Origin of the sequence: Kineococcus endophyticus, assembly GCF_040796495.1 — a bacterium.
Taxonomy (GTDB): Bacteria; Actinomycetota; Actinomycetes; order Actinomycetales; family Kineococcaceae; genus Kineococcus; species Kineococcus endophyticus.
Genome location: NZ_JBFNQN010000013.1, coordinates 114,909 through 172,579 on the forward strand (window position 1 = coordinate 114,909; position 57,671 = coordinate 172,579).

At 73.1% G+C, this 57,671-nt stretch carries 53 protein-coding genes (1 of these 53 only partly in view); 31 read left to right on the forward strand and 22 right to left on the reverse strand.

The window, feature by feature from the left end; translation table 11 throughout:
* The 4 genes from mmsA to uvrB form a co-directional block, all read left to right on the forward strand.
* A protein-coding gene (gene mmsA / locus AB1207_RS18570; protein WP_367639894.1) for a multiple monosaccharide ABC transporter ATP-binding protein crosses the window boundary here: on the forward strand, positions 1-686 show its end. It extends 928 nt beyond the left edge of the window; only the last 686 of its 1,614 coding nucleotides appear in the window; its start codon lies off the left edge, out of view; the stop codon is at positions 684-686.
* Entirely contained in the window at positions 683-1,906 is a 1,224-nt protein-coding gene (gene mmsB / locus AB1207_RS18575; protein WP_367639895.1) for a multiple monosaccharide ABC transporter permease, read from the forward strand. The genes mmsA and mmsB overlap by 4 nt, the downstream gene beginning before the upstream one ends.
* Before the next feature lie 75 nt (positions 1,907-1,981).
* The gene (coaE, locus tag AB1207_RS18580; protein WP_437178977.1) at positions 1,982-2,875 is read left to right on the forward strand and encodes a dephospho-CoA kinase; all 894 of its coding nucleotides are present in this window, start codon (positions 1,982-1,984) and stop codon (positions 2,873-2,875) included.
* 9 nt (positions 2,876-2,884) lie between these two features.
* A complete protein-coding gene (gene uvrB / locus AB1207_RS18585; protein ID WP_367639896.1) occupies positions 2,885-5,026 on the forward strand; it encodes an excinuclease ABC subunit UvrB in 2,142 nt (713 codons plus the stop codon).
* A gap of 18 nt (positions 5,027-5,044) precedes the next feature.
* Here uvrB and AB1207_RS18590 read toward each other — a convergent pair whose 3' ends face one another.
* Together AB1207_RS18590 and AB1207_RS18595 are read right to left on the reverse strand one after the other, a co-directional pair.
* A complete protein-coding gene (locus tag AB1207_RS18590; protein ID WP_437178983.1) occupies positions 5,045-5,467 on the reverse strand; it encodes a DNA polymerase ligase N-terminal domain-containing protein in 423 nt (140 codons plus the stop codon).
* Positions 5,464-6,057, reverse strand: a complete 594-nt coding sequence (locus AB1207_RS18595; protein ID WP_367639897.1) for a MarR family winged helix-turn-helix transcriptional regulator — start codon at positions 6,055-6,057, stop codon at positions 5,464-5,466. The genes AB1207_RS18590 and AB1207_RS18595 overlap by 4 nt, the downstream gene beginning before the upstream one ends.
* Positions 6,058-6,374: 317 nt before the next feature.
* Here AB1207_RS18595 and uvrA point away from each other — a divergent pair, with 317 nt between their 5' ends.
* Positions 6,375-9,269, forward strand: coding sequence for an excinuclease ABC subunit UvrA (gene uvrA / locus AB1207_RS18600; protein WP_367639946.1), 2,895 nt, complete (start codon positions 6,375-6,377; stop codon positions 9,267-9,269).
* An 18-nt stretch (positions 9,270-9,287) separates the two neighbouring features.
* Here uvrA and AB1207_RS18605 read toward each other — a convergent pair whose 3' ends face one another.
* Complete coding sequence (locus tag AB1207_RS18605; RefSeq protein ID WP_367639899.1) at positions 9,288-10,454, reverse strand: UDP-N-acetylglucosamine 2-epimerase; 1,167 nt, start codon at positions 10,452-10,454, stop codon at positions 9,288-9,290.
* Between the two features lie 171 nt (positions 10,455-10,625).
* On the opposite strand from AB1207_RS18605, the gene uvrC reads away from it, so the two are divergent.
* The 9 genes from uvrC (at position 10,626) to AB1207_RS18650 (ending at position 19,813) form a co-directional block, all read left to right on the forward strand.
* Entirely contained in the window at positions 10,626-12,647 is a 2,022-nt protein-coding gene (gene uvrC, locus AB1207_RS18610) for an excinuclease ABC subunit UvrC (RefSeq protein WP_367639900.1), read from the forward strand.
* A 194-nt stretch (positions 12,648-12,841) separates the two neighbouring features.
* The gene (gene rapZ / locus AB1207_RS18615; protein ID WP_437178984.1) at positions 12,842-13,690 is read left to right on the forward strand and encodes an RNase adapter RapZ; all 849 of its coding nucleotides are present in this window, start codon (positions 12,842-12,844) and stop codon (positions 13,688-13,690) included.
* Positions 13,691-13,743: 53 nt separating this feature from the next.
* Positions 13,744-14,730, forward strand: a complete 987-nt coding sequence (locus tag AB1207_RS18620; RefSeq protein WP_367639948.1) for a gluconeogenesis factor YvcK family protein — start codon at positions 13,744-13,746, stop codon at positions 14,728-14,730.
* 85 nt (positions 14,731-14,815) lie between these two features.
* Entirely contained in the window at positions 14,816-15,796 is a 981-nt protein-coding gene (gene whiA / locus AB1207_RS18625) for a DNA-binding protein WhiA (protein WP_367639901.1), read from the forward strand.
* A 177-nt stretch (positions 15,797-15,973) separates the two neighbouring features.
* On the forward strand, positions 15,974-16,978 hold the full coding sequence (gap, locus tag AB1207_RS18630) for a type I glyceraldehyde-3-phosphate dehydrogenase (protein WP_367639902.1): 1,005 nt from the start codon (positions 15,974-15,976) through the stop codon (positions 16,976-16,978).
* Between the two features lie 113 nt (positions 16,979-17,091).
* Entirely contained in the window at positions 17,092-18,330 is a 1,239-nt protein-coding gene (locus AB1207_RS18635; RefSeq protein ID WP_367639903.1) for a phosphoglycerate kinase, read from the forward strand.
* Between the two features lie 50 nt (positions 18,331-18,380).
* Entirely contained in the window at positions 18,381-19,166 is a 786-nt protein-coding gene (tpiA, locus tag AB1207_RS18640; protein WP_367639904.1) for a triose-phosphate isomerase, read from the forward strand.
* 31 nt (positions 19,167-19,197) lie between these two features.
* Positions 19,198-19,449 carry a preprotein translocase subunit SecG gene (gene secG / locus AB1207_RS18645; protein WP_106206194.1) on the forward strand — a complete coding sequence of 84 codons (252 nt, stop codon included), beginning with the start codon at positions 19,198-19,200 and terminating at the stop codon, positions 19,447-19,449.
* 13 nt (positions 19,450-19,462) lie between these two features.
* On the forward strand, positions 19,463-19,813 hold the full coding sequence (locus AB1207_RS18650) for an RNA polymerase-binding protein RbpA (RefSeq protein WP_366173646.1): 351 nt from the start codon (positions 19,463-19,465) through the stop codon (positions 19,811-19,813).
* Positions 19,814-19,883: 70 nt separating this feature from the next.
* Here AB1207_RS18650 and pgl read toward each other — a convergent pair whose 3' ends face one another.
* The 5 genes from pgl to tkt all read right to left on the reverse strand — a co-directional run bounded on the left by pgl (position 19,884) and on the right by tkt (position 26,768).
* Positions 19,884-20,633, reverse strand: a complete 750-nt coding sequence (gene pgl / locus AB1207_RS18655) for a 6-phosphogluconolactonase (RefSeq protein ID WP_367639905.1) — start codon at positions 20,631-20,633, stop codon at positions 19,884-19,886.
* Positions 20,630-21,862 carry a glucose-6-phosphate dehydrogenase assembly protein OpcA gene (gene opcA, locus AB1207_RS18660; protein ID WP_367639906.1) on the reverse strand — a complete coding sequence of 411 codons (1,233 nt, stop codon included), beginning with the start codon at positions 21,860-21,862 and terminating at the stop codon, positions 20,630-20,632. The genes pgl and opcA overlap by 4 nt, the downstream gene beginning before the upstream one ends.
* 22 nt (positions 21,863-21,884) lie before the next feature.
* On the reverse strand, positions 21,885-23,426 hold the full coding sequence (gene zwf, locus AB1207_RS18665; RefSeq protein ID WP_367639907.1) for a glucose-6-phosphate dehydrogenase: 1,542 nt from the start codon (positions 23,424-23,426) through the stop codon (positions 21,885-21,887).
* Entirely contained in the window at positions 23,423-24,577 is a 1,155-nt protein-coding gene (gene tal / locus AB1207_RS18670; protein WP_367639908.1) for a transaldolase, read from the reverse strand. Before tal ends, zwf begins: the two co-directional genes overlap by 4 nt.
* A gap of 100 nt (positions 24,578-24,677) precedes the next feature.
* Entirely contained in the window at positions 24,678-26,768 is a 2,091-nt protein-coding gene (tkt, locus tag AB1207_RS18675; RefSeq protein WP_437178978.1) for a transketolase, read from the reverse strand.
* A 364-nt stretch (positions 26,769-27,132) separates the two neighbouring features.
* Here tkt and AB1207_RS18680 point away from each other — a divergent pair, with 364 nt between their 5' ends.
* From AB1207_RS18680 to AB1207_RS18690, 3 genes are all read left to right on the forward strand, one after another.
* Complete coding sequence (locus AB1207_RS18680; protein WP_437178979.1) at positions 27,133-28,152, forward strand: heme o synthase; 1,020 nt, start codon at positions 27,133-27,135, stop codon at positions 28,150-28,152.
* A 43-nt stretch (positions 28,153-28,195) separates the two neighbouring features.
* On the forward strand, positions 28,196-28,804 hold the full coding sequence (locus AB1207_RS18685) for a hypothetical protein (RefSeq protein WP_367639909.1): 609 nt from the start codon (positions 28,196-28,198) through the stop codon (positions 28,802-28,804).
* Positions 28,805-28,973: 169 nt separating this feature from the next.
* Positions 28,974-29,297, forward strand: a complete 324-nt coding sequence (locus AB1207_RS18690; protein WP_367639910.1) for a hypothetical protein — start codon at positions 28,974-28,976, stop codon at positions 29,295-29,297.
* 311 nt (positions 29,298-29,608) lie between these two features.
* Here the strand turns inward: AB1207_RS18690 and AB1207_RS18695 are convergent, their stop codons facing one another.
* From AB1207_RS18695 to AB1207_RS18710, 4 genes are all read right to left on the reverse strand, one after another.
* The gene (locus AB1207_RS18695) at positions 29,609-30,535 is read right to left on the reverse strand and encodes a HEAT repeat domain-containing protein (RefSeq protein WP_367639911.1); all 927 of its coding nucleotides are present in this window, start codon (positions 30,533-30,535) and stop codon (positions 29,609-29,611) included.
* Between the two features lie 80 nt (positions 30,536-30,615).
* Positions 30,616-30,888, reverse strand: a complete 273-nt coding sequence (locus tag AB1207_RS18700; protein ID WP_367639912.1) for a hypothetical protein — start codon at positions 30,886-30,888, stop codon at positions 30,616-30,618.
* A 16-nt stretch (positions 30,889-30,904) separates the two neighbouring features.
* Entirely contained in the window at positions 30,905-31,678 is a 774-nt protein-coding gene (locus tag AB1207_RS18705; RefSeq protein WP_367639913.1) for an ABC transporter permease, read from the reverse strand.
* Positions 31,675-32,637 (reverse strand): ABC transporter ATP-binding protein, encoded by a 963-nt coding sequence (locus AB1207_RS18710; RefSeq protein ID WP_367639914.1) that lies wholly within the window; start codon positions 32,635-32,637, stop codon positions 31,675-31,677. Before AB1207_RS18710 ends, AB1207_RS18705 begins: the two co-directional genes overlap by 4 nt.
* A 150-nt stretch (positions 32,638-32,787) precedes the next feature.
* Between AB1207_RS18710 and AB1207_RS18715 the strand changes: the two genes are divergently transcribed.
* The 7 genes from AB1207_RS18715 (at position 32,788) to AB1207_RS18745 (ending at position 39,499) form a co-directional block, all read left to right on the forward strand.
* Positions 32,788-33,537, forward strand: coding sequence for a helix-turn-helix transcriptional regulator (locus tag AB1207_RS18715; RefSeq protein ID WP_367639915.1), 750 nt, complete (start codon positions 32,788-32,790; stop codon positions 33,535-33,537).
* An 8-nt stretch (positions 33,538-33,545) separates the two neighbouring features.
* The gene (sufB, locus tag AB1207_RS18720) at positions 33,546-34,970 is read left to right on the forward strand and encodes a Fe-S cluster assembly protein SufB (protein ID WP_367639951.1); all 1,425 of its coding nucleotides are present in this window, start codon (positions 33,546-33,548) and stop codon (positions 34,968-34,970) included.
* Positions 34,970-36,220 carry a Fe-S cluster assembly protein SufD gene (gene sufD / locus AB1207_RS18725; protein WP_367639916.1) on the forward strand — a complete coding sequence of 417 codons (1,251 nt, stop codon included), beginning with the start codon at positions 34,970-34,972 and terminating at the stop codon, positions 36,218-36,220. Before sufB ends, sufD begins: the two co-directional genes overlap by 1 nt.
* Positions 36,221-36,979, forward strand: a complete 759-nt coding sequence (gene sufC, locus AB1207_RS18730) for a Fe-S cluster assembly ATPase SufC (RefSeq protein WP_367639917.1) — start codon at positions 36,221-36,223, stop codon at positions 36,977-36,979.
* A 14-nt stretch (positions 36,980-36,993) separates the two neighbouring features.
* Positions 36,994-37,347, forward strand: a complete 354-nt coding sequence (locus tag AB1207_RS18735; RefSeq protein WP_367639918.1) for a metal-sulfur cluster assembly factor — start codon at positions 36,994-36,996, stop codon at positions 37,345-37,347.
* Positions 37,348-37,467: 120 nt separating this feature from the next.
* Positions 37,468-39,066 (forward strand): ribosomal protection-like ABC-F family protein, encoded by a 1,599-nt coding sequence (gene abc-f / locus AB1207_RS18740; RefSeq protein ID WP_367639919.1) that lies wholly within the window; start codon positions 37,468-37,470, stop codon positions 39,064-39,066.
* Between the two features lie 214 nt (positions 39,067-39,280).
* A complete protein-coding gene (locus AB1207_RS18745; protein WP_367639920.1) occupies positions 39,281-39,499 on the forward strand; it encodes a helix-turn-helix domain-containing protein in 219 nt (72 codons plus the stop codon).
* A gap of 52 nt (positions 39,500-39,551) precedes the next feature.
* On the opposite strand, the gene AB1207_RS18750 is transcribed toward AB1207_RS18745, so the two are convergent.
* From AB1207_RS18750 to AB1207_RS18765, 4 genes are all read right to left on the reverse strand, one after another.
* A complete protein-coding gene (locus AB1207_RS18750) occupies positions 39,552-40,304 on the reverse strand; it encodes an SDR family oxidoreductase (protein ID WP_367639921.1) in 753 nt (250 codons plus the stop codon).
* Positions 40,305-40,424: 120 nt separating this feature from the next.
* Positions 40,425-41,414 carry an SURF1 family cytochrome oxidase biogenesis protein gene (locus AB1207_RS18755; RefSeq protein WP_367639922.1) on the reverse strand — a complete coding sequence of 330 codons (990 nt, stop codon included), beginning with the start codon at positions 41,412-41,414 and terminating at the stop codon, positions 40,425-40,427.
* On the reverse strand, positions 41,411-41,632 hold the full coding sequence (locus tag AB1207_RS18760; RefSeq protein WP_367639952.1) for a hypothetical protein: 222 nt from the start codon (positions 41,630-41,632) through the stop codon (positions 41,411-41,413). The genes AB1207_RS18755 and AB1207_RS18760 overlap by 4 nt, the downstream gene beginning before the upstream one ends.
* 157 nt (positions 41,633-41,789) lie before the next feature.
* Positions 41,790-42,221: a DUF3099 domain-containing protein gene (locus AB1207_RS18765; RefSeq protein ID WP_367639923.1), complete on the reverse strand. Its 432-nt coding sequence runs from the start codon at positions 42,219-42,221 to the stop codon at positions 41,790-41,792.
* A gap of 70 nt (positions 42,222-42,291) precedes the next feature.
* On the opposite strand from AB1207_RS18765, the gene AB1207_RS18770 reads away from it, so the two are divergent.
* Positions 42,292-43,041, forward strand: coding sequence for an SDR family oxidoreductase (locus tag AB1207_RS18770; RefSeq protein WP_367639924.1), 750 nt, complete (start codon positions 42,292-42,294; stop codon positions 43,039-43,041).
* A 135-nt stretch (positions 43,042-43,176) separates the two neighbouring features.
* Here the strand turns inward: AB1207_RS18770 and serB are convergent, their stop codons facing one another.
* Genes serB through glgC form a run of 3 tightly spaced genes read right to left on the reverse strand, consistent with a single transcriptional unit; the run spans position 43,177 to position 46,511 of the window.
* Positions 43,177-44,394, reverse strand: coding sequence for a phosphoserine phosphatase SerB (gene serB, locus AB1207_RS18775; protein WP_367639925.1), 1,218 nt, complete (start codon positions 44,392-44,394; stop codon positions 43,177-43,179).
* 51 nt (positions 44,395-44,445) lie between these two features.
* Positions 44,446-45,270, reverse strand: coding sequence for an LLM class F420-dependent oxidoreductase (locus AB1207_RS18780; RefSeq protein WP_367639926.1), 825 nt, complete (start codon positions 45,268-45,270; stop codon positions 44,446-44,448).
* The gene (gene glgC / locus AB1207_RS18785; RefSeq protein WP_367639953.1) at positions 45,267-46,511 is read right to left on the reverse strand and encodes a glucose-1-phosphate adenylyltransferase; all 1,245 of its coding nucleotides are present in this window, start codon (positions 46,509-46,511) and stop codon (positions 45,267-45,269) included. The genes AB1207_RS18780 and glgC overlap by 4 nt, the downstream gene beginning before the upstream one ends.
* Positions 46,512-46,601: 90 nt before the next feature.
* Between glgC and glgA the strand changes: the two genes are divergently transcribed.
* On the forward strand, positions 46,602-47,792 hold the full coding sequence (glgA, locus tag AB1207_RS18790; RefSeq protein WP_367639927.1) for a glycogen synthase: 1,191 nt from the start codon (positions 46,602-46,604) through the stop codon (positions 47,790-47,792).
* Positions 47,793-47,900: 108 nt separating this feature from the next.
* The gene (locus AB1207_RS18795; protein WP_367639928.1) at positions 47,901-49,565 is read left to right on the forward strand and encodes a methyl-accepting chemotaxis protein; all 1,665 of its coding nucleotides are present in this window, start codon (positions 47,901-47,903) and stop codon (positions 49,563-49,565) included.
* On the opposite strand, the gene AB1207_RS18800 is transcribed toward AB1207_RS18795, so the two are convergent.
* Positions 49,552-50,511 carry a TIGR01777 family oxidoreductase gene (locus AB1207_RS18800; RefSeq protein WP_367639929.1) on the reverse strand — a complete coding sequence of 320 codons (960 nt, stop codon included), beginning with the start codon at positions 50,509-50,511 and terminating at the stop codon, positions 49,552-49,554. The genes AB1207_RS18795 and AB1207_RS18800 overlap by 14 nt on opposite strands.
* Before the next feature lie 72 nt (positions 50,512-50,583).
* On the opposite strand from AB1207_RS18800, the gene AB1207_RS18805 reads away from it, so the two are divergent.
* Together AB1207_RS18805 and AB1207_RS18810 are read left to right on the forward strand one after the other, a co-directional pair.
* A complete protein-coding gene (locus tag AB1207_RS18805; protein ID WP_367639930.1) occupies positions 50,584-51,657 on the forward strand; it encodes a type III polyketide synthase in 1,074 nt (357 codons plus the stop codon).
* Positions 51,654-52,193, forward strand: a complete 540-nt coding sequence (locus AB1207_RS18810; RefSeq protein ID WP_367639931.1) for an isoprenylcysteine carboxyl methyltransferase family protein — start codon at positions 51,654-51,656, stop codon at positions 52,191-52,193. Before AB1207_RS18805 ends, AB1207_RS18810 begins: the two co-directional genes overlap by 4 nt.
* Here the strand turns inward: AB1207_RS18810 and AB1207_RS18815 are convergent.
* Positions 52,093-53,403, reverse strand: coding sequence for an MFS transporter (locus AB1207_RS18815; protein ID WP_367639932.1), 1,311 nt, complete (start codon positions 53,401-53,403; stop codon positions 52,093-52,095). The two genes, AB1207_RS18810 and AB1207_RS18815, sit on opposite strands and share 101 nt — an antisense overlap.
* Positions 53,404-53,495: 92 nt before the next feature.
* Complete coding sequence (locus AB1207_RS18820) at positions 53,496-53,660, reverse strand: hypothetical protein (RefSeq protein WP_367639933.1); 165 nt, start codon at positions 53,658-53,660, stop codon at positions 53,496-53,498.
* Positions 53,661-54,062: 402 nt separating this feature from the next.
* Here AB1207_RS18820 and AB1207_RS18825 point away from each other — a divergent pair, with 402 nt between their 5' ends.
* A complete protein-coding gene (locus AB1207_RS18825) occupies positions 54,063-55,115 on the forward strand; it encodes an AraC family transcriptional regulator (RefSeq protein WP_367639934.1) in 1,053 nt (350 codons plus the stop codon).
* A gap of 1,293 nt (positions 55,116-56,408) precedes the next feature.
* A complete protein-coding gene (locus AB1207_RS18830; protein WP_367639935.1) occupies positions 56,409-56,864 on the forward strand; it encodes a hypothetical protein in 456 nt (151 codons plus the stop codon).
* Positions 56,865-57,671: the final 807 nt, after the last annotated feature.

Here is a 57,671-nt window from a genome sequence, read left to right on the forward strand (position 1 = left end):
GGCGCACCGAACTGGCGATGAGCGTGTTCGGCCGCAGCTACGGCCGGTACCTCGGCGGGAAACTGTTCCTGCACGGCAAGGAGGTGCAGGCGCGCTCGGTCCGCGAGGCGATCAAGGTCGGCCTGGCCTACGCCACCGAGGACCGCAAGAAGTTCGGCCTGAACCTCATCGACGACATCAAGCGCAACGTCTCCGCGGCCGCGCTCGACAAGCTCGCGAACGGCGGTTTCGTCGACGCGAACGAGGAGATCAAGGTCGCCGAGGACAGCAAGCGGAGCATGAACATCAAGGCTCCGACCGTCAGTGCGCTGACCGGCAAGCTGTCCGGGGGGAACCAGCAGAAGGTCGTCCTGTCGAAGTGGATCTTCTCCGACCCCGAGGTCCTCATCCTCGACGAACCCACGCGCGGCATCGACGTCGGCGCGAAGTACGAGATCTACACGATCATCAACCGCCTGGTGGCCGCCGGGAAGGCCGTCATCGTCATCTCCTCCGAACTCCCCGAACTGCTCGGGATCTGCGACCGCATCTACACGCTGTCGGCCGGGCGCATCACCGGCCAGCTGCCGATCGCCGAGGCGAGCCAGGAGAGCCTCATGGTCCTCATGACCAAGGGCGGCAGCCTCACGACCGCGCCCGACCCCCACCCCACCGACGACCTCACCCCGCAGGAGCGCACCGCATGAGCGGCAGCACGCTGACCAAGGACAAGCCGGCGCCCACGCCGAAGACCGGCAGCGCGAACCCCTTCGTCGCGATCACCCAGAACCTGCGCGAGAGCGGCATCTACATCGCGTTCGTCGTCGTGGTGCTGCTCTTCGCGATCCTCACCGACGGGCTGTCCCTGAGCCCGGGCAACATCACGAACATCGTGCTGCAGTACTCGTACGTGCTCGTGCTCGCCATCGGCATGCTCATCGTCATCGTCGCCGGGCACATCGACCTGTCCGTCGGGTCCGTCGTCGCGCTGACCGGCGCGGTCTCGGCGCAACTCGTCATCGGGTCCAGCCAGCCGTGGTGGGTCGGGGTCCTGGCGGCCCTCGGCGTCGGCATCGCCATCGGTGTGTGGCAGGGCTTCTGGGTCGCGGTCGTGGGCATCCCCGCCTTCATCGTCACCCTGGCCGGCATGCTGCTGTTCCGTGGTCTGACCTTCTACGTGCTCGACAACGTCTCGCTGTCGCCGTTCCCCGAGCAGTACACGAAGGTCGCGACCGGGTTCAGCAACGGCCTCATCGGTGGCAACGGGTACGACGCCTTCACGCTGCTCATCGCGGCGCTGGCCGTCGTCGCCTTCGCGGTCACCCAGGTCCGCACCCGCGTCGCCAAGGTCCGCTACCAGCAGGTCGTGGACGCGATGCCGCTGTTCATCCTGAAGATCGTCGGCGTGGCCGTCGTCGTCATGGCCTTCGCCTGGCAGCTGGCCCACAGCCGTGGTCTGCCGATCGTCCTCATCATCCTGGCCGTGCTGATCCTGGCCTACTCGACGGTCATGAAGTCCTCGGTCTTCGGCCGTCAGGTCTACGCCATCGGCGGCAACCTGGCCGCGGCCCAGCTCTCCGGCGTCAACGTCCGCCGGGTGAACTTCTGGATCTTCGTCAACATGGGCTTCCTCGCCGCGGTCGCGGGGGTCATCTTCTCCTCGCGGTCCAACGGGGCCCAGCCCAGCGCCGGCAACAGCTTCGAGCTCGACGCCATCGCGGCCGCCTTCATCGGTGGTGCGGCCGTCACCGGCGGTGTCGGCAAGATCCAGGGCGCGATGATCGGTGGTCTGCTCGTCGGCGTCATCTCCAACGGGATGCAGCTGCTGGGTGTCGACCAGTCGCTCCAGTCGGTCATCAAGGGCCTCGTGCTGCTGCTCGCCGTCGCCTTCGACGTCTTCAACAAGCGGCGCAGCGGCGTCCGCTGACGCACTCTTCACCCGCAGGGCCCGTCCGGTTCGTCCGGGCGGGCCCTGCGTGCGTCCGGGGCTAGGGTCGGGGCCGTGCTGCGCGTGGGGCTGACCGGTGGGATCGGGGCGGGCAAGTCGACGGTGTCCCGGCTGCTGGTGCAGCTCGGTGCCGTGCTCGTCGACGCGGACGTCGTCGCCCGCGAGGTCGTCGCCGTCGGCACCCCGGGGCTGGCGGCCGTCGTCGAGGAGTTCGGCCCGGACGTGCTCGCCGCCGACGGCTCGCTGGACCGCCCCGCGCTCGGTCGGATCGTCTTCGGGGACACCGCCCGGCGGGAGGCGCTCAACGCGATCGTGCACCCGCTCGTCGCGGCCCGGCGGGCCGAGCTGGCCGCCGCCGCCCCCGACGACGCCGTCGTCGTCGAGGACGTGCCACTGCTCGTCGAGACCGGGGCCGCCCCGACGTACCCGCTCGTCGTGGTCGTCGACGCGGACGCGGCCGAACGCGAACGGCGGCTCGTCACCGAGCGGGGGATGGAGGTCGAGGCGGCGCGGGCGCGGATCGCCGCGCAGGCGACCGACGAGGAGCGCCGCGCGGCCGCCGACGTGCTGCTGCCCAACCCCCGCCACCGGGACGGCGTCCCGGACCCGCTGCCCGGGCTCGTCGAGCGGCTGTGGCGTGAGCGGCTCGTGCCGTTCGAGGAGGGGCTCCGTGCGGGCCGGCGCGGTCCGGTGCCCGTCGGGACACCGGCCGAGGGCGACCGGCACCGCGTGCTGCACCGCCTCTCGAGGGCGGGCGGCCCGGCGTGGCTGTTCGAGGGGGACCGCTGGCCGCTGGGGGCGTGGGTGTCCGCCGAGAGCGGACTGGCGGACCTCGGGTACGTCCCCGCAGGTCAGCGGCGGTGGGACAGCGCCGACCCGGGGTGCGCAGTGAGCGTGACGGTGCTGCCGGAGGTCATCGAGAGGCTGAGTGTCGGAGGTCCGACCTAGTCTTCCCCCATGCGGCCGACGACAGACATCCAGCGCCGGGTGGCCCCCTTCGAGGTGGTCTCCGAGTACTCCCCTTCGGGGGACCAGCCCACCGCCATCGCCGAGCTGGCGCGACGGGTGAACGCGGGCGAGCAGGACGTCGTGCTCCTCGGCGCGACGGGCACGGGGAAGTCGGCGACGACGGCCTGGCTCATCGAGCAGGTGCAGCGCCCCACGCTCGTCATGGCCCCGAACAAGACGCTCGCCGCGCAGCTGGCCAACGAGTTCCGCGAGCTGCTGCCCAACAACGCCGTCGAGTACTTCGTCTCCTACTACGACTACTACCAGCCCGAGGCGTACGTCCCGCAGTCGGACACCTACATCGAGAAGGACTCCTCGGTCAACGACGAGGTCGAGCGGCTGCGGCACTCCGCGACGAACTCCCTGCTGACGCGCCGCGACGTCATCGTGGTCGCGACCGTGTCGTGCATCTACGGCCTCGGCACCCCGCAGGAGTACGTCGACCGGATGGTGACGCTGAAGGTTGGCGACACGATCGAGCGGGACGAACTGCTGCGCAAGTTCATCGTCGAGCAGTACACCCGCAACGACCTGGCCTTCACCCGCGGCACCTTCCGCGTGCGGGGCGACACCGTGGAGATCATCCCGCAGTACGAGGAGCACGCGCTGCGGATCGAGTTCTTCGGCGACGAGATCGACAAGCTCTACACGCTGAACCCGCTGACCGGGGAGGTGCTGCGCGAGGAGGAGCTGGTCTACGTCTTCCCCGCCTCGCACTACGTCGCCGGCCCCGAGCGCCTCGAGCGCGCCATCGGCACCATCGAGGCCGAGCTGACGGAGCGGCTGGCCGAGCTGGAGCAGCAGGGCAAGCTGCTGGAGGCGCAACGGCTGCGGATGCGCACGACGTACGACATCGAGATGCTCCGCCAGGTCGGCTCGTGCTCCGGGGTCGAGAACTACTCCCGCCACCTCGACGGCCGCGGTCCCGGGTCGGCGTCGAACACGCTGCTGGACTACTTCCCCGAGGACTTCCTCCTCGTCATCGACGAGTCCCACGTGACGGTGCCCCAGATCGGGGCGATGTACGAGGGCGACATGTCCCGCAAGCGGACCCTGGTGGACTTCGGGTTCCGCCTGCCCAGCGCCATGGACAACCGCCCCCTGCGCTGGGAGGAGTTCCTCGAGCGCACGGGCCAGACGGTCTACCTGTCGGCGACGCCGGGGGACTACGAGCTCTCCCGCGGCAAGGGGGTCGTGGAGCAGATCATCCGCCCGACGGGGCTGGTCGACCCCGAGGTCGTCGTGAAGCCGACGAAGGGGCAGATCGACGACCTCCTGCACGAGATCTCGCTGCGGACGGCGAAGGACGAGCGCATCCTCGTCACGACGCTGACGAAGAAGATGGCCGAGGACCTCACGGACTACTTCCTCGAGCAGGGCGTCCGCGTGCGGTACCTGCACTCCGAGGTCGACACCCTGCGTCGCGTGGAACTCCTGCGCGAGCTGCGGCAGGGCGAGTACGACGTCCTCGTCGGCATCAACCTGCTGCGCGAGGGCCTGGACCTGCCGGAGGTCTCGCTCGTCGCGATCCTCGACGCCGACAAGGAGGGCTTCCTGCGCTCGTCGAAGTCGCTCATCCAGACGATCGGGCGCGCGGCCCGCAACGTCTCCGGTCAGGTGCACATGTACGCCGACCGCATCACGCCGTCGATGGCCGAGGCGATCGAGGAGACGAACCGCCGCCGCGAGAAGCAGATCGCCTACAACACCGAGCGCGGTGTGGACCCGATGCCGCTGCGCAAGAAGATCGCCGACATCACCGACCTCATCGCCCGCGAGGACGCCGACACCGCCGAACTCCTCGCGGCGGCCAAGGGCGGGGGCCAGGGCGGCAGCGGCCGGTCGCAGTCGCGCGGCAAGGCCCCGACGCCGGGCAAGGGCGCGAAGGGCAAGAACGTCGGCCGCGAGGTGGGGCCCGAGCCGAAGGCGGGGATGCCCCAGGCCGACCTCGCCGACCTCATCCAGGAGCTGACCGACCAGATGCACTCGGCCGCCGCCGAGCTGCAGTTCGAACTGGCGGCGCGGCTGCGCGACGAGGTCGGCGACCTCAAGAAGGAGCTGCGGGGGATGCGCGCGGCGCAGGGGGCCTGAGCCCTCGAGCCCACCGGCTCACCCGGCGGGCTGCTGCGACGTCAGGTGCAGCAGCAGTCCGCCGGGCCCTGCCGACCGGCCTCCGGACCCGCGGGTGCGGACCAGGGCGAAGCGGCGGGGCCCCGTCCGCCCGTGCAGCACGAAGACCGTCCTGCGCTCGTCCCGGTCCTCCAGCTCCCACCAGCCGGTGTCCGCGATGGTCTTCGTGGCGTCCTCGTAGGTGAGGTGGTCCAGGTCGTGGTCGGGGACCGCGATCGCCAGCCGGTTGCGGGCGGCCGCGGTCGGCAGGCCGTTGGGCAGGGCCCAGGACCGCAGCACGCCGTCCTCCGCCAACCGCAGGTCGTGGTGCGGCCGCGGGAGGCGGTGGTCGTGCAGGACGAACGGGGGCCGGCCGTCCCCTCCTGACCGGCCGGCGCCCGGCGCCTCGACCCGACGCGTCAGGAGTGCCCGGGAGCCGGCGGGACGGGGGAGACGCTGCCGGTCTCCTGCAGGTGCTCCAGCAGGACCTCGCTGATGGACCGCAGCTGCTGCAGCTGGTCGTCGGTCAGCCGGTCGAACAGCGTGGTGCGCACCGTCTCCACGTGCCCGGGGGCCGCAGCCGCCAGGGCCTCCAGCCCCTTGTCCGTCAGCACGGCGAGGTAGCCGCGACCGTCCGTCGGGCAGGCCTCCCGGCGGATCCAGCCGCGCTCCTCCATCCGGGCCACCGCGTGCGAGACGCGGCTGCGGGAGGAGAGGGAGGACTCGGCCAGCTCGCTCATCCGCAGGGACCGGTCAGGGGCCTCGGACAGGCGCACGAGCATCTCGTAGTACGTCAGGAGGATCCCGGAGTCCCGTTGCAGCTGCCGGTCGAAGCGGTCGAGGAGCAACTGCGTCGCGGACAGGAACGTCCGCCAGGTCACCTGCTCGTCGTCGTCCAGCCAGCGCGTCGGGCCGGTCGCGGCGGACTCGGCCACAGCGTCGGCGGCGGGGACGCCGGCGACCGCGAGGTGGTGGGGGTGGGCGTCCTGCAGGGCGGAGACGGGTGGAGCCATGTACTGAGGGTAAGCAGAACGCTCAACTACCTGCGTCCGCCGATCGGTGGACGCCCACCCGTGCAGTCCTCACGGGTGGCGTCCCCGGACCGCGCGCGGAGGCTCGTGTCGGAGGTGGCGCCTAGGGTTGCCCCGTGGCATCCCGGACCCCCTCCTCCAGCGCGAAGACCCCGAGCGCGAAGACCCCGAGCGCGAAGACCGCGAGAGCGAAGACCCAGAGCGCGACGGGGACCGCGGCGTCCCCGCAACCGGTGCCCGCCCAGGGCAGCGGCGGCGCCCGTCGCAGCCGGACCTCCGCCAGCTCGGCGACGCGCTCGGTGGCCAGCGCCCGCGCGGCGGGCGACCGCCTCGTCGTCCGGGGTGCCCGCGAGCACAACCTCAAGAACGTCTCGGTCGACCTTCCCCGCGACAGCCTCGTCGTCTTCACCGGCCTGTCCGGCTCGGGCAAGAGCTCGCTGGCCTTCGACACGATCTTCGCCGAGGGCCAGCGCCGCTACGTGGAGTCGCTGTCGGCGTACGCCCGCCAGTTCCTCGGCCAGATGGACAAGCCCGACGTGGACTTCATCGAAGGCCTGTCGCCGGCGGTGTCGATCGACCAGAAGTCCACGTCGCGCAACCCCCGCTCGACGGTCGGCACGATCACCGAGGTCTACGACTACCTGCGCCTGCTCTTCGCGCGGGCGGGCACGCCGCACTGCCCCGTCTGCGGGGAGCCGGTCGGCCGCCAGACGCCGCAGCAGATCGTCGACCAACTGCTGGAGATGCCCGACGGGACGCGCTTCCAGCTGCTCGCCCCGGTCGTGCGCGAGCGCAAGGGCGAGTACGCGGAGCTGTTCCGCGAGCTGCAGGCCAAGGGCTTCGCCCGCGCCCGGGTCGACGGCGAGGTCGTCCCCCTGGACAACCCGCCGACGCTGCAGAAGCGCCTCAAGCACACCATCGAGGTCGTCGTCGACCGCCTCGTCGTCAAGGACGGCGTCAAGCGCCGCCTCACCGACTCCGTCGAGACGGCGCTGCTGCTGTCCTCGGGGCTGCTCGTGGCCGACCTCGTCGACGTCGAGGGCCCCGAGGGGGAGCGCCGCTTCTCCGAGAAGATGGCGTGCCCCAACGAGCACCCCCTGGAGCTGGACGAGATCGAGCCGCGCTCCTTCTCCTTCAACTCCCCGTTCGGGGCGTGCCCGGAGTGCACGGGCATCGGGACCCAGCTCGAGGTCGACCCCGAGCTCGTCGTGCCGGACGAGGACCTCTCCCTGGAGGAGGGGGCCATCGCGCCGTGGACGGCGGGGTCGGCCGACTACTTCGAGCGCCTCGTCACGGCGCTCGCCGCCGACCTGTCCTTCTCGACGACGACCCCGTGGCGGGCCCTGCCCAAGCGCGCCAAGGACGCCCTGCTGTACGGCAAGGACCACCAGGTCCACGTCCGCTACAAGAACCGGTGGGGCCGTGAGCGGTCGTACTCCACGGGCTTCGAGGGCGTCGTCGAGTTCGTCAAGCGCCGGCACGCCGAGACCGAGTCGGACTCCTCGAAGGAGCGGTACGAGGGGTACATGCGCGAGACGCCGTGCCCCGTGTGCCAGGGGGCGCGGCTCAAGCCCACCTCGCTGGCCGTGAAGATCGCCGGACGCTCGATCTCCGACATCTGCGCCCTGCCGATCGACGAGTGCTCGCGCTTCCTCGACACGATGGAGCTGTCGGCGCGGGCCAAGAAGATCGCGGGCCAGGTGCTCAAGGAGATCCAGGCGCGGCTCGGGTTCCTGCTCGACGTCGGTCTGGACTACCTGTCCCTGTCGCGCCCCTCGGGCACCCTGTCCGGCGGGGAGGCCCAGCGCATCCGGCTCGCGACGCAGATCGGCTCGGGGCTGGTGGGCGTGCTCTACGTGCTGGACGAGCCGTCGATCGGCCTGCACCAGCGCGACAACCGCCGGCTCATCGACACCCTGACGCGGCTGCGGGACCTCGGGAACACCCTCATCGTCGTCGAGCACGACGAGGACACCGTGCGCATCGCCGACTGGATCGTCGACTTCGGTCCCGGCGCGGGGGAGCGCGGCGGGGAGGTCGTGCACTCCGGCGACCTCGAGGGCCTGCTGACGAACCCGAAGTCGCTGACGGGCCAGTACCTCTCCGGCGCCCGGGCCATCGAGGTGCCCGCCCAGCGGCGCCCGCAGGACGGGCGCAAGCTCGTCGTCACCGGCGCCCGGCAGAACAACCTCAAGGACGTGACGGTCGAGTTCCCGCTCGGTCAGCTCGTCGCGGTGACGGGGGTGTCGGGGTCCGGGAAGTCGACGCTGGTCAACGACATCCTCTACACGGTGCTGGCCAACAAGCTCAACGGTGCCCGCCGGGTCCCCGGCCGGCACAAGTCGGTGGAGGGGCTGGAGCACCTCGACAAGGTCGTGCACGTCGACCAGAGCCCCATCGGCCGCACGCCGCGGTCGAACCCCGCCACGTACACGGGGGTCTTCGACCACATCCGCAAGCTGTTCGCCTCGGCACCGGAGTCGAAGCTGCGCGGCTACCAGCCGGGCCGCTTCTCCTTCAACATCAAGGGCGGCCGCTGCGAGGCGTGCGCGGGCGACGGCACGCTGAAGATCGAGATGAACTTCCTGCCGGACGTCTACGTCCCCTGCGAGGTGTGCCACGGGGCCCGGTACAACCGGGAGACCCTGGAGGTGCACTTCAAGGGCAAGACGATCGCCGAGGTCCTCGACATGCCGATCGAGGAGGCCGCCGACTTCTTCGCCGCGGTCCCGGCCATCTCCAGGTTCATGACGACCCTCACCGAGGTCGGCCTGGGCTACGTCCGGCTCGGGCAGCCGGCGACGACCCTGTCGGGCGGGGAGGCGCAGCGCGTGAAGCTGGCCTCGGAGCTGCAGCGGCGCTCCAACGGCCGCACGGTCTACGTCCTCGACGAGCCCACGACGGGCCTGCACTTCGAGGACATCCGCAAGCTCCTCGGCGTGGTTCAGGGCCTCGTCGACAAGGGCAACAGCGTGCTGGTCATCGAGCACAACCTCGACGTCATCAAGTCCGCGGACTGGCTCGTCGACATGGGGCCCGAGGGCGGCAACGGCGGCGGCACGGTCGTGTGCACCGGCACCCCGGAGGAGGTCGCGGCGGACCCGGCCAGCTACACGGGCCAGTTCCTCGCCGAGATCCTCCAGACCACCACGGCGACGGCGGGCACGCGGCGGCGTCGGGCGCGGGCCAGCTGAGGTCGCCGGCCCGGCGCCTCAGAACGGGGCGACGAGCTTGACCACCGACTCGACCACGACCCGGCTCGCCGAGCCGTCCCCGTAGGGGCTCGGCAGGGTCTGCAGCCGGGCTGGGTCGTCGGCCAGGGCGCGGCGGACGGCGGCGGCGAGCCGCAGTCCGCCGGGCACGAGAGTGGTGAAGGTGCCCAGGACCTCGGGACGCTCGGTCGCGCGGCGCACGAGCAGGGCCGGGCGCTTGAGGACGGAGGCCTCCTCGGCCGCGCCCTCCGCGTCCGAGACGAGCACGGCCGCTCGGTGCTGGACGACCGTCCTCTGCACGGGGTCCAGCGACCCCAGGACCGTGCACCGGTCCAGCAGGCCGCCGAACCCCAGCTCCCGCCACCGGTCCGCCGTCGACGGGCCGGCCGGGACGACCACCGGCAACCCGGCCTCGACGAGCGTCGCGACCTCCCCCAGGAGCTGGGCGAGCAGCTCGGGCTGTCCGGTGTGGTCGGGCCGGTCCACCGTGAGCAGCACGTACCCGGCCGGCAGCCGCAGCTCGGCGGCCAGGGCGTCCTGGGTGGCGTCGTCGGGCAGCAACCGGTGCAGCGACTCCACGACGGGGTCACCCGTGAGCAGGATCCGCTCGTCGGCGACGCCCTCGGCGCGCAGGGCGGCCACGGCCGCGGCGGAGGGGGCGCAGCACAGGTCGGCCAGGCCGTCCACGACCCGGCGGTGGTGCTCCTCGGGCTGCCGCCGGTCGTGGCTGCGCAGCCCCGCGCCGAGGTGCACGAGGTGCAGCCCCGCCGCGTTGGCGGCCAGCGCGCCCGCCAGGGCCGCGGTGCCGCCGCCGTGGACGAGCACCGCCGACGGCCGGTGCCCGGCGAGGACGTCGGCGAGCCCGGCCACGAGGGCGCCGAGCACCCGGCCCGACCCTCCGGAGGGCACCTCCACGTCCTCGCAGGCGCCGTCGGTCGCGGGTCGGGGCAGCCCGGTGGCCTCGCCGGTCCGCACCAGCACCCCGGCGGCCCCGAGCCGCTGCACCACCTCCGCCGTGCGCGTCGCGTCGAGGCCGTCGCCCACGACGACCGCGACCGGTCCGGGGGCGCCGTCCCCGACGGGGAAGCCCAGGGGCCGGCGCAGCACCCGCGGACGGTCGGGCGCCGCCGGCGCCGGGACGGACGGGCTGAGCGTCGGGGAGACCACACGCGGACGCTAGGACGGCACCGGCCCCCGGGCAGGCCGCGCGTGGGCCGATCGGGGCCGTGTTCACCCGCACCCCGCACGACCTCTCGCACACGGTGACCGGGCGGCAGCGGTGCGTCGCGGCACGGGGGTGACGGGCTCGTGTCGGACCGGCGACCTACCCTCGACCCCGTGCCCGACCCCGCCACCTACCGCCCCAAGCCGGGGGAGATCCCGGTCGAACCCGGGGTGTACCGCTTCCGCGACCCGCACGGCCGGGTGATCTACGTCGGCAAGGCCAAGAGCCTGCGGGCCCGCCTGTCGAACTACTTCCAGGACCTGTCCGCGCTGCACCCGCGCACCATGGCCATGGTCACCACGGCCGCCAGCGTCGAGTGGACCGTCGTGGCCACCGAGGTCGAGGCCCTGCAGCTGGAGTACTCCTGGATCAAGGAGTACGACCCCCGCTTCAACGTCAAGTACCGCGACGACAAGTCCTACCCGTACCTCGCCGTCACCATGGGCGACGAGTTCCCGCGCGTGCAGGTCATGCGCGGCGCCAAGCGCAAGGGCACCCGCTACTTCGGTCCGTACACCCACGCCTGGGCCATCCGCGAGACCGTCGACCTGCTGCTGCGCGTCTTCCCCGTCCGCACGTGCTCGACGGGGGTCTTCAAGCGCGCCGGCCAGGTCGGCCGCCCCTGCCTGCTGGGGTACATCGACAAGTGCTCCGCGCCCTGCGTCGGGAAGGTGTCCGCCGAGGACCACAAGGACCTCGCGCAGGACTTCTGCGACTTCATGGCCGGCAACACCGCCAAGTTCGTCCGCCGCGCCGAGCGCGAGATGAAGGCCGCCGCCGCCGAGATGGACTACGAGCGCGCGGCCCGCCTCCGGGACGACCTCGGCGCCCTCACCAAGGCCCTGGAGAAGTCCGCCGTCGTCCTGCCCGACGCGACCGACGCCGACGTGTTCGCCATCGCCGACGACGAGCTCGAGGCCGCCGTGCAGGTGTTCCACGTCCGGGGTGGACGCGTCCGCGGCCAGCGCGGGTGGATCTCCGAGAAGGTCGAGGACGTCGGCACCCCCGAACTCGTCGAGCAGCTGCTGCTGCAGGTGTACGGCGGCGAGACCGGCGAGGGCGTGCCCCGCGAGGTGCTCGTCCCCGAGCTGCCGGCCACCGTCGAGGCCGACGTGGAGGACTGGCTCAGCGAGCTGCGCGGCTCCCGCGTGGACCTGCGCGTCCCCCAGCGCGGGGACAAGCGCGCCCTGATGGAGACGGTGCACCGCAACGCGACCCAGGCCCTGGCCCTGCACAAGACCCGCCGTGGCGGGGACCTCACCACCCGCAGCCTGGCCCTGCAGGAGCTGCAGGAGGCCCTCGGCCTGGAGGAGGCCCCGCTGCGCATCGAGTGCTACGACGTCTCCCACACCCAGGAGACCAACGTCGTCGCCTCCATGGTCGTCTTCGAGGACGGCCTGCCGAAGAAGGCCGACTACCGGCGCTTCGCCGTCCGCGGCGACGAGGGCGGCGTGGACGACACCCGCGCGATGCGCGAGGTCCTGTCCCGGCGCTTCCGCCGGATGCGCTCGGAGCAGGACGGCGGGCCGGGCCAGAGCGCGGCGATCACGGAGAGCGCCGACGGCGTCGAGGTCGAGACGTCCGGAGCGGTCGGCGGGGAGGTTCTGGCCGGCATCGACCCCGAGACCGGTCGCCCCCGCCGCTTCGCCTACGCCCCCAACCTCGTCGTCGTCGACGGCGGCCGGCCCCAGGTCGAGGCCGCCGCGCGCGCCCTGGCCGACGTGGGGGTCGTCGACGTCGCCCTGTGCGGGCTCGCCAAGCGGCTGGAGGAGGTCTGGCTGCCGGGGGAGGAGCACCCCGTCGTCCTGCCCCGCACCAGCCAGGGGCTCTTCCTGCTGCAGCGCGTGCGCGACGAGGCCCACCGCTTCGCCATCACCTACCACCGCTCCAAGCGGTCCAAGGCGATGACGACCTCCGCGCTCGACGGCGTCCCCGGCCTCGGCCAGGCCCGCAAGACGGCGCTGCTCCGGCACTTCGGCTCCGTCAAGAAGCTGCGCGCCGCCACCGCCGAGGAGCTGGCCGCCGTCCCGGGCATGGGTGCCAAGACCGCCGCGGCCGTCGTGGAGGCGCTCGCGGGGTCGTCGGCGGCCACCGAACCCGCCGTCAACACCGCCACGGGGGAGCTCCTCGACTGAGCCCACCGTGGCGGGGAGTGCGACCACGGCAGGTGACCGGTCGACCGCGGCGAGTTCCCACCTCGTCGCGGACGACACGCCCGGGATGACAGGATGAGCGCGTGCAGGAGACGGCGGAGGGCGTGGACCCGCGGGACGGGGCGGACGCCCGGAGTTCTGCGGGCACCGGACCGGACCGGCAGCGGCGGCCCGAACTGCTCATCATCACCGGGATGTCCGGCGCGGGGCGGTCCACGACGGGCAAGGCCCTCGAGGACCTCGGCTGGTACGTCGTGGACAACCTGCCGCCGCAGATGCTCGAACCGCTCGCCGAGCTCGCGGCCCGTGCAGGACAGGCGATCCCGCGCCTGGCCGTCGTCGTCGACGTCCGCGGCCGCAGCTTCTTCGCCGAGCTGACCGGCGCGCTCGCCGCCCTCGACACCCGGCACGTCTCCCCGCGGGTGCTGTTCCTCGACGCCACCGACGAGGTCCTCGTCCGCCGGTTCGAGTCCGTCCGGCGCCCACACCCGCTGCAGGGCGACGACCGCATCGTCGACGGCATCGCCCGCGAACGGGCCCTGACGGGCGAGCTGCGCGCCCGCGCCGACGTCGTCGTGGACTCCAGCTCCTTCAACGTCCACCAGCTCGGCGCGCTCGTCGCCTCCCTCTTCGAGGCCGACCGCGCCGACGACCTGCGCGTGACCGTCATGAGCTTCGGCTTCAAGTACGGCACCCCCGCCGACGCCGAGCACGTCGCCGACGTGCGGTTCATCCCGAACCCGCACTGGGAACCGGAGCTGCGGCCGCTCACCGGCCAGGACGCGCCCGTCTCCCGGTTCGTGCTCGCCGCCGAGGGCGCCACCCCGTTCCTTGACCGCTACGAGTCCGCGCTGGCCCCCGTCTTCGACGGCTACCGCCGCGAGAACAAGCGGTACGCGACCATCGCCATCGGGTGCACCGGTGGCAAGCACCGCTCGGTGGCGATGGCCGAGGAGCTCGGCGCCCGCCTGCGCCGCGACGGCGTCCCCGTCCGCGTGCTGCACCGCGACCTGGGTCGGGAGTGAGACCCCTGCCCGAGTCCACCCACCCCTCCGCCACCAGCTTCCCCACCGGCCTCATCCCCACGGTCGGCGCCCTGGCCCCCGTCGCCGCGCCCTCGAGCGCCCCGGCGGTCGTCGCGCTCGGCGGCGGCCACGGCCTGTCCGCCTCGCTGTCCGCGCTGCGCCACCTCACCGACCGCCTCACGGCCGTCGTCACCGTCGCCGACGACGGCGGGTCGTCCGGACGCCTGCGCCGCGAACTCGGCGGGCTGCCGCCGGGGGACCTGCGGATGGCCCTGTCCGCCCTGTGCGACGACTCCGAGTGGGGCCGCACCTGGCGCGACGTGCTGCAGCACCGCTTCTCCAGCGAGGGGTCCCTGCACCAGCACGCCACCGGCAACCTGCTCATCGCGACGCTGTGGGAGCTGCTCGGCGACGAGGTCGCCGGCCTGGACTGGGTGGGCCGGCTGCTCGGCGCCCGGGGCCGGGTCCTGCCCATGGCCGCCGTCCCGCTCGACATCGTCGCCGACGTCCTGGGACTCGTCCCGGGCGCGCCCGACGAGCTCACCGAGGTGCGCGGCCAGGTCGCGGTCGCCTCCACCACCGGTCGGGTCGCCAACGTCCGGCTGCTGCCGCCGGACCCGCCCGTGCGGCCGGAGGTCGTCGAGGCGATCACGACGGCGGACTGGGTCGTGCTCGGCCCCGGGTCCTGGTTCACCAGCGTCCTGCCGCACCTCATGGTCCCGGGGCTCGCGCAGGCCCTGACGCGGACCTCGGCGCGGACCTGCGTCACCCTCAACCTCGCCGTGCAGCCGGGGGAGACCGACGGCTTCAGCGCCGAGGCCCACCTGGAGGTCCTCGCCGCGCACGCGCCGGACCTGCGGGTGGACGCCGTCCTGGCCGACCCGGTGGCCGTGACCGACGTGGACGCCCTGCGGTCCGTCGCCGATTCGATGGGTGCGAACCTGTTGCTGCGCACCGTGTCCGTGGGGGACGGAACCCCCCGGCACGACGCGCTGCGGCTCGCGGCGGCCTACCGTGACGTCTTCGCGGCGGGGCCCTGACCAGGCGGGGGGCAGCGCGCGGCGCAGCGCGAGCAGACGGACGAGCACAGGCACAGCGGACGAGGGTCCCGGGGGAGGACGCACCATGGCGATGACGGCGGCGGTCAAGGACGAGCTGAGCCGGTTGCCGGTGACGACGACGGCGGCGCGCAAGGCCGAGGTGTCGGTCATGCTCCGCTTCGCCGGCGGCCTGCACATCGTGTCCGGGCGCATCGTCATCGAGGCCGAGCTCGACTCCGCCTCGATCGCGCGGCGGCTGCGGCGCGACATCGCCGACGTCTTCGGCCACCCCAGCGACCTGCTCGTCGTGCAGGCCGGCGGGCTGCGCCGCGCCACCCGCTACGTGCTGCGCGTCGCGCGCGACGGTGAGTCCCTGGCCCGCCAGACGGGGCTGCTCGACGGCCGCGGGCGGCCCGTGCGCGGTCTGCCCTCGCACATCGTCTCCAGCTCCACCCAGATCGCCGAGGCCGCCTGGCGCGGGGCGTTCCTGGCCCGCGGCTCCCTCACCGAACCCGGCCGGTCCGCCGCGCTCGAGGTCACCTGCCCCGGCCCGGAGGCGGCGCTCGCCCTCGTCGGCGCCGCCCGCCGGCTGGAGCTGTCGGCCAAGGCGCGCGAGGTGCGCGGGGTGGACCGCGTCGTCCTGCGCGACGGCGACGCGATCTCGGCGCTGCTGACGCGCCTCGGAGCGCACGACGCGATGATGACGTGGGAGGAGCGGCGCATGCGCCGCGAGGTGCGGGCGACCGCCAACCGCCTCGCGAACTTCGACGACGCCAACCTGCGTCGCTCGGCGCGGGCCGCGGTCGCGGCGGGCGCACGCGTGGAGCGGGCCCTGGAACTCCTCGGCGAGGACATCCCCGACCACCTGCTGCAGGCCGGCCGGCTCCGGCTGGAGCACAAGCAGGCCAGCCTCGAGGAGCTCGGCCAGCTCGCGGACCCGCCCATGACCAAGGACGCGATCGCCGGCCGCATCCGGCGGCTGCTGGGGATGGCGGACAAGAAGGCCATCGAGCTCGGTGTGCCGGGCACGGAGTCGGGCCTGACGGCGGACATGCTCGACGCCTGAGCCACCCCGGGTCCGCGACGACGTGACGCAGGCCATAGGGTCGTGCCGACGCCGCGGGGCCCGCGGCGGGTGCCCCCGGTCGTCAGCGGGGTACCGCACCAGTACTGATCACGTACGGGACGCACGAGACGCACCCGGCCCGCCCGGTCACGGGGTGCGTCAAGGGATGGAGAGCGCATGACCACTCGGGTCGGCATCAACGGATTCGGCCGCATCGGCCGCAACTTCTTCCGCGCCGCACTCGCGCAGAACGCGGACGTCGAGATCGTGGCGGTCAACGACCTCACCGACGCCAAGGCGCTGGCGCACCTGCTCAAGCACGACTCCATCCTCGGCAAGCTCGCCGAGGACGTGCGCGTCGAGGGCGACTCGATCGTCGTCGGGTCGAAGAGCGTCAAGGTGCTCGCCGACCGCGACCCCGCCAACCTCGGCTGGGGCGACCTGGGCGTGGACGTCGTCGTGGAGTCCACCGGCTTCTTCACCGACGGCGAGAAGGCCAAGGCCCACCTGGCCGCCGGCGCCAAGAAGGTCGTCATCTCCGCGCCCGCCACCAACAACGACGTCACCGTCGTCATGGGCGTCAACGACTCCGACTACGACGCCTCGAAGCACTCGCTGATCTCGAACGCGTCCTGCACCACCAACTGCCTGGCCCCGCTGGCCAAGGTCCTCGACGACGCCTTCGGCATCGAGCGCGGCCTCATGACCACGGTCCACGCCTACACCGCGGACCAGAACCTGCAGGACGGCCCGCACAAGGACCTGCGCCGCGCCCGCGCCGCCGCCCTGAACATCGTCCCGACCTCGACGGGGGCCGCCAAGGCCATCGGCCTGGTCCTGCCGACGCTCAAGGGCAAGCTCGACGGGTACGCGCTGCGCGTGCCGGTCCCGACCGGTTCGGCGACCGACCTCACCGTCACCCTGGGCCGCGAGGTCACCGCCGACGAGGTCGACGCCGCCTACAAGGCCGCGGCCGAGGGCCCGCTCAAGGGCTACCTCGTGTACTCCGACGAGCCGCTGGTCTCCTCCGACATCGTCACCGACCCGGCGTCGTGCATCTACGACTCCGGCCTGACGAAGGTCAACGGCAACCAGGTCAAGGTCGTCGGCTGGTACGACAACGAGTGGGGCTACTCCAACCGCCTCGTGGACCTCGTCACGCTCGTGGGTTCCTCCCTCTGAGCCTCTGACACACTCCGGCCCGGACACTCGCGCGCACAGCACGAGTGCCCGGGCCGTCGTCCGTCCGGACCCGGACGGCAGCAGGATCCGGACAGCAGCAGAAGGGAACGTCCGTGAAGACCATCGACGACCTCGAGGCCCAGCTCGGCGGCCTCGCCGGCAAGCGGGTCCTCGTCCGCAGCGACCTCAACGTCCCCCTGGACCACTCCGGTGAGCAGCCGGTCATCACCGACGACGGCCGCATCCGCGCGTCGGTCCCGACGCTGCGGCGCCTCCTGGACGCCGGTGCCCGCGTCGTCGTGACGGCCCACCTCGGCCGTCCGAAGGGTGCCCCCGAGGCCAGGTACTCCCTCGCCCCGGTGCACGCCCGCCTGGCCGAGCTGCTGGACGGCGTGGACGTCGCCTTCTGCCCCGTCACGGTGGGCGCCGAGGCGACCGCCGCCGTGGCGGACCTGGGCGACGGGCAGGTCCTGCTGCTGGAGAACATCCGCTTCAACGCCGGTGAGACCAGCAAGGACGAGGGGGAGCGCGGTGCCTTCGCCGACGAGCTCGCCGCCCTGGCCGACGCCTACGTCTCCGACGGCTTCGGCGCGGTCCACCGCAAGCACGCCAGCGTCTACGACGTCGCACGCCGGCTGCCGCACGCCGCCGGCGGTCTCGTGGCGACCGAGGTCGAGGTCCTGCGCCGGCTGACGACCCACCCGGAACGGCCCTACGCCGTCGTCCTGGGCGGGTCGAAGGTCTCCGACAAGCTCGGCGTCATCGACAACCTCCTCGGCTCGCTCCTGACGTCGGGGGACCGCCTCCTCGTCGGCGGCGGCATGGTCTTCACGTTCCTCGCCGCGACGGGTCGCGAGGTCGGCAAGAGCCTGCTCGAGGCCGACCAGCTCGACCGGGTCCGCGGGTACGTGCAGAGCGCGCAGGACAAGGGCGTCGAGCTCGTCCTGCCCACCGACGTCGTCGCCGCGACGGCCTTCGCCGCCGACGCCGACCCGCAGGTCGTCTCCGCGGACGCGATCCCGGCCGACCGCCTCGGCCTCGACATCGGCCCCGACTCCGCCGCGACCTTCGCCGCGGCCCTCGCCGACGCCCGGACGGTGTTCTGGAACGGCCCCATGGGCGTGTTCGAGATGGAGCCCTACGCCGGCGGCACCCGTGCCGTGGCGCAGGCCCTCGTCGACGCGAAGGTCGCCTCCGGCGCGTTCAGCGTCGTGGGCGGGGGCGACTCGGCCGCCGCCGTGCGCACGCTCGGCTTCGCCGACGAGCAGTTCGGGCACATCTCCACCGGTGGTGGGGCGAGCCTGGAGTACCTCGAGGGCAAGCAGCTGCCCGGCCTCGACGTCCTCGACTGACACCCCACCCGAACCCCACCGACCTCGACGACCCGCAGGAAGGCGCACCGATGCCCCGCACCCCGCTCATCGCCGGCAACTGGAAGATGGTCCTGGACCACCAGCAGGGAACCCTGCTGGTCCAGAAGCTCGACTGGACCCTCAAGGACGCCAAGCACGACTACTCGGCCGTCGAGGTCGCCGTGCTGCCCTCGCACACGAGCCTGCGCACCGTGCAGACGCTCATCGAGGGCGACAAGCTCTCCGTGCGCCTCGGCGCCCAGGACGTCTCCGAGCACGACTCCGGGGCCTACACCGGTGAGGTGTCGGCCGCGCAGCTCGCCAAGCTCGGCGTCGCGTACGTGGCGGTCGGGCACTCCGAGCGCCGCCAGTACCACGGTGAGACCGACGCCGTGGTGCGTGCGAAGACGGCCAAGGCGCTGGCCGGCGGGATCGTCCCCATCGTCTGCGTGGGGGAGCCGTTGGAGGTCCGCAAGGCCGAGCAGCACGTCGAGCACACCGTCGGGCAGGTCACCCAGGCCCTCACGGGCCTGACGGCCGAGCAGGTCGCCGGGCTGGTGCTGGCCTACGAGCCGGTGTGGGCCATCGGGACCGGCGAGGTCGCGACGCCCGAGGACGCCCAGGAGGTGTGCTCCGCACTGCGCTCCGCCGTGGCCGAGCAGTTCGACCAGACGACGGCCGACGCCGTGAGGATCCTCTACGGCGGCAGCGTGAAGCCCGCCAACATCGCCTCGATCATGAAGCAGCCGGACGTCGACGGCGCCCTCGTCGGCGGGGCCAGCACGGACGCGGGCGACTTCGCCGCGATCGTGCGCTTCCGCGATCATCCGGCCTGAGGACGGCCGGTGATGGCCTAGGCTGGGCGGCGTGAGCGTCCTCCGCATCGTGCTGCAGGTGATCCTCGCGATCTCCAGCCTCTTCCTGACCCTGCTCATCCTGCTGCACAAGGGGAAGGGGGGCGGCCTGTCGGACATGTTCGGCGGCGGCGTCACCACGAGCCTGTCGGGCTCGAGCATGGCCGAGCGGAACCTCAACCGCTTCACGATCACGATCGGCTGCGTCTGGTTCGCGACCGTCGTGCTGCTCGGCCTGGTCGAGCGCTTCACCAACGAGTTCTGAGGAGACGACCGACGTGGCAGGTGGCAACGCCATCCGTGGCAGCAGGGTCGGCGCCGGCCCCATGGGGGAGGCGGAACGCGGTGACACCGCACCCCGCATCCGCATCTCGTACTGGTGCGCCAACGGGCACGAGACGAAGCCCAGCTTCGCCGAGGAGTCCGGGGTCGAGCCGCCGGAGACGTGGGACTGCCCGCGCTGCGGGTTCCCCGCCGGGACGGACCGGAGCAACCCGCCGGCTCCGCCGAAGAACGAGCCCTACAAGACGCACCTCGCCTACGTGAAGGAGCGCCGCTCCGACGCCGACGGCGAGGCCATCCTCAACGAGGCGCTGGACTCGCTGCGGGCGCGCGGTCTCATCCGCTGAGCCTCCCCGAGCACACGAAGGCCCCCTGCACACCGTGCAGGGGGCCTTCGTCGTCTCCGTGGTCCGTGCCTCAGAGGTCGGCGGCCGCGGCCTCATCGACGAGCCAGAGCGTCCGGTCGGTGCCGAAGACGCCGGCGGCCGGGGTCTCGGCGACGTCGCCCGCGGCGACGCCGCGCGCAACCGCGGCGGCCTTCTCCGCCCCCGCGGCGACGAGCCACACCTGCCGGGCCCGTGCAATCGCCCCGAACGTGAACGAGACGCGCAACGGCGGGGGCTTGGGGGACTCCCGGATGCCGACGACGCTGGACTCGTCGCGCGCCAGCCCCGGGTGGTGGGGGAAGAGCGAGGCGACGTGCCCGTCGGGGCCCATGCCCAGCAGCAGGACGTCGAACGCGGGCACCTCCGCGCCGTCGCCGTGCTGCAGCAGCTCGGCGGCGTAGCGGGCGGCGGCCGCGTCCAGGTCGTCGCCGTCGGGCCCGTCGACGGCCGGCGGGTAGTGGACGGTCGAGACGTCGAGGTCCAGCGCGCCGAGGAGGGCGTCCTGGGCCTGCGTCGCGTTCCGCTCCGGGTCGCCCGTCGGCAGGAACCGCTCGTCGGACCACCAGAAGTGCACCCGGCGCCAGTCCACCGTGTCCCGGCTCGCCGCCGCGGCGACCGCCGCGAGCGTCTTGCCGCCGATGGTGCCGCCCGTCAGCGAGACGTGCGCGACGCCCCGGGCGGACTGGGCGTCGGCCAGCGCCGTGACGAGCCGGTCGGCGGTGGCCGACGCGAGCACCTCCGGCGTGGCGTACCGGACGACGGAGACGTCGGAGCGGCTCACCGGCCCACCGCCCCGCGGGCGGCGCGGGCGCGCGGCGCGGTCTTCCCCGCCGCTGCCTTCGTCGCGACCGGTGCGGCGGCCTTCTTGCCGGCGGTTGCGCGCTTGCGGACCGTGGCACCCTTCGGCGTCTCGGAGTCGGGGGCCTCACCGGCGACCGGGGACGTGCCGTCGGAGCGCTCCTGCTCCGGCGGTGCGCCCTTCATCTGCTCGGACACCACGGCCGAAGCAGCCTCGGCGGCGGCCTGGCGCGCGGCGGCACCCCGGCTGCCCGAGAGCTTCCCGGCGTGCTCGGCGTCGCGGGCGGACATGACCTTCTTGCTGACCTGGGGCAGGCCGTCGCGCAGCACCTCGCCGTAGACCTCGTCGGGGTCCAGACGCCGCAGCTCCTCCGTCAGGCAGTCCTTCACCTGACGTCGGGCCAGGGACAGGCGCCGGTCGGGCTGACCGGGCTGGGTCAACGTGGCGACCGTCGCGTCGGGGCGGATCAGTTCCACCGCACCGGACTTGCGTTCCAGGCGGACGCTCTGCACGCCCGTTCCACGCCGGGTCCGGGCCCGCACGACCGGCGCCTTGAGCTTGGCCGCCAACCACGCGGCGAGCAGCTCGGTGCTCGGGCTGTCCGGGGCGCCCGCGACCGTGATCGACGTGACCGGCTCGTAGGGCGGCTGGTCCAGCGCCGCCGCGAGCAGCGCGCGCCAGTTCGTCAGCCGCGTCCAGGCGAGGTCGGTGTCGCCCTCGCGGTACGTCGTCCGCCGGGCCTCCAGCGCCTTGGCCGGGTCGCGCGACTCCGCGGAGTCGGTGATGCGGCGCTGGGCGATGCGGCCGATGGAGTCGGTGCGCAGGTCGTCCGGGGCCGAACCCGGCCAGTAGGCCACGATCGGCGCGTCCGGCAGCAGCAGCGAGACGATGGTCGTCTCGCCGTGCTCCACGAGCGGGCCGTAGGCGCGCAGCACGATGACCTCGCTGGCGCCGGCGTCCCCGCCGACGCGGATCTGCGCATCGAGCCGGGCGGCGCCCCGCTTGTTGCCGCGGGCCAGCACGAGCACCCGGCAGGGGTGCTCGCGGCTGGCCTCGTTGGCCGCGGCGATGGCGTCCTCGGCGTGGGCGTCGTCGGTGATGACGACGAGCGTCAGCACCCGGCCGAGGGCCACGGCCCCGCCGGAGTCGCGCAGGTCGATGAGCGCCTTGTTGATGGCGCTCGTCGACGTGCTGGGCAGGTCGATGATCATCGCGAGACCTCTCTGGTGCGCGTCACGGTCGCCGCCACTGCCGGCCGGTCCGCTCGAGCATGGCGTCCGCCGACGGCGGTCCCCACGTGCCCGAGGGGTACGGCTCCGGCTGGCCGTTCTTGGACCAGAACGAGGTGATCGGGTCGAGGATCTTCCACGACAGCTCGACCTCCTCGTGCCGCGGGAACAGCGGGGGGTCGCCGAGCAGGACGTCGAGGATGAGCCGCTCGTACGCCTCGGGGCTGGACTCGGTGAAGGCGTGCCCGTAGCCGAAGTCCATCGTCACGTCGCGCACCTCCATCGCGGTGCCCGGGACCTTCGAGCCGAACCGCATGGTGATGCCCTCGTCCGGCTGGACCCGGATGACCAGGGCGTTCTGCCCGAGCTCCTCGGTCGCCGTCCGTTCGAAGGGCAGGTGCGGGGCGCGCTTGAAGACGACGGCGATCTCGGTCACCCGGCGGCCCAGGCGCTTGCCGGCCCGCAGGTAGAACGGGACCCCCGCCCAGCGGCGGGTGTCGATCTCCAGCTCGATGGCGGCGAACGTCTCGGTGCGCGAGTTCGGGTCGATGCCGTCCTCGTCGAGGTAGCCCTTGACGAACTCCGACCCCTGCCAGCCCGAGGCGTACTGACCCCGCGCCGTGGAGCGGGCCAGGTCCTTCAGCGGCCGCACGGCCGAGAGGACCTTGGCCTTCTCGGCGCGCAGGTCGGCCGCCTCGAAGGACACCGGTTCCTCCATGGCCGTCAGGGCCAGCAGCTGCAGGAGGTGGTTCTGGATGACGTCGCGCGCCGCGCCGATCCCGTCGTAGTACCCCGCGCGGCCGCCGATGCCGATGTCCTCGGCCATGGTGATCTGCACGTGGTCGACGTGGTTGGCGTTCCACAGCGGCTCGAACATCTGGTTCGCGAAGCGCAGCGCCAGGATGTTCTGGACCGTCTCCTTGCCGAGGTAGTGGTCGATGCGGAACACCGAGTCCGGCGGGAAGACGTCCTCGACGACCGAGTTCAGCTCGCGCGCCGACTTCAGGTCGTGCCCGAACGGCTTCTCGATGACGACGCGTCGCCACTGGTCGCCGTGCTGCGCGCTCAACCCGCTGCGCGCCAGCTGCTTGGCGACGACGGGGAAGAACCGCGGCGGGATCGACATGTAGAACGCGTGGTTCCCCCCGGTCCCACGCACCCGGTCGAGGTCGGCGACGGTCGAGGCGAGCTGGTCGAACGCCTCGTCGTCGTCGAACTCACCGGGCACGAACCGGAAACCCTCGGCGAGCTGGGCCCACACGGACTCCCGGAACGGGGTCCGGGCGTGCTGGCGCACCGAGTCGTACACGATCTTGCCGAAGTCCTGGTCCACCCAGTCGCGCCGGGCGAACCCGGTGAGGGCGAACCCCGGGGGCAGCAGCCCCCGGTTCGACAGGTCGTAGATCGCCGGCATGAGCTTCTTGCGCGCCAGGTCCCCGGTCACGCCGAACATCACCATGCCGCAGGGACCGGCGATCCGCGGGAGCCTGCGGTCCCGCGGATCACGCAGCGGGTTCTCCGCTGGCGTCACCCGCGCGGGGCTCACCGGGCGTCTGCCTGCGTCTTCACGCGCTCCAGCTCGTCGGTGACGGTCTGCAGCAGCTCGGCCCAGCTCTTCTCGAACTTGTCCAGGCCGTCGGTCTCGAGGAACTCCACGACGTCGGTGTAGGACACGCCGAGGCGCTCGAGGTCGTCGAGGACCTGCTGGGACTCGCCGTAGGAACCGCGGACGGTGTCCCCGGTGACCTCGGCGTGGTCGACGGTGGCGTCCAGCGTCTTGCCCGGCATCGTGTTGACCGTGTTCGGCGCGACGAGCCCGGTGACGTAGAGCGTGTCGGACAGGTCGGGGTTCTTCACGCCCGTGGAGGCCCACAGCGGACGCTGCGGACGCGCACCGGCCTCCTTGAGGACCTGCCAGCGCGGGGTCGAGAAGACCTCCTCGTAGGCCTGGTAGGCCAGACGCGCGTTGGCCAGACCGGCCTTGGAGCGCAGGGCCTTGGCCTCGTCCGTCCCGACCTCCTCGAGGCGCTTGTCGATCTCGGTGTCCACGCGGGAGACGAAGAAGGACGCGACGGACTCGATGGTCGAGAGGTCGTGGCCGTTGACCTTGGCCTGCTCCAGGCCCGTCAGGAAGGCCTGCATGACGGCGCGGTAGCGGTCCAGGGAGAAGATGAGCGTGACGTTGACGCTGATGCCCTCGGACAGCGCGGTGGTGATGGCGCCCAGGCCCTCGACCGTCGCGGGGATCTTGATGTAGAGGTTCTCGCGGCCGACGGCCTTCCACAGCGTGCGGGCCGACTCCTCGGTGGCGGCGGTGTCGCGCGCCTGGCGCGGATCCACCTCGAGGGAGACGCGGCCGTCGAGGCCGTCGGTGCGGTCGAAGACCGGCTTGAGCACGTCGCAGGCGCGGCGGACGTCCTCGGTGGTGATCTCGAAGACGGCCTTCTCGGTGTCGGCGCCGGCGGCGACGAGCTGGGAGACCTGCTCGGTGTAGCGGTCGCCCTTGGACAGGGCCGTCGCGAAGATCGTCGGGTTGGACGTGACGCCCAGGACGCCGAGGTCGACGAGGCGCTGGAGTTCGCCGCCGTCGGTCAGCTCGCGGGACAGGTCGTCGAGCCAGACCGAGACGCCGTGCTCGCGCAGGGCCGAGAGGTTGCTGCTGGGGCTGACCTGGGAGTTGCTGGTGGTGTCGCTCACGGGGAGTGCTCCGTTCCTTCGTCCACGGGGTTCTGTGGGCGCCGGGACGGCGCCCGCACGAGGTCCCGGGGGCCCGCAGGTGCGGGCCCCCGGGTGGTGCTCACTGCAGACCGGCGAGGGATTCCTTCGCGGCGGTCACGACCGCGGTGTCGGTCAGGCCGAACTCGCGGTACAGGTCCTGGTAGTCCGCCGAGGCACCGAAGTGCTCGATCGAGACCGAACGGCCGGCGTCGCCGACGATGCCCTCCCAGCCGAAGGCCAGGGCGGCCTCGACCGAGACGCGCGCCTTGACCTGCGGGAGCAGGACGGTGTCGCGGTAGGCCTGGTCCTGCTCGAAGAACCACTCGCGGCACGGCATCGACACGACGCGGGTGGGGACACCCTCCGCCTCGAGCTTCTCGCGCGCCGCGACGGCGATCTGGACCTCGGACCCGGTGCCGATGAGGATCACCTGCGGGGTCGCGGCCGAGCTCTCGACGAGGGTGTACGCGCCCTTGGCCACGCCCGAGGCGTCGCCCCAGCCGTCCTGCGAGCGGTCGAACGTCGGCAGGTTCTGGCGCGAGAGCGCCAGCCCCGCCGGGCGGTCGGTGTGCCCGAGGATGGTGCGCCACGCCCACGCCGTCTCGTTGGCGTCGCCGGGACGGACGACGTCCAGGCCCGGGATCGCGCGCAGGGCGGCGAGGTGCTCGATCGGCTGGTGCGTCGGGCCGTCCTCGCCCAGGCCGATGGAGTCGTGCGTCCACACGTACGTCACCGGCAGCTTCATGATCGCCGCGAGGCGGACCGCGGGGCGCATGTAGTCGCTGAAGACGAGGAACGTTCCGCCGTAGGGACGGGTGCCGCCGTGCAGCGCGATCCCGTTGAGGATGGCGCCCATGGCGTGCTCGCGGATCCCGAAGTGCAGGGTGCGGCCGTAGAGGTTGCCCTCCCACGTCTTCGTCGTGCGGCTCTCCGGCAGGAAGCTCGGCTCGCCCTTCATCGACGTGAGGTTCGACTCTGCCAGGTCGGCCGACCCGCCCCACAGCTCCGGCAGGGTCGAGGCCAGGGCGTTGAGCACCTCGCCGGACGCCTTGCGGGAGGCGATGGACGTGCCGGCCTCGAAGACCGGCAGCGCCTGCTCCCAGCCCGCGGGCAGGGTGCGGGTGCGGATGCGGTCGAACAGCTCGGCGCGCTCACCGGCACCGGCGCGCCAGGCGTCGAACTCCTGCTGCCAGGCGGCGTGGTCGGCCTTGGCGCGCTCGCGCAGACCGCGGGTGTGGGCGATGACGTCGTCGGCGACCGCGAAGTCGGCCTCGGGGTCGAAGCCCAGGAGCTCCTTGGTGGCCTTGACCTCGGAGTCGCCGAGGGCGGAGCCGTGCGACTTGCCCGTGTTCTGCAGGTTCGGCGCCGGGTAGGCGATGATCGTGCGCAGCACGATGATCGACGGCTTCGACGTCTCGGCCTTGGCGGCCTCGATCGCGGCGTGCAGCCCGGCGACGTCCTCGGTGTACTCACCCTCGCCGCCGTTGGTCCAGTCGATGGTCTGGACGTGCCAGCCGTAGGACTCGTAGCGCTGGGCGGTGTCCTCGCCGAGGGCGATGGCGGTGTCGTCCTCGATGGAGATGTGGTTCTGGTCGTAGATGACGACCAGGTTGCCCAGCTCCTGGACACCGGCGATGGCCGAGGCCTCGGAGGTCACGCCCTCCTCGATGTCGCCGTCGGAGGCCAGCACGTAGACGTGGTGGTCGAACGGGCTCGTGCCGGGGGCGGCGTCCGGGTCGAACAGGCCGCGCTCGCGGCGGGCGGCCATGGCCATCCCGACGGCCGAGGACAGGCCCTGGCCGAGGGGGCCGGTGGTCATCTCGACGCCCGCGGTGTGCCCGTGCTCGGGGTGGCCCGGCGTCTTCGAGCCCCACTTGCGCAGCGCCTTGAGGTCGTCCAGCTCCAGGCCGTAGCCGGCCAGGTACAGCTGGATGTAGAGCGTGAGGCTGGAGTGCCCGCAGGAGAGCACGAACCGGTCGCGACCGGCCCAGTCCGGGTCCGCCGGGTCCTGCCGCAGCATCTTCTGGAACAGCAGGTAGGCGACGGGCGCGAGGCTCATCGCGGTACCCGGGTGCCCGTTGCCGGCGCGCTGCACGGCGTCCATGGCCAGGACGCGGACGGTGTCGACCGCCTTCGTGTCGAGTTCGCTCCACTTGAGGGGCTGGCTCACGTGTCTCCTCCCGTGCGAACCAGCTGACCGCCCAGCGCCCGGATGGCGGTGGGGGACCGGCCGTTGGTCCGCTCTGTCGTCTTCCGTCGCGGCCGGGACCGTGGTGTTCTGGTCCGGCGTCCGAGGCGTTCTGTGTGGTGACGCTCCGTGGCCGTCGCTCGCGGCGGTGTGGGGCGCGTCACCTGTGGTGAGCCTACTCGCAGGGGGGTGGGGCGCAGCCGGGCAGGGGTCGGCCGCCCACGCCGGGCCGTGCCGCACCCACGGAGCGCCCGCGACGCGCCCACCGCGACCCTCCCGGGTACGACAGCGCGTAGCAGAGGCGTAAGCTCAGGTCTGCCCGTCGTCACCTCGCCCTGAGGACACTGTGACCGTCGCCGACCCGCGTCTCTCCGACGCCCCTGCGCACTCCCGGACCAGCTTGCTGGGCCGTCGTCGCGGTGGGCGCCCCTCGCGCTTCCCCCGGGTCGCCGCCTACGTCGCCCTCACCAAGCCGCGCATCGTCGAGCTCCTGCTCATCACGACGATCCCGGTGATGCTCTTCGCCGCTGACGGGTTGCCCTCGGGCTGGCTGGTGCTGACGACGTTCGTCGGCGGCGCGCTGGCCGCGGGGAGCGCGAACACGCTCAACTGCTACTTCGACCGCGACATCGACGCCCTCATGAAGCGGACGGAGAACCGCCCCCTCGTGACCGGCGCGGTCACCCCGCGCCAGGCCCTCGTGTTCGCGACCGTCCTGGGCCTCGCCTCGACGGCGCTGTTCGTCGCCTTCGTCAACGTGCTCTCGGCGGCGCTGGCGGTCGGCGCGATCCTGCTCTACGTCGTCGGCTACACGCTGCTGCTCAAGCGCCGCACGTCGCAGAACATCGTCTGGGGCGGCGTCGCCGGCTGCATGCAGGTGCTCATCGGCTGGACCGCGGTGACGGGGTCGCTCAGCTGGGCGCCGTTCGTCCTGTTCGGGGTCATCTTCCTGTGGACCCCTCCGCACTACTGGCCGTTGTCGGTGCGCTACCGCGAGGACTACGCCAACGCGGGCGTCCCCATGCTCCCGGTCGTCGCCAAGCCGACCACCGTCTCCCGCCAGATCGTCGCCTACACCGTGGCGATGGTCCTGTGCTCGCTGCTCCTCGTCCCCCTGGGCGGGGCCGGGGTCGTCTACGGGTTCGCCGCGCTCGTCCTCGGCCTGGCCTTCCTGGGCCAGACCATCGGGCTGCACCGCCGCGCCACCCGCTTCGAGCGCGAGACCGGCGGCCGGGACGCGGGCACGCTGGAGCAGTTGCGCCGCATCTCACCCATGGGCGTCTTCCACGGCTCGATCACCTACCTGACGCTGCTGTCGGTGGCCGTCGCCGTCGACCCGTTCCTGCGGATCTCCTGGCCGTTCTGACCGTCCGCGGCCCTGCGCACCCGCGTCCGGATAGCGTCGCCGCGTGACCGACCCTCGCCTCGTACCGCGCGCCCTGCTGGACGGCGTGGTCGTGGGCCTGGTGCTCATGGCCGTCTTCACCGCGGCGTGGAGCGCCAACACGCTCGGGACGTGGCCGGGGGCCGCAGGCTTCGTCGTCACCGCGCTGGGCGTGCTGGCCGCCGTCTGGTTCCTGGTCAGCGCGGTGCGGCTGGCCCGGACCCGGCGCCGTGCGAGCACCGAGACGACGCCGGAGGAGGAGCGCTGGCGCAAGCGCAGCGGGATCGCGTTCGGGTGGGTCTTCACCGTCGAGGCCGTCCTCATCGTGGCCGCGGCCAACGTCCTGGGCGCCGTCGGGCGCCCCGACCTCGTGCTGCCGGCCATCGCCCTGGTCGTCGGGCTGCACTTCTACCCGATGGCCCGGATCTTCCGGCGGCGCGTCGACACCTGGCTCGCCACCGTGCTCAGCGCGGTCGGGCTGGCGGGGCTGCTGACGCTGCTGTTCACCGCCGTCTCCCGCGACACCGTGTGGGGTCTCGTGGCCTGCGGAGCGGCGCTGACGACCGGCGCGTACGGCGTCTACTTCACCCGGATCGCCGCGGGGTTGCTGGCCCGGACTCCACCGGGGGCCTGACGGCAGTGCGGCGCACCAACCCGCTCGGACCGGCTGCCCGGGGACGTCGCGGAACGCGGTGCCGCACCGGAGGGTGACGTCGAGCCCGTCTGGGGCGACAGGGCGCATGGTGAGGAGCGAGGGAGGTGCATCCTCGCAGGGTGCTGGTGCGCGACGTCCTCTTCCACCGGTGGCCGAGTGGGAACGGGGCGGCCGAGGGCCCCGGTTCGTGTGGGTCTGGCTGGCCTTCGAGGACGGGCTGGTGGCCACCGGTGAGCACGAGGGCCCCGACGACCACGCCGGGGTGTGGTCCGCGTCAGCCTTCCGGGAGACCTGGCCCGATCGCCTCGACGCTCCGGCCGCGCGGTGGCTCGCCCCCTTCGTCGACCGCATGGCCCGGGGCGAGGACGTGCGCGAGGCGGTGCTGACCAGGTACGCCGAGCTGCACGGGCAACCGCCCGCGACCACCGTCTGGAGCCTGCAGGCGAGCGTCGGCCGGGATCCTCGTCCGTGATCGGAGCCCGGCGCGGCGAAGCGCTGGACGAGGCTCCGGGCGCCGTCGTCGTCGTCGAGGGTCGCGTCGAGGGCGCGCCACGGGTCCACGTCCGGTTGCCCCGACGTGCTGGTCGCTGTCGGGCACGTGACGGCAGGTCGAGGAGGTCCGTGGACATCGGCGGTCACGGTCGGGCGACGAGCACAGCAGCGGCTTCCCTGGTCATCCCCGACTGGCCGAGACCCGTGACCCACGAGTGGCTCGGAAGGCCCCTCGCACCTGGTGGCAGAAGGCTGCCCGCGCCCTGAACAGGGGGCGCCATGGCCGCTCGTTCAGTGTGGGGGCCGAGCCAGGCTGTCGCGGACAGCGGCGGTCACGTCGAGGGTGGGACCGTCCTCAGGTCGTTCGCCGTCGCCCCACAGGGCCAGGTGCAGGCCCTCGCCGAGGTCTCCACCGGCGGCGGTCAGGACGGTGCGGGGGTAGCTGCCCTCCAGCGTGACGCGTGCGGGCTCGGGGAGGAGCCGACGCACCTGGGCGAGGAGGTCCTGCTCCACGTGGCGGGCCGTGGCAGGGGCTTGCGGTGCGCAGCGGGCCAGGGCTGTGGTCAGGAGGTCGGTGAACTCGTCCTGGTCCCCAGCCCAGTCCTGCGCCAGTCGACGCAGGGCGGCGTGCAGGGCGGGAGCGGCCAGTGCGGCGGCGGCCTCGAGGTCGAGCCGGGACAGCTCGTCGTCGGCCTCGAGGCGCCGACGCAGGACCGGCAGGGCGCGCACATCGCCCGCGCCGGCCAGGGTGAGGAGCGCTTCGCTGCGCGTGTCGCGGTCTGGGTCGGAGAGCAGGGTGGCCGCGGCGTCGAGGGCCGGCTGGGACCGGGCGTGGAGTTGACCGAGGCCGAAGGCGGCCCAGTCCCGCACCCGAGCCTCGCGGTCGTGGGTCATCCGGGTGAGGACGTCGACGACGCGGTCGTGCAGATCGCCTGGTGCTTCGACGCAGCCGGGGAGAGCCTGCGCCAGGGCGAGACGGACCTGAGGGTCGGGGTGGTCGTGTGCGACGTGGTCGAGCAGAGCGGTTGCCGCAGAGGGGTGCCAGGCGTGGCCGAGGGCCTGGACGGCAGCCTTCACCACTCGTGGGTCGCCGGTGGCGGTGAGGACGTCCACCAGCTGGGGCACGACGGCGGCGACGTGGTCGGGATGTCCGTTGACCAGGTCGCCGAGGCGGTGCGCCTCGAGGGTGAGCAGGTCGCTGGACTCGGCTGCGGGCACGACGTGAGGGTGTCAGAGGCGCGGCGCCAACGGTCCGGGTGTGGAGGCGTCGACAGACCGCGTCGACGCGGTCACCCGGGTCAGCGTCGGCGGTTCCGCAGGGTGAGAGCGAGGGAGGCCAGGGCGGCGACGACCGCCACGGCCCACCACGCGCTCGCGGAGTAGACGGTTCCACCCGCACCGGCGCCGCGGACGGTCAGGAGGAGCCACACGACGAGAAGTGCCGCCCCGGCGAGCGCGCAGCCGAGGGTGGCGGGGGTCCGTCGCCGTCCGCCGAGGGCGAGGCACAGCGCGAGCAGCACGACGAGCACCCCGAGGGCGAGGACGCCGAGACCGAGGACGGCGGCGTTCACCGGGTCGGCCCCGCGCTCACTCCCAGCGGAACCACCGTGCGCACGCCAGGCTGCACGCGACCGCCCAGACGAGGAGCACGATGAGCGGGCCGACCGCGAAGGTCCCCGACCCCAGGGCTTCCCGGACCGCGGTCCCGAGCGCACCGGAGGGCAGCAGGTCGGTCACGGGGGACAGGGGTGAGGGCAGCACCAGACCGCCCCCGGCGAGGAGCAGCACCCAGACGAAGTTGGCGACGGCCAGCGTCCCCTCGGCCCGCACCGTGCCCGCCAGCAGCAGGCCCAGGGCGGTGAAGGCCGCGACACCCAGCAGCAGCGCCGGCACCGCGACGAGCAGCCGGCCCGACGGTGACCACCCGAGCGCGGTGGCGAGGGCGCCGAGCACGACGACCTGCACGACGACGAGGCCGAGCACGGCCAGCACCTTCCCGGCCAGCAACCCGCCGCGCCCCAGGGGGGACGTCGCCAGCAGCCGCAGGACGCCGTTGCGGCGGTCGAACCCGGTGGCGATGGCCTGCCCCGTGAACGCCGTCGAGACAACGGCGAGCGCCACGACCCCGCCGAGCGCGAGGGCGGGACGGTCGCCGGGCCCGAGGTCGAGGGAGGTCACGCGGCTGACCCCGACGAGGACGAGGGCGGGAAGCAGGAGCGTCAGCAGCAGCTGCTCACCGTTGCGCAGGGCGATCGTCGCCTCGAAGCGGGCCTGGCGCAGGACGCGCCGGGCGAAGGGGGCCGAGGACCCGCCGGGGGTGAAGTCGAGCCCGCCCGCGGGCTTCGTCAGGGACGCGCTCACCGCAGGGTCCTCCCGGTCAGGTCGAGGAAGACGTCCTCGAGGGTCTTGCGGACGGGGCCGATGCCCTCGGCCAGCACGTCGTGCGTGGCGCACCAGTTCGTCACCGTGGCGACGACCCGCGGGTCGACGTCCACTCCGGACACCGCGTAGCGACCGGGCTCGGCCTCGCTGACGTCGGCCCCCACGGGCAGGGCGCGCGCGAGGTCCTGCGTCGGCAGGCCGGGGCGGGAGCGGAAGGTCAGGGACGCCGGCCCGGACGTGAGCTCGTCGGGGGTGCCGGTCGCGACGACGCGCCCGTGGTCGACGACCACCACGTCGTCGGCGAGGCGTTCGGCCTCCTCCATCAGGTGCGTGGTGAGGACGACGGCCACGCCGGCCGCCCGCACCTCCCGCACCACGTCCCAGACGGCCAGCCGGGCCTGCGGGTCCAGACCGGCGCTCGGCTCGTCGAGGAACACGACCTCCGGGCGGCCGACGAGGGCGCACGCCATCGCCAGCCGCTGCCGCTGACCGCCGGACAACCGGCGCACGCGGGTCCGGGCGAAGGACGTCAGGCCCAGGCGTAGGGACAGGGCGGTCAGGTCGAGGGGGTCGGTGTGCAGGGCGGCGACGTGGGCCAGGGCCTCGCGGGCCGAGACGCCGGTGGGCAACCCGCCGTCCTGCAGCATCACCCCCACGCGCGGCCGCAGGGCGGCGGCGTCGGCGACGGGGTCCAGGCCCAGCACGCGGACGGTGCCGGAGTCGGCGCGCTGCAACCCCTCGCAGATCGCGACGGTGGTCGTCTTGCCGGCGCCGTTGGGGCCGAGCACCGCCGTGACGCGACCGCGCGCGGCGGAGAAGGACAGGCCGTCCAGGACGGCGGGGCCGGCGCCGAAGGCCTTGCGCAGGTCGCGGACCTCGACGGCCGCGGCTGCGCTGCCGTCCGTCGCCGTCGCGGGTGAGGGGGAGCCGAGCGCCACGAGGGAGGAGTCTACGAGGGCGGTAGTAGCGCGCTGGACCGCTCGGCGGGGGGTGGTGCCGACCCGGTGGACAACCTGGTGGTCCAATTAGGTAACATGGACGTTGTGGAAATGGTGAGGACACCCTCACCGGGCGGCCGAGCCGTCCCGGTGGGCCCCACCCTGCCCGCCGCCGGCGGCGAGGAGGCCCGCACCCGCACGCGCGTCCGCACCACGGTCGCCGAGCTCGGCCCCGTCAGCGCGGCCCGCATCGCCGAGGTCCTCGGCCTCACCGGCCCCGCCGTCCGTCGCCACCTCGAGGCGATGGTCGCCGACGGCGACCTCGAGGCCAGGGACCCCCGTCCCGACGCCCGTCGCGGCCGCGGCCGCCCCGCCAAGGAGTACGTCGTCGGGTCGGCAGGTCACGACGACCTCCCCTCCGGCTACGACGAGCTGGCGCTCACGGCCCTGCAGTACCTCTCCGACGCCCTGGGCCCGGAGGCGGTGACCGACTTCGCCCGCCGCCGGTTCGCCGGCCTGGAGGAGTCCCTCGCCGGCCTCGACGGACCGCTGCCCGAGCGGGTCGACGCGCTCGTCAAGGCGCTGGCCGACCAGGGCTTCTCGGCCAGCACCCGGCCGGTGGCCCAGGGAACAGCGGCCGAGGGCGTCCAGTTGTGCCAGGGGCACTGTCCCGTGCAGAAGGTCGCCGAGGCGTTCCCGCAGCTGTGCGAGGCCGAGCGCCGGACGTTCGAGACCGTCCTGGGCACGCGTGTCCAGCGCCTGGCGACCCTGGCCCGCGGGGACCACGTCTGCACCACCTACGTCCCCCTCGAAGCGCTCCACCAGCAAGCCCCCCAGCACGAACCCCGGCACGAACCGCAGCACCACGACCAGCACGCCACGGAAGGACGACGACTGTGACCGACACCGTGTCCGAGACCCCCACCACCGCGGGTCCGCCCGAGCTCGAGGGCCTGGGCAAGTACCAGTACGGCTGGTCGGACTCCGACACCGCCGGCTCCACCGCCCGTCGCGGCCTGTCCGAGGACGTCGTGCGCAACATCTCGGCGTTGAAGGACGAGCCCGAGTGGATGCTCGCGCTGCGCCTGAAGGCCCTGCGCCTGTTCGGCCGCAAGCCGATGCCGGACTGGGGTTCGGACCTCACCGGGATCGACTTCGAGAACATCAAGTACTTCGTGCGGTCCACGGAGAAGCAGGCGACCAGCTGGGACGACCTGCCCGAGGACATCAAGAACACGTACGACCGGCTCGGGATCCCCGAGGCAGAGAAGCAGCGCCTCATCGCCGGCGTCGCGGCCCAGTACGAGTCCGAGGTCGTCTACCACCAGATCCGCGAGGACCTGGAGGAGAAGGGCGTCATCTTCGTCGACACCGACACCGGGCTGCGTGAGCACGAGGAGCTCTTCAAGGAGTACTTCGGCACCGTCATCCCCGTCGGGGACAACAAGTTCGCCTCGCTCAACACGGCCGTGTGGTCCGGCGGGTCGTTCATCTACGTCCCCAAGGGCGTCCACGTCGACATCCCGCTGCAGGCCTACTTCCGGATCAACACCGAGAACATGGGCCAGTTCGAGCGGACGCTGATCATCGCCGACGAGGGCTCCTACGTGCACTACGTCGAGGGCTGCACCGCGCCGATCTACCAGTCGGACTCGCTGCACTCCGCGGTCGTCGAGATCGTCGTGAAGAAGAACGCCCGCGTGCGGTACACGACCATCCAGAACTGGTCGAACAACGTCTACAACCTGGTCACCAAGCGCGCCACGGCCGCCGAGGGCGCGACCATGGAGTGGATCGACGGGAACATCGGGTCCAAGGTCACGATGAAGTACCCGGCCGTCTACCTCATGGGCGAGCACGCCAAGGGCGAGACCCTCTCGATCGCCATGGCCGGTGAGGGCCAGCACCAGGACGCCGGCGCGAAGATGGTGCACGCCGCGCCCCACACCGCGAGCTCGATCGTCTCCAAGTCGATCGCCCGCGGCGGTGGCCGTACGTCCTACCGCGGCCTCATCCAGGTCCTCGAGGGCGCGCACCACTCGGCCTCGACGGTGCGTTGCGACGCGCTGCTCGTCGACACGATCTCCCGGTCGGACACCTACCCCTACAACGACATCCGCGAGGACGACGTCGTCATGGGGCACGAGGCCACGGTCTCGAAGGTCTCCGACGACCAGCTCTTCTACCTCATGAGCCGCGGCATGGCCGAGGACGAGGCCATGGCGATGATCGTGCGCGGGTTCATCGAGCCCGTCGCGCGCGAGCTGCCCATGGAGTACGCGCTGGAACTGAACCGCCTGATCGAGCTGCAGATGGAAGGGGCCGTCGGCTGATGACCCTGGTCAACGAAGAGACCACCGCCTCCGCGCCGGGCACCCGCTCCGGCGCGGGGGACACCTCCGGGGCGCACACGCACGGCGGGCCCGTCGTGCCCGAGGCCTCGCGCGCGGCGCGGGCCACGTCGTTCGACGTCGCCGACTTCCCGGTCCCCACGGGCCGGGAGGAGGAGTGGAAGTTCTCCCCGCTGCGCGAGCTCGCGCCGCTGTTCGAGGTCTCCGAGCGCGCCGCGGGGAACTCGGCCTCCGTCGAGGTCAGCGCGCCCGCCGGTGTCGAGCACCTCACCGGCACCCCGGCCGAGGTCGGGGCCGGGACGGCGTTCGTGCCCGGTGACCGCGTGGCCGCCGCGTCGTGGAACGCCACCGACGTCGCGCACGTCGTCCGCATCCCGGCCGAGGCCGAGCTCACCGAGCCCGTGCTCGTCACGGTGCGCGGGCAGGCCGGCCGCACGAGCGAGGGCCACCTCGTCGTGGAGACCGGGCACCACGCCAAGGCCTTGGTCGTGCTCTCGCACGTCGGGTCCGGCGCCCACCGCGGCAACGTCGAGGTCCGCGCCGGCGACGGCTCGGAACTGACCGTCGTCAGCCTGCAGGAGTGGGACGAGGACGCGCTGCACGTCGGCCAGCACGACGTCCGCGTCGGCCGCGACGCGCAGGTGCGCCACATCGTCGTCACCCTGGGCGGCAAGGCCGTCCGCGTCTCGGCGAACATCGCCTACGCCGCCCCCGGCGGATCGGCCACGGCGCTCGGCGTGTACTTCGCGGGGTCCGGCCAGCACTCCGAGCACCGCCAGTTCGTCGACCACACGGCCGTGAACTGCCGCAGCTACGTCGAGTACAAGGGCGCCCTGCAGGGTGCCGACGCCCACGCGGTGTGGATCGGTGACGTGCTCATCCGCGCCACCGCCGAGGGCACCGAGACGTACGAGCTGAACCGGAACCTCGTCCTGACCGACGGGGCGCGCGCCGACTCGGTGCCGAACCTGGAGATCGAGACCGGCGAGATCGTCGGCGCCGGCCACGCCAGCGCCACGGGCCGGTTCGACGACGAGCAGCTCTTCTACCTGCAGTCGCGCGGGATCAGCGAGGAGGAGGCCCGCCGCCTCGTCGTGCGCGGGTTCTTCGCCAGCATCGTCGACAAGATCGGCATCCCCGAGGTGTCGCAGCGACTCATGACCACGATCGAGGGCCGGCTGGCCGAGGACCCCACCGCCGCCCCTGCCGCCCAGCCCGTTGAGGAGAACTGAATGTCCACCCTGGAGATCCGCGACCTGCACGTGACGGTCGACGAGGCGGACGGTTCCGTCAAGGAGATCCTGCGCGGGGTCGACCTGACCATCGCCTCCGGCGAGGTCCACGCCGTCATGGGCCCCAACGGGTCCGGCAAGTCGACCCTGGCGTACTCCATCGCCGGGCACCCCAAGTACACCGTCACCGGCGGCACCGTGACGCTCGACGGCGAGGACGTCCTCGCCATGAGCGTCGACGAGCGCGCCCGCGCCGGCATGTTCCTCGCCATGCAGTACCCGGTCGAGGTCCCCGGCGTGACGGTCTCGAACTTCCTGCGCACCGCCAAGACCGCGATCGACGGCGAGGCGCCGAAGCTGCGCACGTGGGTCAAGGACGTCAAGCAGGCGATGGACGACCTGCGGATGGACCCCTCCTTCGCCGAGCGCAACGTCAACGAGCACTTCTCCGGCGGCGAGAAGAAGCGACACGAGATCCTCCAGATGGAGCTGCTCAAGCCGAAGTTCGCGATCCTCGACGAGACCGACTCCGGCCTCGACGTCGACGCGCTGAAGATCGTCTCGGAGGGCGTCAACCGGTCGTTGTCCGCCGTGTCCCCGGGCGTGCTGCTCATCACGCACTACACGCGCATCCTGCGGTACATCAAGCCCGACTTCGTCCACGTCTTCGTGAACGGCAAGGTCGCCGAGCAGGGCGGCCCGGAGCTGGCCGATTCCCTCGAGGAGACCGGGTACGACCGGTTCCTCACCCCCGCCTGAGGAGCTGAGCGACCGTGACCGACACCACCACACCGGCGGGCGCTGCGAGCGGTCCGACCCCGGCGGCGCTGGCCGACGTCGAGGAGGCCCTCAAGGACGTCATCGACCCCGAGCTCGGGGTCAACATCGTCGACCTCGGCCTCGTCTACGGGCTGACCGTCTCGGACGACAACGTCGCCACGATCGACATGACGCTGACCAGCGCGGCCTGCCCGCTGACCGACGTCCTGGAGGACCAGACGGCCCAGGCCCTGGCCGACGTCGTGGCCGACCACCGCATCAACTGGGTGTGGATGCCGCCGTGGGGCATGGAGAAGATCACCGACGACGGTCGTGACCAGCTCCGCGCCCTGGGGTTCAACGTCTGACCCTGCCGTGCGAAGGCCCCCGGACGAGCGTCCGGGGGCCTTCGCCCGTCCTGCCTCCGCCGGTCGGCTCGTAGACTGGCCCGGCCTCCCGCCCGACCCGAGTCCCTGTGAGCTGCCCCCGTGATCGTCGCCACCGACATCGAACTCCGCGCAGGCGCGCGCCTGTTGATGGAGGGGGTGAACTTCCGGGTCGCCGCGGGTGACCGCATCGGCCTGGTCGGCCGCAACGGGGCGGGCAAGACCACGCTGACCAAGGTCCTCGCCGGTGAGGGGCAGCCCGCCTCCGGGACGGTGACCCGCTCGGGGGAGATCGGCTACCTGCCGCAGGACCCGCGCGCCGGGGACCCCGAGATGCTCGCGCGCGACCGGATCCTGGCCGCCCGCGGTCTGGACGCCGTCGTGACCAAGCTGCGCCGGGCCGAGGCCGACATGGCCAGCGACGACCCGAAGGTCCGGGACCGTGCGATGGACCGCTACACCAAGCTCGACGCGCGGTTCGAGGCGCTCGGCGGGTACACCGCCGAGAGCGAGGCGGCGCGCATCTGCGCCAACCTCAACCTGCCCGAGCGGATCCTGACCCAGCAGCTCAAGACGCTGTCCGGTGGTCAGCGCCGGCGCGTGGAGCTGGCCCGGATCCTGTTCTCCGCCAGCGAGACGCTGCTGCTGGACGAGCCGACGAACCACCTGGACGCCGACTCGATCACCTGGCTGCGCGAGCACCTGAAGAACTACGCGGGCGGCCTCATCGTCATCAGCCACGACGTCGAGCTGCTCGAGGTCGTCGTCAACCGCGTCTTCCACCTCGACGCCAACCGCGCCACCATCGACCTCTACAACGTCGGGTGGAAGAACTACCTCAAGCAGCGCGAGACCGACGAGAAGCGCCGCCAGCGCGAACGCGCCAACGCCGAGAAGAAGGCTGGGACCCTGCTGGCCCAGGCCGCCAAGATGGGCGCCAAGGCCACGAAGGCCGTCGCGGCGCAGAACATGGCCAAGCGCGCCGAGCGGCTCCTGGACGGCCTCGAGGACGTCCGCGTCCAGGACAAGGTCGCCAAGCTGCGGTTCCCCAAGCCCGCGCCGTGCGGCAAAACGCCGCTCATGGCCGAAGGCCTGTCGAAGTCGTACGGTTCGCTGGAGATCTTCACCTCCGTCGACCTGGCCATCGACCGCGGCAGCCGCGTCGTCATCCTCGGCCTCAACGGCGCCGGCAAGACGACGCTGCTGCGCATGCTCGGTGGTGTCGAGGACCCCGACACCGGCCAGATCGTCCCCGGGCACGGGCTGAAGGTGGGCTACTACGCCCAGGAGCACGAGACGCTCGACCACGACCGCACGGTCCTGGAGAACATGCGCTCGGCGTCCCCGGACCTCGACGACACCCGGGTCCGGACGGTCCTGGGCTCGTTCCTGTTCTCCGGCGACGACGTCGACAAGCCCGCCGGGGTGCTGTCCGGCGGGGAGAAGACGCGCCTGGCCCTGGCCACGCTCGTCGTCTCCAGCGCCAACGTCCTGCTCCTGGACGAGCCGACGAACAACCTCGACCCGGCCTCGCGCGCGGAGATCCTCGACGCCCTCAAGCACTACGAGGGTGCCGTCGTGCTGGTGACGCACGACGAGGGTGCCGTGGAGGCCCTGGGGCCCGAGCGCGTGGTCCTCCTGCCCGACGGTGTCGAGGACCTGTGGAACGCCGGCTACGCGGAGCTGGTGGCGCTCGCCTGACCGGGCGCGGCGCCCGTCCGCGGGTCCGCCCTGGAGTGCACTCCTGAAACGTTCCTGCTGGTGAGAGGCCTGGACGGCGCGGTTCGGGCGCTGCGCCGCCCGGTGGAGCGACGCGGCTTCGACTGGCCAGGACGGCCCCCAGTGGTGACCATGGAGGGGGTCTGGGAGGTCGGCCACGCCACGGCGGACACGAGGGGCACGGGAGGAGCGCGAGGTGACCGAGACGATCAAGCGGGGCACCCGGTTGAGCGGGTCCGAGCGGGAGCAGCTCGCCGGAGAGCTGTCCAAGGGCTACGCGGAGGGCAAGAGCATCCGTGCCCTCGCCGAGGAGACGGGACGGTCCTACGGGTTCGTGCACCGGCTGCTCAGCGAGAACGACGTCACCCTGCGCAGCAGGGGCGGCGCGACGCGCGGCAAGGCCCGCCAGGGCTGACGCAGGTCCGCTCGCGGCGCCGGGGGTCAGGGCCCCGGCGCCGAGGGGCGGTTCACAGCGACCGGTCGGTCCCGCCGTCGACCAGCAGCGACGCTCCGGTGATGTAGCTGGCGGCGGGGGAGAGCAGGAAGACCGCGGCCCGGGCGAACTCGTCCGGCAGACCGGCGCGGCGCAGCGGGATGGTCTCCAGCAGGTCCGCGGCCAGGTCGGTGGGGTCCTCGAACTCCAGCGGTGAGCTCGCGTCGACGTGCCCGGCGAGCAGGTTGTTGATGCGGACACCGCGTGGGCCGAGCTCGTCGGCGAGGGCCTTGGCCGCCATGGCCAGGCCCGGCCGCAGCCCGTTGGCGACGCCGGCGTCCATCACGGGGCTGCGCGCGGTGCTCGACAGCAGCAGGACCATCGACGCCCCCTCGCCCGTGGCGGCCTTCCCGACGGAACGGGCCAGCCGCAGCGGCCCCAGCAGGCTGGACTCGAAGGCTTCGCGCCACGCGCCGTCCGCGGCCTCCAGGACGGTCGAGGTGGGCGGGGCCCCGCAGGAGATGACGGCGCCGTCCAGACGGCCGAAGCGGGCGTTGGCGGCGGCGACGAGGCGGGTCTCGGTGCCGGGGTCGGAGATGTCGCCGGGGACGAGCAGCATCCGGCTGGGGTCGCCGATGGTGGGGGCCACCGCGGCCAGTTCGTCCTCGTCCGCCGCGTGCAGCACCAGCAGCCCGCCCTCGTCGGCGAGCACCCTCGCGCAGGCCAGGCCGAGACCGGTGGACGCACCGGAGACGATGTACACGCGGTCACTGAGGCCCAAGTCCATGCGCCCATTGTTGCGCAGAGTGGCCGATGAGACACACAGCATGATCCGGTACACCCGAACGGGCGAACTTCGGTCGGCGGCGGCACCGCGCCGAGGTCGAGGTGCGGCGGCCTGAACGGCCTACCGGTGGTCGACGCGCGCGTCCAGTTCCGCGTCCTCGGCGGCCTCGTCGAGCCCCTCGCGCCGACGCCGGCGCCGGGGGAGCGCCGCAGGGACCGGCTGCGCCGCAACGGGGTCCGGCCCCGGGCCGCGCGGGGCGCCCTGCTGCACCCCGTCGGCCGAGGACCCGGCCTCGGCGTCCGCGTCGGCGTCCGCGCGGGACTGCAGCTCCCGGCGCCCCGCCACGACCCACACGACGAGCGCGGTCAGCGCGAACCCGAACCACTGCACGGTGTAGGCCAGGTGCGGTCCCTCGTCCACGGCGGGGCGCTCGGCGGGCAGGGGCACGTCCGTCGGCTCCACGCCGGAGGCGGGCGTCTCCGACGCCAGCAGCGCGTACCCACCCAGCAGGCGCGGCGGGTCGTCGACGGCCTGGTCGACGGCGGCGGTGACGCTGTCGCGGGCGATGGACGTCACCTGCCCGGCGGGCACACGGCCGCGCTTGTCGTCCTCCCACGGCCGCAGCCGGGCGACGACGGTCACCTCGCCCTGCGGCGGGGCCGGGACGGTGTCGGGCCGCTCGGCGGAGTCGTCCCCGGCGGGCAGCCAGCCGCGGTCCACGAGCAGGGCGGTGCCGTCGGACTGCACGAGGGGGACGAGGACCTCGTAGCCGAACTGGTCGTCACGAGGGCGGTTGCGCACCAGGACGGTGGCGTCGGGGTCGTAGGTGCCGGTGACCTGCACCGGCGTCCACACGGCTGAGTCGGCCACCTGCGCACCCTCGGGCAGGGCCGAGCCGACGGGTGCGGCCGGGCGGTCGTAGTTCTGGACCAGGGGCGCGTTCGCGGCCAGCCGCTCCTCGCGGCGGTGCCACTGCCATCGGCCCAGCGCGCAGCAGACGAGGGCGACGAGGACGGCCAGGGCCAGCCCGCGCAGCCACCGCGGTTCGCGCAGCAGGCGCAGGACCCCTGGACCGGACGGCCGAAGGTCCCGCACGCCTGCTCCCGTCACGCTCTCAACTGTGCCACTTCGACGACCTCGCGCAGGAAGCCCCTCGTCCCGAGGAACTGGCTGAGGTGCTCGCGGTGGTCCCCGCACGCCAGCCACGTCTTGCGACGTTCCGGCGTGTGGAGGCTGGGGTTGTTCCACAGCAGGCCGAAGTCGGCCTGGTGGGTGCAGCCGCGAGCGCTGCAGACGAGGTCGGACGGTGGTTCGTGCAGGGAGGTCACCGCCGCCCAGGACGAGTGGTGGGTCGTTCCCCGGAGCTCCACGCGAGGTTCCACGTCGCCAGTCTCGCACCGCGGGGGCGGCTGTCCAACCCGTGAACGGCGGTCGGCCGGGACGTGTCGCAGAGGTGTCCCGCGGTCGTGTCCTCGCGGCGGGGCCTCACACCCCGGGGCGCTGCTCGGGCCCGGAGGGCCCGGGGTCGTTCGGCGACCACACGTGCGTGATCTTCGCCTCCAGCGCGGGCAGGTCCTGCGGTGCCCGCGGCGCCTGCGGGGAGACGTCGAAGGAGTCCGGCGCGGGGCCGCGCGACTCCCGGCCCGCGTTGGCCAGGACCACGGCGACGTAGGGCAGGAAGATCGCGCCGGCGATGAAGAGCCAGCGGGTCCAGTGGTCGATGAAGGCGAAGCACAGGAAGCAGGCCGTGCGGATGAGCATCGAGACGACGTACTTGCGGTAGCGCACACCGAGGTCGTCGGTGTGCGACGTCGGCGCCGCGGTGATCCGGAAGGTCTCCTCGTGCTGGTGACCGTGCTGGGGCGCGGGGCCGGGACGGGAGGGGTTGTGCGACTGGTGACTGCGCTGGTCGTGCACCGCTCAACGGTAAGCCCGCCCCCGTGGGGCGCCCACCGGAGCGGACGTGGGATGCGTTACGTTCCCCGCCGTGACCTCCACGAGCGACCGCACCGACACGACCGGGGCCACCGCCGCCCGGGCACCCCGCAGCGTCCTGGTGACCGGCGGCAACCGCGGCATCGGCCTGTCCGTCGCGCGGGCCTTCGCGGCCGCCGGGGACCGGGTGGCCGTCACGTACCGCTCGGGGGAGCCGCCCGCCGGCTTCTTCGGCGTCCGCGCCGACGTGACCGACCCGGCGTCGCTGGACGCGGCGTTCGCGGCCGTGGAGGCCGAGCAGGGTGCGGTGGAGGTGCTCGTGGCGAACGCCGGCACCAACCGCGACCAGCTGCTCATGCGGATGAGCGACGAGGAGTTCGACACCGTCCTGGACGCCAACCTCGCCGGTGCCTGGCGGGTCGCCCGCCGGGCCGTGCGCGGCATGGTCCGCGCCAAGCGCGGCCGGATCATCTTCATGTCCAGCGTCGTCGGGATGTACGGCTCGCCGGGGCAGACGAACTACGCGGCCAGCAAGTCCGGCATGGTCGGGCTGGCCCGCTCCATCGCCCGCGAGCTCGGCAGCCGCGGCATCACCGCCAACGTCATCGCGCCGGGGTTCATCGACACGGACATGACGCGGGAACTGCCGGAGGCGACGCAGGCGCAGTACAAGGGACAGATCCCCGCCGGCCGCTTCGGTGACGCCGCCGACGTCGCGCAGGCCGCGCTCTTCCTGGCCGACGCGGGCTACGTCAACGGTGCGGTGCTGCCGGTCGACGGCGGTCTGGGGATGGGGCACTAGTGCCCGACCCCTCCGGCGGGCCCTCGGGGGGCCGAAAGCTGGCCGTGCTCGGGGCCGTGATGATCGCCTGCATCGCGGCCCTGGCGCTGCTGTCGACGTGGGCGCTGCGGCAGGGCTGACCAGTCCTGCGGGGGCTCAGCCCCGGCCGAGGACCTCGTCGGCCAGGTCGGCGTCCTCGACGTCCTCGCGCGTGATGCCCAGCAGCGGCAGCACCGCGTCGAGGTAGGGCACGTTGAGCGCGGCGTCGGCCTGCTCGCGCACGACGGGTTTGGCGTTGAAGGCGATGCCCAGCCCGGCCGCACCGATCATGTCGAGGTCGTTGGCGCCGTCGCCGATGGCGACGGTGCGGTGCAGGGGCAGACCCTCGGCGGCGGCGAACTCCCGCAGGGCCGTGGCCTTGGCGGCGCGGTCGACGACGGGCCCCAGGACGCGGCCGGTGAACCGGCCGTGGACGACCTGCAGGCGGTTGGCCCGCACGTGGGCGATGCCGAGGTCGGCGGCCAGCGGGCCCACGACCTCCAGGAAACCCCCGGAGACCAGGGCGAGGGTGAACCCCAGCCGGTGCAGCGTCCGGCACAGGGTCCGCGCACCGGGGGTGAGTTCCACGGCCGCGCGGACGGACTCCACGACGGACACGTCGAGCCCTTCCAGGCAGGCGACCCGCTCGCGCAGGGAGGCGGCGAAGTCGATCTCGCCCCGCATGGCCCGCTCGGTGACGGCGGCGACCTCGGTCTCGCGGCCGGCGTGGGCGGCGAGGAGTTCGATGACCTCCTGCTGGATGAGCGTCGAGTCGACGTCCATGACGACGAGGCGGCGGCCCATACGCGCCAGCCCGGCGGGGGAGACGGCCGCGTCCAGACCGTGCCGGCCGGCCTCGACGGCCAGGGTGCGGCGCAGGGCCAGGACGTCGGCGGGACTGCCGTGGGTGGAGACGTCGAGTTCGACGCTCGTGACGGGTTCGGCCGACATGCGCCGGATGCGGTCGACGTTCGCGCCGGCCTGGGCCAGGACCGTCGTGACGCGGGCCACGGCCGCGGGCAGCAGCGGGGCGCCGAGCAGGGTGACGTGCAACCGACGGGGGCGGTCGACGACCGGCTCCTGCGGTGCGGTGCAGCGGATCTCCAGACCCTCCAGGTCCAGCGCCGCGACGGTGGCCCGCACGGCGTCGCCGTGGGTCGTCAGCACCGACAGCGTCAGCACCCCGCCGACGACGACCTGCTCGACGTCGAGCACGTGGGCGCCGGTGGGTTCCAGGGCGGCGAACAACGCCGAGGTGACCCCGGGACGGTCCGGCCCCGTGACGGTGACGAGCACGGGATCCGGGGCGGTGGTGTCCGAGGGCGGCGTGGGCACGCCCGGAACCCTACCGGGAGGGTTCCGGGCGCCGCCTCGCTGCGGGTGGGGTCAGGCGTTCTTGTCGTCGCGCCAGGCGAGCAGGTCGGCCAGGACGGCGGTGTCGTAGTCCGGGCCGCCGACGCCGATGGTGAACAGCCGGGCGCCGGCCGCGAACATCGTCTCGGCGTCCTGCACGGTCTCCACGCCCACGGAGCGCTCGATCTCGCCGGGGTCGCGGCCGATCTCGGCGCAGCGCTCGTCGAGGACGGCGGACTTGCGGGTGAACGTCTCGACGTCACCGAAGGTGTGCCAGATGTCGGCGTGCTTGGCGACGAGGCGCAACGTCTTCTTCTCCCCGCCGCCGCCGATGAGGACGGGGATCTTGCGGGTGGGGGCGGGGTTGAGCGCGCCCAGCCGGGACTCGATGCGCGGCAGGTCGTCGCGCAGCTTGTCGAGGCGGCCGCCGGCGGTGCCGAACTCGTAGCCGTACTCGTCGTAGTCCTTCTCGAACCAGCCCGAGCCGATGCCCAGGACGAGGCGGCCGGTCCCCGCGTCGTGCGCGGAGATGTGGTCCACGGTGCGGGCCATGTCCGCGAGCAGTTCGGGGTTGCGGTAGGAGTTGCACGAGACCAGTGCGCCGATCTCGATGCGGCTGGTGGCCTCGGCCCAGGCGGCGAGCATCGTCCAGCACTCGAAGTGCAGGCCCTCGGGTTCGCCGTACAGCGGGTAGAAGTGGTCCCAGTTGAACGCGATGTCCGCGCCCATCTCCTCCACCCTCGCGGCGGCGGCGCGGATCGCGGGGTACTGGGCGTGCTGGGGCTGCAGCTGGATCCCGATGCGGGCGGGCCGGCTGTCGTCGCGGACCTCGGGGGTGGTGCTGGGGGTGGTGCTCACGAGATGGTCTGTCCCTTCCCGACGACGGTGATGCCCGAGGGGGTGACGTGGAAACCCCGGGCGCGGTCCTCCTCGGCGTCCACCCCGATGCGGGTGTCGTCGGGGATGGTGACGAACTTGTCGACGATGGCGCGCTGGACCACGGCGTGCCGGCCGACGGAGACGCCGTCCATGAGGACGGACTCCGACACGTGGGCCCAGGAGTCCAGGCGCACGTTGGGGGAGACGATCGACTTCTCCACCAGCGCACCGGAGACGACGGTCCCCTGGCTGATGATGGAGTTCACGGCGTGGCCGTAGGTGCCTTGCCAGCCGTGCACGAACTTCGCCGGCGGGTAGAAGTCCTGCGCCGCGACGATGGGCCACTCGTAGTTGTAGAGGTTGAAGACCGGCAGGACCGAGATGAGGTCCATCTGCGCCTCGAAGTAGGCGTCCAGGGTCCCGACGTCGCGCCAGTAGGCGCGGTCGCGGTCGGTGGCCCCGGGGACCTCGTTGTCCTTGAAGTCGTACACCGACGCCAGGCCCCGGCCGACGAAGTCCGGGACGATGTCCCCGCCCATGTCGTGCTTGGAGTCCTCCCGCTCGGCGTCGCGGGTGACGGCGTCGACGAGGGCGTCGGCGTCGAAGACGTAGTTGCCCATCGAGGCCAGGACCTCGTGCGGTGAGTCGTCCAGGCCCTGGGGGTTCTTCGGCTTCTCGAGGAACTCGGCGATGCGGGAGGAGCCCTGCTCGGTCTGGATGACCCCGAACTGGTCGGCCAGGGAGATGGGCTGGCGGATGGCGGCCACCGTGCACGGCGAGCCCGAGGCGATGTGGGCGTCGACCATCTGGGAGAAGTCCATGCGGTACACGTGGTCGGCGCCGACGACGACGACGATGTCGGGGCGCTCGTCGTGGATGAGGTTGAGGGACTGGTAGATGGCGTCGGCCGAGCCGAGGTACCAGCGCTGGCCCACGCGCTGCTGGGCCGGGACCGAGGCGATGTAGGAGCCGAAGAGGTTCGACATCCGCCAGTTCTGGGAGATGTGCCGGTCGAGGCTGTGCGACTTGTACTGGGTCAGCACGACGATCTTGCGGTAGGCGGCGTTGACGAGGTTCGACAGTGCGAAGTCGATGAGCCGGTAGGTGCCGCCGAAGGGCACGGCGGGTTTGGCCCGGTCGGCGGTGAGTGGCATGAGCCGCTTGCCCTCCCCGCCGGCGAGGACGATTGCGAGGACGTTCGGTGTGGCCACGAGGGGCAGACTAGGGCCCAGTACCCTGGCTTGCCCATCACTGGGCTCAACACGGCGGCTGAAGCGCTTCTGCGGCGCGGTTTCCGGGAAGGACGTGCGATGCGTGTCGACCTGCTCACCAAGGAGTACCCGCCGGAGATCTACGGCGGCGCAGGCGTCCACGTCGAGGAGCTGGTCCGCGCCCTGCGCGCCGTGCCGGACGGGCCGCAGGTGCAGGTGCGCTGCTTCGGTGCCCCGCGCACCGAGCCCGACGCGACGGCCTACCCCGAACCGGCGACGCTGGAGGGGGCCAACGCCGCCCTGCGCACCCTCGGGGTGGACCTGGCGATGGCCGCCGGCGCCGCCGGGGCCGACCTGGTCCACTCGCACACCTGGTACGCGAACATGGCCGGGCACCTGGCGTCCCTGCTGCACGGCGTCCCGCACGTCGTGACCGCGCACAGCCTGGAACCGTTGCGGCCGTGGAAGGCGGAGCAGCTCGGCGGCGGGTACCGGGTGTCCTCCTGGGCCGAGCGGACCGCCTTCGAGGCCGCGGCCGCCGTCGTCGCCGTGAGTGCCGGCATGCGGGCGGACATCCTGCGCTCCTACCCGGCGCTGGACCCCGCGCGCGTCCACGTCGTCCACAACGGCATCGACGCCGCGCAGTGGGAACGCGTCGAGGGCCGGGACCTGGTGCGGGCCAACGGCGTCGACCCCGACCGCCCCAGCGTCGTCTTCGTGGGGCGCATCACCCGGCAGAAGGGCCTGCCGCACCTGCTGCGCGCCGCCGTGCAGCTGCCGCCGGAGGTCCAGCTCGTCCTGTGCGCCGGCGCTCCGGACACCCCCGAGATCGCCGCCGAGGTCGCCGGGCTCGTCGAGGAGCTGCAGCGCACCCGCGACGGGGTGGTGTGGCTTGAGCGCCACCTCTCGCGGGCCGAACTGCTCGAGCACCTCTCGCAGGCCACCGTGTTCGTCTGCCCGTCGGTGTACGAACCCCTCGGCATCGTCAACCTCGAGGCCATGGCCTGCGGCGCGGCGGTCGTCGGCACCGCGACCGGCGGCATCCCCGAGGTCGTCGAGGACGGCGTCACCGGCTGGCTCGTGCCCATCGAGCAGGTCACCGACGGCACCGGCGCCCCCGTCGACCCCGACCGCTTCGTCGCCGACCTGGCCGCCACCCTCACCGAGGCCGTGTCCGACCCTGACCGGGCGCGCGCGTTCGGCGCCGCGGGCCGCACCCGCGCGGTCGAGCAGTTCTCCTGGGACGCCATCGCCGAGCGGACGCTGGAGGTCTACCGCTCGGTCGTGTGACCGGCCCGTCCCAGGGCGGCGATCGGCCGTCGTGATGGGCTCATGTGACCCGCGGTGAGGTGGGGGCGGGCGGTACCGCTGGACGGGTGACCCTCCGACGGGTGGCTGTTGCGGTACCCGTTCACCCCCGATGACCTCCACGTCGTCGGGACCACCGGGGTCCTGGCCGTGAGGCCGGAGGCCCCCATGTCCCTGTTCCGCAACCTGCCCGTGGCGCGCAAGCTCGCCGTGGCCTTCGGTGTCGTCGGCCTCCTGCTGGCCGTCGTCGTCGGCGTGGGTCTGCTCCGGCTCGGCACGGCCCAGGAGAACCTGCGGACGCTGTCGAGCTCCGGAGTGGCCTCGGTCGACGCGGTGGGCACCCTGCGCTCGGACTTCCTGCAGGTCCGCGCCGACGTCCTGAGCCTGGCCCTCGTCCCCGACGAGGCCGGGATGGCGGCCGCCAAGACCCAGCTGGCCAAGGACGACCAGACCCTGACCGACGCCTGGACGTCCTACCTCGCGACGTCGCCGGCCGCCTCGGCCGCGCAGCAGGAGACCTACACCGACCGCCTCGCCGCCTACCTCGCCGTCCGCGCCCAGCTCGAGACCCTCGCGGAGGCCAACGACACCACCGGCTTCATCACCTACCGCACCGCGACGGTGAACCCGGCCGCCCAGGCGCTCTCCGCCGCCGTCGACGACCTCGCCGCGACCGAGAAGGCGGCCGCGGCGACGATGGCCACCGACGGCGCCGCCGCCTACCGCCAGGCCGTCCTGGTCCTGTCCGGCCTGGGGGCCCTGGCCCTGCTCGTCGCCGTCGTCTCCGCCGTCGCCGTCAGCCGCTCCATCGCCCGGCCGCTCGCGCAGACCCTCGTGGTCGTCGAGGGGCTCGCGCAGGGCCGTCTGGACCTGCGGGTGGAGCACGCCTCCCGCGACGAGGTGGGTCGCCTCGCGGCCGCGACGAACACCTCGGTCGAGCGGCTGGGCGCGGTCGTGTCGCAGATCTCCGACAACGCCACCTCCCTCGCCGGCTCCAGCGAGGAGCTGACGGCCGTGGCCACGCAGCTGTCCGGCGGGGCGGCGGAGTCCGCGGCGCAGTCGCAGGTCGTCTCCGCGGCCACCGAGGAGATCGCCGCCAACATCGGCACCGTCGCCGCCGCCGGGGAGGAGATGACCGCCGCCATCCGCGAGATCGCCGCCTCCACGGCCGACGCCTCCGCGACGGCGGCCACGGCCGTGAGCGCCGCCCAGGACGCCGGGGAGACGATCGAGCGGCTGGGCCGCTCCAGCCGGGAGATCGGTGACGTCGTCAAGCTCATCACCTCCATCGCCGAGCAGACCAACCTGCTCGCGCTGAACGCGACCATCGAAGCGGCGCGCGCCGGGGAGATGGGCAAGGGCTTCGCCGTCGTCGCCGGTGAGGTCAAGGAACTGGCTCAGCAGACCGCCCGCGCCACCGAGGAGATCGTCGCCAAGGTGGAGGCCACCCAGGCCGACGCCAGCGCCGCCACCGAGGTCATCGCCCAGATCGGCGAGGTCATCGCCCGCATCGACGGCCTGCAGGCCACCATCGCCGCGGCCGTGGAGGAGCAGTCGGCCACCACCAGCGAGATGGTCCGCAACGTCACCGAGGTCTCCGGCGGGTCCGCCGAGATCGCGGTGAACATCTCCGGCATCGCGGCCGCCGCCGAGCAGACGACGACCAGCGCCGGTCACACCGCGGCGACCGCCGAGGAGGTCTCGCGGGCGGCCGCGCAGCTGCGCACCCTCGTCGGGACCTTCACCCTGCGCTGAGCCCTCGGCGGCGGGCCACCAGGTCCGCCGCCGCGTCCGGCCACGTCGGGTGGGCGAAGGCGAACCCCGCCTCCAGCAGCCGACCCGGCACCACCCTCCGGCTCTTCAGCAGCAGCTCGGCATCGGTCCGCAGGGCCAGCGCCCCGGCGCGCGCCATCCACCGGCTCGCGGGCAGCCCCACCGGCCGTCCCCACGTCCGGCGCAGCACCCGCATGGTCTCGGCCTGCGTCAGCGGGTGCGGCGCCGCCAGGTTCACCGGACCCGACAGCTCCGGGTGCTCCAGCAGGAAGTCCAGGGCGCGCACCACGTCGTCGCCGTGGATCCACGACACGTACTGCCCGCCCCCGGCGACCGGTCCGCCCAGCCCGAGCCGCGCCATCGTGGACAGCACGTCGAACACCCCGCCCCGGTCCGGGGTCATGACCATCGCGGCCCGCAGCGCCACCTTCCGGGTCGCCGGCGTCGGAGCCTGCTCCAGCTCCTGCTCCCAGCGGCGGGCGATGCGGACGCTGTACTCCCAGTACAGCGGGACGTGCGGTTCGTCCCCGCCGATCTCGCCGTCCTCGTCGTGGGCGGCGCCGCGGGTGTCGGCGTAGATCGTGGCGGTGCTCATCTGCAGCCACGTCGCCGGCGGCCGGGACGCCGCCGCGACCGCCCGACCCAGCACCCGCGTGGAGTCCACCCGCGAGTCCATCATCTGCCGCAGGTTCGCGTCGGTGTACCGGCAGTTCACCGTCCGGCCGGCGAGGTTGACGACCGCGTCGGCCCCCTCGAGCTCGCCGGCCCACGCACCCAGCGTGCGACCGTCCCAGACCGCATGCCGCACATCGGGTTCGAGCTGCTCAGGACGGCGGGACAGCACGACGACGTCGTCACCGCGTGCCGCGTACGTCCGGCGCAGCAGCGCCCCGACCTGACCCGTGCCCCCCGGCAGGACGATCTTCACCCGCCCGACGGTAACCGTCCCGCACCCCGCCCCGGGCGACGGGTGTGCCGGAGCGGGTGCGAGGCTGCGGCGGTGGAGCCGCACACGCAGTCCCGGGTGCTGGCCGTCGAACCGGTCCTGCCCGCCCACCGCCACGAGCAGGCCGAGATCGCGGCCGAGCTCGCCCCCCTGCTCACCGAACCCGGGACGCGCCGCACGCTGCTGCACCGGTTGCACGACAACGCCGGCGTCCGCACCCGCCACCTGGCGCTGCCGCTGCGCGAGTACGCCGACCTCGCCCGGCGCCCCGACGCCTTCGACGCCGCCAACGCCGTCTTCGCCCAGGTCGGGCTCGACCTGGCCGAGCAGGCCGTCAAGGGGGCGCTCGCGAGCGCGGGCCTCGCGCCCGAGGACGTCGACGTCCTGCTGTTCACGACCGTCACCGGGGTGGCGGCACCCTCCCTCGACGCGCTGCTCGTGGACCGGGTGGGTCTGCGCCGCGACGTCGTGCGCTGGCCGGGGTTCGGCCTGGGCTGCGTGGCCGGCGCGGCCGGCATCTCCCGCCTGGAGGACCACCTCGCCGGCCACCCCGGTCAGGTGGGGCTGCTGGTCAGCGTCGAACTGTGCTCCCTGACGTTGCAGCCCACCGACACCTCCGTCGCCAACCTCGTCGCCAGCGGCCTGTTCGGCGACGGCGCCAGCGCCGTCGTGGTCGCCGGCCCGGAACGCGCGGCCGACCGCCCGGGGTGGGCCGTCCTCGACCACACCTCCCGGCTGCTGCCGGGATCGGCCGACGCACTGGGCTGGCAGGTCGGTGCCCGGGGCCTGCGGATCGTGCTGTCCGCGCAGCTGCCCGAGGTCCTGCACCGGCACGTGGGGGCCGACGTCGCCGCCTTCCTCGCCGGCCGGAGCGTCGACCGCTGGGTGGTGCACCCCGGGGGTCCGAAGGTGCTCGACGCCGTCGCCGACGCGCTCGACCTCGCGCCCGACGCGCTCGCCACCTCCCGGCAGGTCCTGGCCGACGTGGGGAACCTGTCGAGCTCGGCCGTCCTGCACGTCCTGGCCCGCACCGCCGCTCGGCCGGGGGAACGGGTGCTGCTGCTCGGCGTCGGCCCGGGGGTCAGCACCGAGACCGTCTTGCTGGAACGCGTGGGGGAGCCGTCGTGAGCGTCCTGTTCGTGGTCCTGGTGCTGGCCACCGGGGTGGAACGGCTGGCTGAACTGGTCGTGTCCACCCGCAACGCGCGCTGGTCCTTCGAGCGCGGCGGGGTGGAGACGGGACGTGCCCACTTCCCGCCCATGGTGGCCCTGCACACCGGGCTGCTCGTGGCGTGCCTGGTCGAGGCCGGGCTCACCGACCGGTCCGCCCCGCCCGCGCTGGCCTGGCCGATGCTCGCGCTGGTCCTGGCCTCCCAGGGCCTGCGCTGGTGGTGCATCGCGACGCTGGGCCGCCGCTGGAACACGCGCGTCATCGTCGTGCCCGGCCTGCCGCTCGTGGCCCGCGGGCCCTACCGCTGGTTCACCCACCCCAACTACGTGGCCGTCGTCGTGGAGGGTTTCGCGCTCCCGCTGGTCGGTGCCTGCTGGTGGACCGCCGCCGGGTTCACCGTCCTGAACGCGGTGCTGCTGCTGCGGTTCCGGCTGCCGGCCGAGAACCGGGCGCTCGCGGCCCTGCCACCTGCAGCGACAGCACCGCAGCGCTGAGGCACAGGACGCCGCCGACCCAGAACGCGCTGTCGTAGGCGCCGGTGCCGTCGCGCAGGACCCCGGCGACGAAGGCCATGACGGCGGCGCCCACCTGGTGCGAGGCGAACACCCACCCGAACACCACCGGCCCGGCGAGCCCGAAGTGCTGGCGGGCCAACGCGATCGTCGGGGGGACGGTGGCGATCCAGTCCAGCCCGTAGAACACGACGAACACCCACGTCGCCGGTTGCACGTCCGGGGCCAGCAACCCCGGCAGCAGCAGCAACGACACCCCGCGCAGCGCGTAGTACCCCAGCAGCAGCCAGCGCGGGTCGACCCGGTCGGTCAGCCACCCGGACGCGATGGTGCCGGCGACGTCGAACAACCCGACGAGCGCCAGCAGCGAGGCCGCCGTCGTGGGCGGCATGCCGTGGTCGTGGGCGGCGGCGACGAAGTGCGTCCCGACGAGCCCGTTCGTCGTGGCCCCGCAGACGGCGAACCCGGCGGCCAGGAACCAGAACGCGCGGTGCCGCACCGCCAGCCGCAGGGCGCCGAGCGCGCCCAGGGGCCGGACCGGTCCGGCTTCGAGCAGCGCCCCGCCGTAGGGCTCGACGCCGCGGTCGGCGGGGTGCTCGTGCAACCGCAGCAGGACCAGGGGCACGACGGCCGCCGCCACCGCCGCGATCACCAGGCACGGGGTCCGCCAGCCGTGGTCGCGCGCGAGCGTCGCCACCAGCGGCAGGAACACCAGCTGCCCGGCGGAGGCGGCCGCGGCCAGGACGCCGGTGACCAGGCCCCGGCGCGCGGTGAACCAGCGGCCCACGACCGTCGCCGCGAGGGACATCGCCATCGACCCCGTGCCCAGGCCGACCAGCACGCCCCACGTGGCGACCAGCTGCCAGCGGGCGGTGACGAACGCCGACCCGGCCGAGCCGGCCGCCACCAGCAGCAGCGCCACGGCCACGACCCGCTGCACCCCGAAGCGCTGCATGAGGGCGGCCGCGAACGGGGCCATGAGCCCGTAGAGGACGAGGTTGACGCTGACGGCGGCCGACACGCTCGCCGTCGACCACCCGAACTCCGCGCGCACCGGGTCCAGCAGCGTCGCCGGCACGGACCGGAACGCCCCCGCCGCCAGCAGCGTCGCGAACGTCACCGCCGCGACGGCCCAGGCCGGGTGCAGTCGGCGGGTGCGCGTCGGCGGGACGGTGCGGGGGCTGGCGCTCACGGGCTCATCGTGGCGGACACCCCGCCCCGTCCGGCAGCGCCGCGACGGTCACGTTCCGTCCGGATCCCGCCATCGACGGGGCGCGTGGGCGGTCACCGCCCGCGGGGGGTGACCCAGGGCTCTGTCGTGGCGAGCACCGAGCCCAGGACGGTCCGCCACGGCACGACCACGACGACGGGGACCGCCCACGCGCAGGCGAACGCCATCGCCGCGAGCCCGTCGGTCGTGCCACCCTGCACCCACAGCGGCACCGCCACGCTGAGCAGCCAGACCGCCTTCCAGAGGACCTCGAACCGAGCAGCGGGAGCATCCGCACCGGGGTGAGGAACCCCACGACCGCGAGCAGCTGGACGGCGCACAGGACGGCGTCGACGACACCGGCCTCCAGGGGCCGTTGCGGAGCGGCGGCCAGCAGCCGGGGCCGGGCCGTCAGGCCCAGTCCCACCGCGAGCAGCAGGTAGCAGCCGCGCAGGAGGTTGCGCCGCAGGGGGGACACGTCCAGCAGGGTGGTGGGCGCCGGGGGAACCGCCGTCATCATGGTCATCGGACCAGCGTGGTCGCCGACCGTCCGCCGGACCATGACCGTCGGAGTCAGGTGGGGTGACCCTGCGGGTCACGACCCGGGACCGGCAGCGGCGGTGAGTGCGGGAGGCGGAGCGGTGCACGAGGAACGACGCGACCGCGGCAGCGTCGCCGCCGGTGTGGTGAGCGGGGCGCTGCGGTACGCCCGTTCCCGGGGCGCCGACGCGGACACCCTGGCCACCGCGGCCGCCACCACCGAGCAGCTCCTCGCCGACCCCGATGCCCGGGTGCCGCTGGCCTCCCACCTGCGCCTGCTGCGCGCAGCGGCCGCCGAGCTGCGGGACCCGGCCTTCGCCCTGCACCTCGGAGCCGACGTCGGGATGGCCGAGGTGTCCGTGCTCGGCCTGGTCATGGAGGCCTCCGCGACGATGGGGGAGGCCCTGGTCCCGCTGCAGCGCTACGGCGCCCTGGCGCTGCAGGCCTACCCCGCTGCAGCCGGCGGTCCGCCCTTCGAGGCCGAGCACGACGGTGACCGGCTGCTGCTCGTCGACCGGCGTCCGGGCGGGACGGAACCGGAGCTGGTGGAGGAAGCCGTCGCCCGGCTGGTGTGCGGCCCGCGCCGGTTCCTCGCCGCACCGCACGTGCTCGCGGTCGACGTCCCCCACCCGCGGCCCGGCCACGGTGCGGAGTACGAGCGGGTGCTGGGGTGCCCTGTGCGCTTCGACACCGGCCGCACCGCCCTGACAGCTGCACCCGCAGGTGGCGAGCTGGCCGGTCGCGCAGCACCCGCGCTACGTGTCCGGTGTGCTGCAGGAGCGGGGGAGGCGCTGCTCTCGACGTTGTCGTCCAGCCCGGCCGCGGGGCCCGCCAGGTGCCGGGAGCAGGTGGAGGACGTGCTGCGAGCGGTCGTCCACCAGGGGGATCCGGGCGCCGACGCGGTGGCGGCGCGCCTGCGGTGCAGCCGGTCGACACTGTTCCGGCGGCTGCGGGAGGAGGGGACGAGCTACCGGCAGGTGCTGGACGACCTGCGGCGGGAACTCGCGACGTCGTACCTGCAGGCCGGTCGGGTGTCGGTGGCCGAGGTGGCCTACCTGGTGGGTTTCTTCGAGGCGGCTGCGTTCACGAGGACGTTCCGCCGCTGGACCGGGACGACACCGGGCGCCTACCGGGCCCTGGCCCGACGGGGGTGAGCGGCCATGGAACTCCGCGCGCGGGGCCCGGCTGCCCCCGGGAGCGGGCGTGGTCCTCGCGTCGGTGACGCGGCACCGACCGGAGCGGCGAACGGCGAGGGACCTGCGTGGTCGGGATCGGCGTGCGAGCCGCGCCCGGGCGGGTGCCGGAGCCGGTCGAGTCCCCGCTGACGGGGACGAGGCGACGTCGGACGGGACCAGGAGCCGGGGTTCGTCGTCGTCCGTGCAAGGGGCCCCGCGGCCTGCTCCGGCGCAGTAGTTTCGCAGGGTGCTGGACACCGTGGTCGTCCCCGATGCCTCCGTCCCGGCCTCGTGGCGGGGATGGGCCGGGTTCCGGGTCGTCCTGCTGACCTTCACTCCGCTGATCCTGCTGGCCACGGTGCTGTGGGGTGAGCACGCGGCGACCCTCGGCGACCTGCAGGACGACGTCGCGAGGGGCCAGGTCTCCCGGGTGCAGGTCGTCGGCGGGCTGGACCGCGGATCGAGCGGCACCGCCGCGCAGGGGGTGCGGTGGAGTTCGGGGTGGAGTTCGGGGTGGCACCACGCGCAGGTGCAACTGACGGTGGGTGTTCCGCAGCCGACCACCACCGTGACCGACGACCACGGCTCGCCCCTGCCGGTCACGGACCGGGACGCCGGTGAGTTGGTGCACGGCTGGGACCCGCAGGTGCGAGTGGATCGGGCGAGGTACGTCTCCGGCGTCTCCTACTCCGCCACGGTGCTGGGTGTACAGGTGCCCGGGTGGGTCGGGGTCCTCGTGCTGGTGCAGTGGCTGGGGGCGCTGTTCCTGCTCGTCCACGGTGCTGAGCCGCGGTGGGTCAGCAGGTGGGGGTGGTTCTGGTTGTCCGCCCTGCCGTTCGGGGTGACGGTGTTCCTGCTGTCGTCGGGGCCGTTGCCGGGGCGGCGCCCCGTCCCCCCGGGGCCGCGCCGGTGGGGAGGCGGGAAGGCGTTCGTCGTCTCGCTGCTGGTGGCCTCGGCGCTGGGAGGTTCTGGCGGGTTGTGGGGGAGTTCCGGTGGCCGAAGGCAGCGGCGGCGTCAGCGCGAGCCCGGTCGGCGCGGTCCTCGTCCAGCACGTCGACCGTCGAGCGCTGGTGCCACCGTCGGAGTCTCAAGGCGGTGTCGCCCGGAGGGCGGGCCGACTGCGATGTCGTGCGGCTTGCCTGTGCGGTGCTGCCAAGGTGAACGACAGTGCCTCGCGACGCCAAGCCGAGTGCGCGAGATGCAGCTGACCGCCACGCTGAACCGGTGGAGCATGCGGCCGGGCCTACCGCCCGCTCGCGCAATCATGAGCGAGTGAGCGAGGAGAGCAGTGGCCGGGACACCTGGGCCGTGGTGGAGACCGACCTGCTCCGTACCGCCGCAGAGCAGGTCTGCACCGCCTTCCTGGACGTGATGGCCGAGGCGGCGCCGTGGGCCTGCATCGACGCGTGGAGCGACTACCGCGACGGGCTACCTGCGGAGGTCGAGCATGCTCAGACCGCGTTGCGGCACCTGCACGCCCACCGTGACGGCCGGGACACCTTCATGGGCATCGACATCGACCGCAGCGACCCCGCTCAGGAGGCGCTGCTGCACACCTACGCGGCGTGGTCCATCCACGTGGAGCTGCTCCCGGCGGCGGAGCAGGATGCCCTGGTCACCGTCCACGACGGGGCGTCGTCCATCACCGCGGAGCTGACGACACCGAGGTCGAGCGGCTGCGCGAGCGGCTGGCGGGCGTGGCCCTGGTGGAGCGCTTGGAACGGTTGAACGCACAGGCGAGGGCACGGCGTGAGCAGGAGCGAGGGGAGCGTCAGGCGCGGCGGAAGCAGCAGTGGCTGGCGCGGCTGGGGTGGTCTGCCCAGCCAGACGCCAGCCGGCAGGAGGAGGATGGGGAGCTGCTCTGCGCGGAGTGCGGGCATCCGCAGGGTGCTCAACCAGGGCCGAGTCAGCGTGACCTGAAGGTGTGCGCGGTGTGTGTCCACGAGGAGGACCACGAGTTGCGGGACGAGTCGGCGATGTGCCGGCGGGCCCGCCCCAGCTGATGCGGGGAACCGTACCGCGGGATGACCGTGAAGTCGTCGCCGCCGCTGCCATGCTCACGACGTGCTCCGGACGCTGAGGCAGTGGTGGACCCGCCGGCTGGAGGAGCGAGCCAAGTGGGCCTACTACGGAGATTGCTCGACCTGCCGCCATGACTGGCGAGAACATGATCCAGCCGAGGGGTGCGGGGAGTGCTCGTACGAGATTGAGCACGAAGATCCGGACGCACCTGAGCGCGTCTGCAGGGCCGAGGCTCCGGGATGGGCGGCGTGATACACGCAACCTGCGGGATGACCGTGCGGTCGTGCGTCGCGGTCGGCTTCTGCCCGCGTTCGGGTGGGTCGATCGGGACCGACCCTGCTGATGAGCGGTCGGCTCCTAGAGTGCTGACGTGTCACAGCCTGCTGGGCGTTTGGCCCGCACCTTGATCTACCTGGGCCTCGCGCGTCCCGCCGACGGCTCTCCTCAGGCCCCGTCACGTCGTGAAGTCGTCCGGTCAGGGGCGGCGACTGTTGTGGGTGCTGCTGTGGTCGC

What these genes read in the sequence shown, in the direction of transcription:
- AB1207_RS18595 (WP_367639897.1), bottom strand. Translation starts at nt 6,057, where the DNA reads ATGGCTCCACCCGTCTCCGCCCTGCAGGACGCCCACCCCCACCACCTC.
- whiA (WP_367639901.1), top strand. Translation starts at nt 14,816, where the DNA reads ATGGCGATGACGGCGGCGGTCAAGGACGAGCTGAGCCGGTTGCCGGTG.
- AB1207_RS18750 (WP_367639921.1), bottom strand. Translation starts at nt 40,304, where the DNA reads ATGGACTTGGGCCTCAGTGACCGCGTGTACATCGTCTCCGGTGCGTCC.
- uvrB (WP_367639896.1), top strand. Translation starts at nt 2,885, where the DNA reads ATGCGGCCGACGACAGACATCCAGCGCCGGGTGGCCCCCTTCGAGGTG.
- opcA (WP_367639906.1), bottom strand. Translation starts at nt 21,862, where the DNA reads ATGATCATCGACCTGCCCAGCACGTCGACGAGCGCCATCAACAAGGCG.
- glgA (WP_367639927.1), top strand. Translation starts at nt 46,602, where the DNA reads ATGCGTGTCGACCTGCTCACCAAGGAGTACCCGCCGGAGATCTACGGC.
- tpiA (WP_367639904.1), top strand. Translation starts at nt 18,381, where the DNA reads ATGCCCCGCACCCCGCTCATCGCCGGCAACTGGAAGATGGTCCTGGAC.
- sufD (WP_367639916.1), top strand. Translation starts at nt 34,970, where the DNA reads ATGACCCTGGTCAACGAAGAGACCACCGCCTCCGCGCCGGGCACCCGC.
- sufC (WP_367639917.1), top strand. Translation starts at nt 36,221, where the DNA reads ATGTCCACCCTGGAGATCCGCGACCTGCACGTGACGGTCGACGAGGCG.
- gap (WP_367639902.1), top strand. Translation starts at nt 15,974, where the DNA reads ATGACCACTCGGGTCGGCATCAACGGATTCGGCCGCATCGGCCGCAAC.
- mmsB (WP_367639895.1), top strand. Translation starts at nt 683, where the DNA reads ATGAGCGGCAGCACGCTGACCAAGGACAAGCCGGCGCCCACGCCGAAG.